Origin of the sequence: Aeromonas sp. sia0103 (assembly GCF_963895295.1) — a bacterium.
In the GTDB taxonomy this organism is placed as follows: Bacteria; Pseudomonadota; Gammaproteobacteria; order Enterobacterales; family Aeromonadaceae; genus Aeromonas; species Aeromonas encheleia.
In genome coordinates this window covers 1,198,709-1,256,379 of the sequence record NZ_CAWQKG010000011.1, presented here as the reverse complement: position 1 = coordinate 1,256,379, position 57,671 = coordinate 1,198,709, and the positions used below count along the sequence as shown (strand labels likewise).

At 62.9% G+C, this 57,671-nt stretch carries 48 protein-coding genes and 1 other annotated feature (2 of these 49 running past the window's edge); of the genes, 33 read left to right on the top strand and 15 right to left on the bottom strand.

The features are described 5' to 3' along the window. The coding region annotated (locus AACW18_RS08375) for a VCBS domain-containing protein (protein WP_218388335.1) crosses the window boundary (this coding region is incomplete at its 5' end): on the top strand, positions 1-579 show 579 of its 1,957 nt. The annotated region extends 1,378 nt beyond the left edge of the window. 140 nt (positions 580-719) lie between these two features. Here the strand turns inward: AACW18_RS08375 and rnd are convergent. The 7 genes from rnd to AACW18_RS08340 all read right to left on the bottom strand — a co-directional run bounded on the left by rnd (position 720) and on the right by AACW18_RS08340 (position 8,391). Beyond that, on the bottom strand, positions 720-1,832 hold the full coding sequence (gene rnd, locus AACW18_RS08370) for a ribonuclease D (protein ID WP_218388334.1): 1,113 nt from the start codon (positions 1,830-1,832) through the stop codon (positions 720-722). A gap of 84 nt (positions 1,833-1,916) precedes the next feature. Next, complete coding sequence (gene fadD, locus AACW18_RS08365) at positions 1,917-3,593, bottom strand: long-chain-fatty-acid--CoA ligase FadD (RefSeq protein ID WP_339381494.1); 1,677 nt, start codon at positions 3,591-3,593, stop codon at positions 1,917-1,919. A 198-nt stretch (positions 3,594-3,791) separates the two neighbouring features. Further along, positions 3,792-4,634 (bottom strand): alpha/beta fold hydrolase, encoded by an 843-nt coding sequence (locus AACW18_RS08360; RefSeq protein WP_371317023.1) that lies wholly within the window; start codon positions 4,632-4,634, stop codon positions 3,792-3,794. 2 nt (positions 4,635-4,636) lie between these two features. Beyond that, a complete protein-coding gene (locus AACW18_RS08355; RefSeq protein WP_042654810.1) occupies positions 4,637-5,152 on the bottom strand; it encodes a Slp family lipoprotein in 516 nt (171 codons plus the stop codon). Between the two features lie 48 nt (positions 5,153-5,200). Then, the gene (gene tsaB / locus AACW18_RS08350) at positions 5,201-5,914 is read right to left on the bottom strand and encodes a tRNA (adenosine(37)-N6)-threonylcarbamoyltransferase complex dimerization subunit type 1 TsaB (RefSeq protein ID WP_218388331.1); all 714 of its coding nucleotides are present in this window, start codon (positions 5,912-5,914) and stop codon (positions 5,201-5,203) included. A gap of 179 nt (positions 5,915-6,093) precedes the next feature. Further along, positions 6,094-8,004, bottom strand: coding sequence for an ATP-dependent DNA helicase (locus AACW18_RS08345; protein WP_218388330.1), 1,911 nt, complete (start codon positions 8,002-8,004; stop codon positions 6,094-6,096). Positions 8,005-8,148: 144 nt separating this feature from the next. After that, on the bottom strand, positions 8,149-8,391 hold the full coding sequence (locus AACW18_RS08340; protein WP_042654813.1) for a hypothetical protein: 243 nt from the start codon (positions 8,389-8,391) through the stop codon (positions 8,149-8,151). A 185-nt stretch (positions 8,392-8,576) separates the two neighbouring features. Beyond that, positions 8,577-8,705: a sequence feature (His leader region), on the top strand. 24 nt (positions 8,706-8,729) lie between these two features. On the opposite strand from AACW18_RS08340, the gene hisG reads away from it, so the two are divergent. From hisG to AACW18_RS08280, 12 genes are all read left to right on the top strand, one after another. After that, complete coding sequence (gene hisG / locus AACW18_RS08335; RefSeq protein ID WP_042654814.1) at positions 8,730-9,626, top strand: ATP phosphoribosyltransferase; 897 nt, start codon at positions 8,730-8,732, stop codon at positions 9,624-9,626. Positions 9,627-9,638: 12 nt separating this feature from the next. After that, positions 9,639-10,964 carry a histidinol dehydrogenase gene (gene hisD, locus AACW18_RS08330; protein ID WP_218388329.1) on the top strand — a complete coding sequence of 442 codons (1,326 nt, stop codon included), beginning with the start codon at positions 9,639-9,641 and terminating at the stop codon, positions 10,962-10,964. Further along, positions 10,961-12,031 (top strand): histidinol-phosphate transaminase, encoded by a 1,071-nt coding sequence (hisC, locus tag AACW18_RS08325; protein ID WP_218388328.1) that lies wholly within the window; start codon positions 10,961-10,963, stop codon positions 12,029-12,031. The genes hisD and hisC overlap by 4 nt, the downstream gene beginning before the upstream one ends. Before the next feature lie 11 nt (positions 12,032-12,042). After that, positions 12,043-13,176 carry a bifunctional histidinol-phosphatase/imidazoleglycerol-phosphate dehydratase HisB gene (gene hisB / locus AACW18_RS08320; protein WP_218388327.1) on the top strand — a complete coding sequence of 378 codons (1,134 nt, stop codon included), beginning with the start codon at positions 12,043-12,045 and terminating at the stop codon, positions 13,174-13,176. Between the two features lie 79 nt (positions 13,177-13,255). Then, positions 13,256-13,882 carry an imidazole glycerol phosphate synthase subunit HisH gene (gene hisH, locus AACW18_RS08315; protein WP_218388326.1) on the top strand — a complete coding sequence of 209 codons (627 nt, stop codon included), beginning with the start codon at positions 13,256-13,258 and terminating at the stop codon, positions 13,880-13,882. A 5-nt stretch (positions 13,883-13,887) separates the two neighbouring features. Continuing rightward, the gene (gene hisA, locus AACW18_RS08310; RefSeq protein WP_042654819.1) at positions 13,888-14,637 is read left to right on the top strand and encodes a 1-(5-phosphoribosyl)-5-[(5-phosphoribosylamino)methylideneamino]imidazole-4-carboxamide isomerase; all 750 of its coding nucleotides are present in this window, start codon (positions 13,888-13,890) and stop codon (positions 14,635-14,637) included. A gap of 127 nt (positions 14,638-14,764) precedes the next feature. Further along, positions 14,765-15,874 (top strand): response regulator, encoded by a 1,110-nt coding sequence (locus AACW18_RS08305; RefSeq protein WP_218388325.1) that lies wholly within the window; start codon positions 14,765-14,767, stop codon positions 15,872-15,874. Between the two features lie 114 nt (positions 15,875-15,988). Next, positions 15,989-19,408 (top strand): PAS domain S-box protein, encoded by a 3,420-nt coding sequence (locus AACW18_RS08300; RefSeq protein ID WP_218388324.1) that lies wholly within the window; start codon positions 15,989-15,991, stop codon positions 19,406-19,408. 199 nt (positions 19,409-19,607) lie between these two features. After that, the gene (gene hisF, locus AACW18_RS08295; protein ID WP_218291461.1) at positions 19,608-20,381 is read left to right on the top strand and encodes an imidazole glycerol phosphate synthase subunit HisF; all 774 of its coding nucleotides are present in this window, start codon (positions 19,608-19,610) and stop codon (positions 20,379-20,381) included. Beyond that, entirely contained in the window at positions 20,374-21,009 is a 636-nt protein-coding gene (gene hisIE / locus AACW18_RS08290; RefSeq protein ID WP_371317022.1) for a bifunctional phosphoribosyl-AMP cyclohydrolase/phosphoribosyl-ATP diphosphatase HisIE, read from the top strand. Before hisF ends, hisIE begins: the two co-directional genes overlap by 8 nt. A 246-nt stretch (positions 21,010-21,255) precedes the next feature. Continuing rightward, positions 21,256-21,546, top strand: coding sequence for a hypothetical protein (locus AACW18_RS08285; RefSeq protein WP_218388323.1), 291 nt, complete (start codon positions 21,256-21,258; stop codon positions 21,544-21,546). A gap of 107 nt (positions 21,547-21,653) precedes the next feature. Next, positions 21,654-21,953, top strand: coding sequence for a hypothetical protein (locus AACW18_RS08280; RefSeq protein ID WP_218388322.1), 300 nt, complete (start codon positions 21,654-21,656; stop codon positions 21,951-21,953). 156 nt (positions 21,954-22,109) lie between these two features. Here the strand turns inward: AACW18_RS08280 and AACW18_RS08275 are convergent, their stop codons facing one another. Next, complete coding sequence (locus AACW18_RS08275) at positions 22,110-23,732, bottom strand: acyl-CoA synthetase (RefSeq protein WP_218388321.1); 1,623 nt, start codon at positions 23,730-23,732, stop codon at positions 22,110-22,112. 652 nt (positions 23,733-24,384) lie between these two features. Between AACW18_RS08275 and AACW18_RS08270 the strand changes: the two genes are divergently transcribed. The 5 genes from AACW18_RS08270 (at position 24,385) to AACW18_RS08250 (ending at position 32,831) form a co-directional block, all read left to right on the top strand. Beyond that, a complete protein-coding gene (locus tag AACW18_RS08270; RefSeq protein ID WP_218388320.1) occupies positions 24,385-25,911 on the top strand; it encodes a YfcC family protein in 1,527 nt (508 codons plus the stop codon). 256 nt (positions 25,912-26,167) lie between these two features. Beyond that, entirely contained in the window at positions 26,168-26,707 is a 540-nt protein-coding gene (locus AACW18_RS08265; RefSeq protein ID WP_218292122.1) for a glycine zipper 2TM domain-containing protein, read from the top strand. A 264-nt stretch (positions 26,708-26,971) separates the two neighbouring features. Beyond that, positions 26,972-27,511 (top strand): glycine zipper 2TM domain-containing protein, encoded by a 540-nt coding sequence (locus AACW18_RS08260; RefSeq protein ID WP_256351780.1) that lies wholly within the window; start codon positions 26,972-26,974, stop codon positions 27,509-27,511. A 598-nt stretch (positions 27,512-28,109) separates the two neighbouring features. Then, complete coding sequence (locus tag AACW18_RS08255) at positions 28,110-29,714, top strand: sensor domain-containing diguanylate cyclase (protein ID WP_218292123.1); 1,605 nt, start codon at positions 28,110-28,112, stop codon at positions 29,712-29,714. Between the two features lie 1,005 nt (positions 29,715-30,719). Continuing rightward, positions 30,720-32,831, top strand: coding sequence for a phosphocholine-specific phospholipase C (locus tag AACW18_RS08250; protein ID WP_218329213.1), 2,112 nt, complete (start codon positions 30,720-30,722; stop codon positions 32,829-32,831). 310 nt (positions 32,832-33,141) lie between these two features. On the opposite strand, the gene AACW18_RS08245 is transcribed toward AACW18_RS08250, so the two are convergent. The 4 genes from AACW18_RS08245 to fadI form a co-directional block, all read right to left on the bottom strand. Continuing rightward, entirely contained in the window at positions 33,142-33,699 is a 558-nt protein-coding gene (locus AACW18_RS08245; RefSeq protein WP_218292125.1) for a YaeQ family protein, read from the bottom strand. A gap of 180 nt (positions 33,700-33,879) precedes the next feature. Continuing rightward, positions 33,880-34,020 (bottom strand): TIGR02808 family protein, encoded by a 141-nt coding sequence (locus AACW18_RS08240; RefSeq protein WP_084228413.1) that lies wholly within the window; start codon positions 34,018-34,020, stop codon positions 33,880-33,882. A 297-nt stretch (positions 34,021-34,317) separates the two neighbouring features. Next, on the bottom strand, positions 34,318-36,465 hold the full coding sequence (gene fadJ / locus AACW18_RS08235) for a fatty acid oxidation complex subunit alpha FadJ (protein ID WP_218388319.1): 2,148 nt from the start codon (positions 36,463-36,465) through the stop codon (positions 34,318-34,320). After that, complete coding sequence (gene fadI / locus AACW18_RS08230) at positions 36,465-37,775, bottom strand: acetyl-CoA C-acyltransferase FadI (RefSeq protein WP_042654835.1); 1,311 nt, start codon at positions 37,773-37,775, stop codon at positions 36,465-36,467. The genes fadJ and fadI overlap by 1 nt, the downstream gene beginning before the upstream one ends. A 181-nt stretch (positions 37,776-37,956) precedes the next feature. Between fadI and AACW18_RS08225 the strand changes: the two genes are divergently transcribed. The 11 genes from AACW18_RS08225 (at position 37,957) to AACW18_RS08175 (ending at position 50,330) form a co-directional block, all read left to right on the top strand. Next, on the top strand, positions 37,957-38,907 hold the full coding sequence (locus AACW18_RS08225) for an AAA family ATPase (protein ID WP_218388318.1): 951 nt from the start codon (positions 37,957-37,959) through the stop codon (positions 38,905-38,907). Positions 38,908-38,986: 79 nt separating this feature from the next. Then, positions 38,987-39,871 carry a DUF58 domain-containing protein gene (locus tag AACW18_RS08220; RefSeq protein WP_218388317.1) on the top strand — a complete coding sequence of 295 codons (885 nt, stop codon included), beginning with the start codon at positions 38,987-38,989 and terminating at the stop codon, positions 39,869-39,871. After that, a complete protein-coding gene (locus tag AACW18_RS08215) occupies positions 39,856-40,374 on the top strand; it encodes a DUF4381 family protein (protein WP_218388316.1) in 519 nt (172 codons plus the stop codon). The genes AACW18_RS08220 and AACW18_RS08215 overlap by 16 nt, the downstream gene beginning before the upstream one ends. After that, a complete protein-coding gene (locus tag AACW18_RS08210; protein ID WP_218388315.1) occupies positions 40,371-41,345 on the top strand; it encodes a VWA domain-containing protein in 975 nt (324 codons plus the stop codon). Before AACW18_RS08215 ends, AACW18_RS08210 begins: the two co-directional genes overlap by 4 nt. 21 nt (positions 41,346-41,366) lie before the next feature. Continuing rightward, on the top strand, positions 41,367-42,836 hold the full coding sequence (locus AACW18_RS08205) for a tetratricopeptide repeat protein (RefSeq protein ID WP_218388314.1): 1,470 nt from the start codon (positions 41,367-41,369) through the stop codon (positions 42,834-42,836). A 137-nt stretch (positions 42,837-42,973) separates the two neighbouring features. Further along, the gene (locus AACW18_RS08200) at positions 42,974-44,428 is read left to right on the top strand and encodes a BatD family protein (RefSeq protein WP_256351779.1); all 1,455 of its coding nucleotides are present in this window, start codon (positions 42,974-42,976) and stop codon (positions 44,426-44,428) included. A gap of 41 nt (positions 44,429-44,469) precedes the next feature. Next, positions 44,470-45,060, top strand: a complete 591-nt coding sequence (locus AACW18_RS08195) for a sigma-70 family RNA polymerase sigma factor (protein WP_218388313.1) — start codon at positions 44,470-44,472, stop codon at positions 45,058-45,060. After that, entirely contained in the window at positions 45,053-45,802 is a 750-nt protein-coding gene (locus AACW18_RS08190) for a DUF3379 domain-containing protein (RefSeq protein WP_218388312.1), read from the top strand. Before AACW18_RS08195 ends, AACW18_RS08190 begins: the two co-directional genes overlap by 8 nt. 408 nt (positions 45,803-46,210) lie before the next feature. Then, the gene (locus AACW18_RS08185; RefSeq protein WP_218292132.1) at positions 46,211-47,482 is read left to right on the top strand and encodes an outer membrane protein transport protein; all 1,272 of its coding nucleotides are present in this window, start codon (positions 46,211-46,213) and stop codon (positions 47,480-47,482) included. A 252-nt stretch (positions 47,483-47,734) separates the two neighbouring features. Continuing rightward, positions 47,735-48,991, top strand: coding sequence for an outer membrane protein transport protein (locus tag AACW18_RS08180; protein ID WP_218388311.1), 1,257 nt, complete (start codon positions 47,735-47,737; stop codon positions 48,989-48,991). Between the two features lie 115 nt (positions 48,992-49,106). After that, a complete protein-coding gene (locus tag AACW18_RS08175; protein WP_218388310.1) occupies positions 49,107-50,330 on the top strand; it encodes an EAL and HDOD domain-containing protein in 1,224 nt (407 codons plus the stop codon). A 95-nt stretch (positions 50,331-50,425) separates the two neighbouring features. Here the strand turns inward: AACW18_RS08175 and AACW18_RS08170 are convergent, their stop codons facing one another. Both AACW18_RS08170 and AACW18_RS08165 read right to left on the bottom strand, forming a co-directional pair. Continuing rightward, complete coding sequence (locus AACW18_RS08170) at positions 50,426-51,730, bottom strand: outer membrane protein transport protein (RefSeq protein ID WP_218388309.1); 1,305 nt, start codon at positions 51,728-51,730, stop codon at positions 50,426-50,428. Positions 51,731-52,178: 448 nt separating this feature from the next. Continuing rightward, complete coding sequence (locus AACW18_RS08165; RefSeq protein ID WP_218388308.1) at positions 52,179-53,354, bottom strand: thiolase family protein; 1,176 nt, start codon at positions 53,352-53,354, stop codon at positions 52,179-52,181. A 133-nt stretch (positions 53,355-53,487) separates the two neighbouring features. Here AACW18_RS08165 and AACW18_RS08160 point away from each other — a divergent pair, with 133 nt between their 5' ends. Beyond that, positions 53,488-53,883 (top strand): MerR family transcriptional regulator, encoded by a 396-nt coding sequence (locus tag AACW18_RS08160; protein ID WP_218292137.1) that lies wholly within the window; start codon positions 53,488-53,490, stop codon positions 53,881-53,883. A 145-nt stretch (positions 53,884-54,028) separates the two neighbouring features. Here AACW18_RS08160 and AACW18_RS08155 read toward each other — a convergent pair whose 3' ends face one another. Next, the gene (locus AACW18_RS08155) at positions 54,029-55,267 is read right to left on the bottom strand and encodes a dicarboxylate/amino acid:cation symporter (protein ID WP_084228415.1); all 1,239 of its coding nucleotides are present in this window, start codon (positions 55,265-55,267) and stop codon (positions 54,029-54,031) included. Positions 55,268-55,537: 270 nt separating this feature from the next. Between AACW18_RS08155 and ppnP the strand changes: the two genes are divergently transcribed. From ppnP to AACW18_RS08140, 3 genes are all read left to right on the top strand, one after another. Beyond that, positions 55,538-55,822, top strand: coding sequence for a pyrimidine/purine nucleoside phosphorylase (ppnP, locus tag AACW18_RS08150; protein ID WP_042654848.1), 285 nt, complete (start codon positions 55,538-55,540; stop codon positions 55,820-55,822). A gap of 168 nt (positions 55,823-55,990) precedes the next feature. Beyond that, positions 55,991-57,373, top strand: a complete 1,383-nt coding sequence (locus AACW18_RS08145; RefSeq protein ID WP_042654849.1) for an L-serine ammonia-lyase — start codon at positions 55,991-55,993, stop codon at positions 57,371-57,373. Between the two features lie 286 nt (positions 57,374-57,659). After that, a protein-coding gene (locus AACW18_RS08140; RefSeq protein ID WP_042654850.1) for an L-serine ammonia-lyase crosses the window boundary here: on the top strand, positions 57,660-57,671 show its beginning. 1,359 nt of this gene lie beyond the right edge of the window; 12 of the gene's 1,371 nt are visible here — the first part of the coding sequence; it begins with the start codon at positions 57,660-57,662; its stop codon lies beyond the right edge, outside the window.

Here is a 57,671-nt window from a genome sequence, read left to right as displayed (position 1 = left end):
AGCATCTTCTCCGGCAGCAGCTTTGACGCCGGCAACGGCAGCAGCAACGATGTGGTCGCCGGCACCTCCGGCAACCAGACCATAGATGGCGGCGGTGGGGCCAGCGGCCGGGACCTGTTGTTTGGCAATGCGGGCAACGACACGCTGTCCGGGCAGAACGACGACGACTTGCTGATCGGCGGTGGCGGCAACGACATTCTGAGCGGCAGCGACGGCAACGATCTGCTGATCGGTGGCACTGGCAGCGATTCTCTCACCGGCGGTGCAGGCGCCGACCGCTTCGCCTTTGCCGAAGCGGACCCGCTCAACCTGGACACGGTACTCGACTACAGCTTCAGCCAGGGTGACAGCCTCGATCTGTCGACGCTGCTCGACAGCAATTTCGTCAGCGGTAGCCAGGTCTCCGACTTCGTCCAGGTGGCGCAAACCGGCAGCAACATCAAGGTACAGGTGGATACAAACGGCAGCGCCGGTGGGGCCAACTTCGTCGACGTGGCGACCCTGAGCGGCTATGGCACCAGCGGGGCCGACCTGATACGCACCTACTTTGAGGGTGCCGAACATCAGTTGAGTGCCTGATCTGTCACGGCGAAGAGCATACGTTCCTCGCCCTTTCCCCTTGCCGATGACATGCCGCCAGCATGGTAACAAAAGAGCCCCAAGTGTCATTCACACTTGGGGCTCTCTTCATTGTTCAGCGCCTATCAGGCAACCAGGGCTTATTGCGCCAGCAGGTGACCCACCAGCTCGTGGCGCCAGCCTTGCAGCAGCATGGGCTTGTCGGCGCGGGCGCGCTCCTCCTCGCTCATGCGCCAGCTCCAGGTGAAGTACTGGTGAATGATCTTCTTGCTGGCCACCAGCTCAGGCGGGATGTTGCTGGCCTTGGCCTTCTCTTCCACCATGGCCTTGATGCGCTTTAGCTCGGCCTTGTACTGGGGGAAGTCCACCAGTCGGCGAATGGGCTCGGGCCAGCCTTCGGGGTCGCTCTGCTGGGCCGCCGCGACTATGTCCAGCATCCGCTTGCCGTGGATCTTGATCTCGATGGGGGCCAGCCCCAGCTCGTTGAGATCCCGCAATGAAGTAGGCCGACGCTCAGCCACCTTGAACAGGTGCAGCTCCTTCACCACGAAGTTGAGGGCCAGATCCCGGCGCACCGCCTCTTTCTGGCGCCAGGCGGCCAGCTCACGCAGGATGGCGAGTTCACGCCGCCCCAGCTGCCAGGCGTTGATGATCTCGAGATAGGCCTGCATGGGATCGCTGCCCTGGGTCTTGCGGGCGGAGTGGTTCTGGCACTCCTGCTCGAACCAGGCGAACTTGCCGCTCTCGTGCAGTCTGGCCATCACCTTCTCGTAGAGCGGCATCAGGTAGAACACATCCGCCGCCGCGTATTCGAGCTGACGCTCGGTGAGCGGGCGGGCCAGCCAGTCGGTGCGGGCCTGATCCTTCTCCAGCTCCACCCCGAGGAACTCCTTGACCAGGGCGCCGAAGCCCACCGAGACGCCGTGCCCCAGGAAGGCCGTCGCCAGCTGGGTATCGTGCATCCGGTTGGGCAAGTGGCCCGCCTGATGCTGGATCAGCTCCAGATCTTCACCGGATGCGTGCAGTATGGCGATCTGCCCTGCCCGGCCGAGCCGTTGCCACAGGCCGGACAGCTCCAGGGTCAACGGATCCAGCAGGGCCAGCCGCTCGCCATCGTAGATCTGGAACAGGCCGAGCTGGGGATAATAGGTACGGGTGCGAACGAATTCGGTATCGATGGCCAGGGGAACGTCGGCCAGGGAAGCGAGATACTGTTCCAGTTCGGCTTGCTGTGAAATGAGTTGATATTGCATCTTTGCCTGCACGTTGGTCGGGGCCCAAAAAAGAAAAAACCGTGGCATGACCCACGGTTTTGCATGACATCAGCTGTCTGCCCGTTACTGCTTGGCAATCTCCTCGTCGCGCAGCACGCGGCGCAGGATCTTGCCCACATTGGTCTTGGGAAGTTCGTCACGAAATTCTACCAGTTTCGGCACCTTATAGGCAGTCAGATGTGTACGGCAGTGGGCAATAATCTCGTCTTCCTGCAGTTTTGCATCTTTCTTGACCACGAAGATCTTCACCAGCTCGCCGGAAACCTTGTGAGGCACGCCGACGGCGGCCACTTCCAGCACCTTGGGATGCAGCGCCACCACGTCTTCTATCTCGTTCGGATAGACGTTGAAGCCAGAGACCAGGATCATATCCTTCTTGCGATCGACGATCTTGAAGAAGCCCTGCTCGTCGCACACGGCGATGTCACCGGTGCAGAGCCAGCCATCCTGCATCACCTCGGCGGTAGCCTCGGGTCGCTGCCAGTAGCCAGTCATCACCTGGGGGCCGCGCACCTGCATCTCGCCAGGGGCGCCGAGCTCGGTGATCACCTGGCCGGCATCGTCCACCAGGCGGATGTCGGTGGAGCAGACCGGCAGGCCAATGGAGCCGTTGTAGTCCACCAGATCGTAGGGGCAGACGCTCACCAGCGGCGAGCATTCGGTCAGGCCATAGCCTTCCAGCAGCGGGGTATCGGTCAGCCCCTTCCACTGCTCGGCCACCGCCCGTTGCACCGCCATGCCGCCGCCTATGGTCAGCTTCAGCCCGGAGAAGTCCATGCTCTGGAATTCCCCGTTGTTGACCAAGGCGTTGAACAGGGTGTTGACCCCGGTGATGCAGGTGAAGGGGTACTTTCTGATCTCTTTGACGAAGCCCGGGATATCGCGGGGGTTGCTGATGAGCAGGTTGTTGCCCCCCAGGCGCATGAACAGCAGGCAGTTTACGGTCAGCGCGAACACGTGGTAGAGCGGCAGCGCGGTCACCACGAACTCCTTGCCCCGCTCCAGCACGGGACCGTAGACCCCGAGGCACTGCTCGACGTTGGCGATCAGGTTGCGGTGAGTCAGCATGGCGCCCTTGGAGAGGCCTGTGGTACCGCCGGTGTATTGCAAGAAGGCGATGTCCAGGTTGCTGATCTCGGGCTTGATGTATTGCAGGTAACGCCCCTTGGCCAGTGCCTGGCGCATGGTGCTGGCGTGCGGCAGGTTGTATTTGGGCACCAGCTTCTTGACGTACTTCACCACGAAATTGACCAGGGAGCCCTTGGCCAGCCCCAGGTTGTCGCCCATGCGGGTCAAGATCACGTGCTTGACCGGGGTATCGTGCACCACCTTTTCCAGGGTATGGGCGAAGTTGGAGACGATGACGATGGCCTTGGCGCCGGAGTCCTTGAGCTGATGCTCCAGCTCGCGCGGGGTGTAGAGCGGGTTGACGTTGACCACCGTCATGCCGGCCCGCAGTATGCCGAACACGGCGATGGGGTACTGCAACAGGTTCGGCATCATCACCGCCACCCGATCGCCCTTGCCGAGCTTGAGCTCGTTTTGCAGATAGGCGGCAAAGGCACGGGACTGCTCCTCCAGCCGACGATAGGTGATGGTCTGCCCCATGTTGATGAAGGCGGGCTGATCGGCAAACTGGCTCACCGACTCTTCAAACATCTCGACCAGAGAGCCGTATTGGTCTGGATTGATCTCGGCGGGAACCCCTTCCGGATAACGCTTCAGCCAGACTTTGTCCACGAACTTCTCCTGCATAACTAGCACCTGTGCGCTCACTGTGTTGCCTCCGTCCCTGTTCACATCCAATTCAATCAGCTGTTTTAAGCTCATGCTCTAATGCCGCACATAGTTACATAAGGCAACATCGATTAACAGCAAATTAACAAGGCGAAAGTGTGAGGGAGAAAGCAAACCTGGAATGATGTAAAGCCGCTGATTCTAACGGCTCTGGCAGAATTTTTCGATATAAACGGCGGTTTGGGCTGAATTTTCCATGTGGAAATGGTGATTTCCTGCCACCACCGCCATCTCTATCTGCCCGAAGGCCCCCGCCCGCAGCTGCCACTGCTCGAGCAGCGTCGCAAAGCCCTGCTCTCCCCGGATGAACAGCACCGGGCAGACGATGGCCCGGATCAGCGCCAGGGCCTGGCCCTCGCTCATGCGCAGCGGCGACAGATCCCGCAGCCGCGGATCGCTGCGCCAATGCCAGCGCCCGTCCCGCGCCATCAGCTGCCGCTCGCAGATGAGTCGCGCCGCGCTCGGGGTAATGTCTGCCACCTTGCAACGGGCGGCCACCGCTTCGTCGAGGGAGGCAAAACCATTGGAGGCCCGCTCCCGGGTGCGGCTGCGATTCAAGATCGCCTTACGCAACTGCGCCGGCACCGCCTCATCGGGCTGGCTGAGGGGTCCCAGCCCCTCCAGCATGACGAGCCGCACCACCTGCTCGGGAAAGACCCCCGCATAGGCACTGGCAATGAGCGCCCCGAGGGAATGGCCGAGCAAGATGAAGCGCCCCCAGCCGGCGGTCTGACTCAACTGATAGAGATCGTCCAGCCAGTCGACGAAGACATAGGGGGTCGACTTGTGATCCGAGTGACCGTGCCCCGGCAGATCGACGCAGATCAGATGAAATTCGGCGAGATGAGGGGCAAGGGGCAGGAAGCTGGCGCCGTTGTCGAGCCAGCCGTGCAGGGCGATCAGCAGCGGCTTGCCCTGCTGATCATTGTCCAGCAGAGCGATGTGGCGCCCGTCATCGAGGGTGATGGACCGCTCGCGCATCATCATCAGCGGTAGAAGCGGTGACGCGGCCAGAAGGGATCGTAGAAGGGGTCGTAGAAATAGGGATCCATGTAGCGGATCTCCACCTCCTTCACCGGTGGCCACAGCTTGCTGGCGGTCACCTTGAGCACCGAGAAGCGGTACTTGTGGCTGCCGATCTGGCTGTCCACCGGCGCCGCCAGGGTGCCGAGCACCGTCAGACTGCGCCCCTTGGCATACAGGGTCGGATCGACGAAGCCCTTCATGATGGCGAGGAAGCGGCCAGGGCTCTGCTCGGTCTGCTCCGGCACACCGTTGGCCTTGAGCGGCAGGTAGACGACCTCGATGACGCTCTGATCCTGCTCGTTGTGTACCGCCGAGATGACCCCGCTCCAGCGGGCAGGCTTGCCATCCATGCCCTGCAACGCAGGTTGATAGGCCACCAGCTGATCCGCCGGCTCATAGGCCAGCTCCTTGGGCACTGTGCTGCACGCGCTGAGCAGCAGCCCCATCATCCCCAACATGATCGTGCGTTTCATCATTCGCCTCTCCTCATCTGGATCCTAAGGCGACTCGCCCGTGGTCCAATGTTATTCGCGACCCGGCAATTTCTTCCAGGTCACCTTGTCACGCAGATAGACAGGGCTGGCCTGCTCCACCGGCACCGCCTCACCGGCCAGCCAGGCGGCACGCGCCAGCGGCAACATGTCCAGCGCCGCCGGGAAACGCACCTGCTGGCTGACGACCAGCGCCTCGGCCAGCCCATTGAGCTGTTCGCCATAGGTCTCGAACCCTGTGCCCACCGCCAGCCAGCGGCCCGGCAGGGCGCCTTTGCCAGTCAGCTCGCTCACCAGCTGGGCCGGATCCCTCACCACCTCCTCGCCCACCAACTGCATGCAGCCGGCCTGCAGCTCATAGCGCCCGAAGTAGACTTCGTTCATGCGCGCATCGATGGCGCTGAGTACGCTATCTGCCCCCTCCAGTCGATAGACCCCCTGCGCCATGGCCGCCAGGGTCGAGATACCGATGAGCGGCACCCCGGCGCCGAAGGCCAGTCCCTGCGCCACGCTGATCCCGATCCGCACCCCGGTGAAGGAGCCGGGACCGCGACCGAAGGCGATGGCATCGAGTTGGTCCAACGATAGTCCGGACTCGTCTAACACAGCCTGAACCATGGGCAAGATTTTACGGGTGTGATCCCGCGGCGCCTCTTCCCAGCGGGAGAACAGCTTGTCGCCCACCAGCAGCGCGGCGGAGCAGGCTTCGGTGGCGGTATCAACGGCCAGGATCTTCAACTCGTTCATGCTTTCTAATCTCTATAAAATCAGTCAATTACATAATCGGCAAGCAACAAATGCTCGGCGGTTGTTCAAATCTGTCTCTTTTTACCAAGCAGGCCGCAGTGACTCATTCAAATCCTGGGCCGGTTAAGGAAGGCGCCCTAGGACCCTACGCCCTGATACAGGGCTCGTCACCGGCAGGCTCACTCGCCCCGCTCGAAGAAATTACCCAGGGTCGCCAGCTCCCGGGTACGGGGGATGGCGGGCAGGCTCTTGATGAAGGTGGCGCCATAGGGTTTGTTGACCATGCGTGGATCACAGATCACCAGAACGCCGTGATCACTGCGATCACGGATGAGCCGCCCTACCCCCTGCTTGAGGGCGATCACCGCCTTGGGCAACTGGATATCGGCGAAGGGATCGCCGCCCTTGAGCTTGCAATCATCGACTCTCGCCTTGAGCAGCGGGTCGTCGGGGCTGGCAAACGGCAGCTTGTCGATGATAACACAGGACAATGCGGCTCCCCGTACGTCTATCCCCTCCCAGAAACTGCTGGTGGCCACCAGCACGGCACGGCCATTCTCCACGAAGGTCTTGAGCAGCCGCTGCTTGCTGTCCTCCCCCTGCAGCAACACGGTGCGGCCTATCTCCCGGCGCAGCACCTCGGCCACCTGCTGCATCACCTGATGGCTGGTGCAGAGGAAGAAACAGCCTCCCGGCGTCTTGTTGATGAGCGGGATCATCAGCTGGGCCAGCGCCTCGCCCCGGCCGAAGGCATTGGGCTCGGGCAAGAAGCGGGGCACGCACAGCCGCGCCTGCTCCCCATAGTCGAACGGGCTGTCGAGGATCAGCTCGGCGCTGCCGGCGAGCCCCAACTCGGTCTTGAAGTGATCGAAGCGGTTGTCCACCGTCAGGGTCGCCGAGGTAAACACCCAGGCCACCTCGGGCCTCAACACCTCGGCACCAAATCGCTCGGCCACCGACAAGGGGGTGAGATTGAGGGAGAAGTGCAGCCGCGAGCAGTCATACCAGTAGGAGAAGCCGGTCTGGTTGATGGCCAGCACCTCGCCAAGGCGGGTGCGCAGCTCGCAGATCCGCTCGAAGGCATGATCCAGCTGCTCGCCACGTCCCAGCGCCAGTTTGAGCACCTCGTAGCAGAGCCCGAGCGCATCGTTGAGCCGGGCCAGCGCCTGAGCCCAGAGCGGCAGGCGCAGCATGTCGCGGGTGTTGCCACGACCGCCATCCACCCCGAAGGCGAGGCGCAGATCCTGGCTGGCGATGGCGAGCCGGTCCGCCGCCTTGCCGAGCTGCCCCATGTCGTGGGCCTCGGCGCGATAGGCGAGCTGGATGTCCTGCGCCAGATCCTGGATGGTGCGACTGCCCACCGACTTGCCGAAGTAGTTGGTGGCGATCTCCGGCAGCTGATGCGCCTCGTCGAACACATAGACCTGCGCCTCGGGCACCAGCGCGCCGAAGCCGGTGTCTTTCACCGCCATGTCGGCGAAGAAGAGGTGATGATTGATCACCACCACCTGGGCATCCATGGCGCGGCGGCGGGCCACCACCAGGTGGCAGTCGTCGTAATAGGGGCAGTCGCGACCGAGGCAGTTATCGTTGGTGCTGGTGACGTGGGCGAGGATCTCGGCGTTCTCCTGCAGCCCCGGAATGTCCCCCACATCGCCGGTCTCGGTGGCGGTGGACCAGGACTTCACCTTGACCAGATCGCTCAGCACCTCCGGCTTCTGCAGGTGGGACTCCCCGAGCAGGCGGTTCATCCGCTCGATGCACAGGTAGTTGCTGCGCCCCTTGAGCAGGGCCACCGGCGGGGTGTAGGAGAGCGCCGCCGTGATGGTGGGCAAGTCCCGGTAGAAGAGCTGCTCCTGCAGATTCTTGGAGCCGGTGCTGATCACCACCCGCTTGCCGGACTCCAGCGCAGGTACCAGATAAGCATAGGTCTTGCCCGTCCCCGTTCCCGCCTCCACCAGCAGGCGCCCGCCACTCTGGATGGCGCGGGCCACCGCCTCGGCCATGGCCAGTTGCGGCGCACGGGCGACGAAGCCATCGATGTGGCTGGCCAGGGGGCCGTCAGGCTTGAACAGGGTCTGTATGGTCAAAGGGGTGTCCCGCGCAAAAGCGGGCATTATGCCAAAAGAGTGGGGAAAGCGGGATCGCTAAATCTCATCCCGACTCGGGGTCTCCCCCTAGGGGCGCTCATGATGCCTTTCCTCTGGGCGGGAGAGGCGGAATGCTGACCAGGCTCAGACGAAGAGATCGATGCGATGCTCGGGATCGGGTTTGTGATCATCGCTCTTAGCCCCCTTCTGATCATGCTTTGCCTGCGATTGAGGCTGCTGCCGTGGCTGGGAGCCTTCGCCGTCTGCGCTGGTTTTGCGCAACTTATGCTTCTGGCTGATCTGGGTCACCTCCCGCTTGATGTCGTCCGGGCTCGGCGCGGCCGGTGCCCGCGGCAAGATGGGGAATAACAGGTCCTGGCTGGGCATAGTGATCACTCCTCAGGCTATCTTGTTTAGTTATCGACCAGAAAACCGTTTTCTCCACTTTAATCGGGCAAATCACAATTTCAGGTTGCATTTTCTGTCAAGGCAGGTAGTTTAAATCAGGCGTCAACTACGACATCTTATTTGTAAAGGATTGATTACATGAAGTTCACCCTGCTGAAGACTCATCATCACCATCATCATCCCGACTAGTCTTTCAGGAGGTTGACTGCTGGAAGACACTTAACTGGTGACTTCCAAAAGGACCGCAAGATTCATAAACCCTCGGAAGCACACACTTCCGAGGGTTTTTTCGTTTTTGACTAGAAGGAAATCGAGCAATGGAAACACAACGTCTACGCATCGCCATGCAAAAGTCCGGTCGCCTGAGCCAGGACTCCCAGGCCCTGTTCAAGAGCTGCGGCCTCAAGATCAACCTGCGCGAGCAGCGCCTCATCGCCCACGTGGAGAACATGCCCATCGACATCCTGCGGGTGCGCGATGACGACATCCCGGGCCTGGTGATGGAAGGGGTGGTCGATCTTGGCATCATAGGCGAGAACGTACTCGAAGAGGTGCAGCTCATCCGCGCCGCCCAGGGTCAGCCTTTCGCGGTCAAGACCCTCAAACAGCTCGACTTCGGCGGCTGCCGTCTCTCCCTCGCCATTCCCGATGACGTGGAGTATCAGGGCCCCGCCAGCCTGGCGGGCAAGCGCATCGCCACCTCCTACCCCGGTCTGCTCAAGCGTTTCTTCGACGAGCAGGGCTTGAGCTTCAAGAGCGTGATGCTGGGTGGCTCGGTGGAAGTGGCACCGCGCGCCGGCCTGGCCGACGCCATCTGCGATCTGGTCTCCACCGGCGCGACCCTGGAGGCCAACGGCCTCAAAGAGGTGGAGGTGATCTACCGCTCCAAGGCGGTGCTGGTGCAGGCGCCGAATCCGTTGAACGACGCCAAGCAGGCCATCATCGACAAGCTGCTGCCCCGCATCCAGGGCATGCAGCAGGCGCGCGAGAGCAAGTACATCATGCTGCACGCCCCGAAAGACAAGCTGGCCGCCATCACCGATCTGCTGCCCGGCGCCGAGCGCCCGACCATCATGCAACTGGCCGGTGACACCAATCAGGTGGCGCTGCACGTGGTATCCAGCGAAACCCTGTTCTGGGAGACCATGGAACAGCTCAAGGCCCTCGGTGCCAGCTCCATTCTGGTGCTGCCCATCGAGAAGATGATGGAATAAGGAGGGGACACCATGCAGACCCTGATCTGGAAGACCCTCTCCCCCGCCCAGCAGGCCGACGTGCTGACCCGGCCCGCCCTTGGCGACGAGGCCGACATCGGCGCCGTGGTGAAGGAGATCATCGGTGCCGTGCGCAGCCGGGGCGACGAGGCCCTGCAAGAGCTCAGCCTGCGTTTCGAGCGCGCCCCCCGCGAGCAGTTGCGGGTGAGCGAGGCCGAGATTGAGGCCGCCTGCGCGCGGCTGGATGACGACATCAAGGCCGCCATCAACGCCGCCATCACCAATATCCGCACCTTCCACGCCGCCCAGGCGCAGCCGGTGATCCGGGTCGAGACCCAGCCCGGCGTGCTGTGCGAGCTGCGCACCCAGCCCATCAACCGGGTCGGCCTCTATGTGCCGGGGGGCAGCGCCCCGCTCCCCTCCACCGTGATGATGCTGGCCATTCCGGCCGCCATCGCCGGCTGCCGGGAGCGGGTGCTCTGCACCCCGTCCCCGGCCAGCGACGAGATCCTGTTTGCCGCCCGCGCCTGCGGCGTGGAGAAGGTGTTCGCCATCGGCGGCGCCCAGGCCATCGCCGCCATGGCCTATGGCACCCAGAGCATTCCCAAGGTGGACAAGATCTTCGGCCCGGGCAACGCCTATGTGACCGAGGCCAAGGGCCAGGTCTCCCGCGACTGGCGCGGTGCCGCCATCGACATGCCGGCCGGCCCCTCCGAGGTGCTGGTCATCGCCGACGAGAGCGCCAACCCCGCCTTCGTGGCGGCAGACCTGCTCTCCCAGGCTGAGCACGGCCCGGACAGTCAGGTGGTGCTGGTCACCACCTCGCCGCTGCTGGCCGATGCCATCGCAGGGGAAATCAAAAGCCAGCTCGCCCTGCTCAGCCGGCGCGACATCGCCGCCAAGGCGCTGGGGGCCAGCCTGGTGATCCTGTGCGATGACCTGGATGAGGCCTGCGCCATCTCCAACGCCTATGCACCCGAACATTTGATAGTGCAGACCAAGGCGCCGCGGGATCTGCTGGACAGACTCGAGAACGCTGGCTCCATCTTCCTCGGTCAGTGGACACCGGAGTCGGTGGGGGATTACGCCAGCGGCACCAATCACACCCTGCCCACCTACGGCTATGCCCGCACCTGCTCCAGCCTGGGGTTGGCCGATTACCAGCGCCGCTACACTGTGCAGGAGCTGAGCGCCGAGGGCATCGCAGGCCTGGGCCCCATCGTCCAGCGCATCGCCCAGGCCGAGGGGCTCGATGCCCACAAGAACGCCGTCACCCTGAGGTTGAACGCCCTCGCCGGCACCTCTCAAAAAAGTAAGCCGCAGAAGGATTTGTCATGAGCATCGCCAATCTGGCTCGCCGCGTGGTGCGGGCCCTCACCCCCTATCAATCCGCCCGCCGCATCGGCGGCAACGGCCACGTCTGGCTCAACGCCAACGAGGCGCCGCTGGCCTATCCCTTCACCATCGAGGGCAGCCGCCTCAACCGCTATCCAGAGTGCCAGCCGGCCGCGGTGGTGAACGGTTATGCCGCCTATGCCGGGGTAGAACCGGAGCAGGTGCTGGTGAGCCGGGGGGCCGACGAGGCCATCGAGCTGCTGATCCGCACCTTCTGCGAGGCGGGTCAGGATCAGATCCTCATCTGCCCGCCCACCTACGGCATGTACGCCATCAGCGCCGAGACCTGCGGCGTGGGCATAGTCGAGCTGCCGCTGACGGTCAGCCGTCAGCCGGACTGGCCCGCCATCGCCGATCGCCTGTCCGACGTGAAGCTGGTGTTCCTCTGCTCCCCCAACAATCCCACCGGGGATCTAGTGGGCCGCGGCGGCCTCATCGCCCTGCTGGAGAAGGCCAGGGATCGCGCCATCATCGTAGTGGACGAGGCCTACATCGAGTTCTGCCCTGAGGCATCGGTGGTGGATCTGCTGGCACGCTTCCCCAATCTGGTGGTGACCCGCACCCTCTCCAAGGCCTTCGCCCTGGCGGGGATCCGCTGCGGCTTCACCCTGGCCAATCCCGACATCATCGCCATGCTGACCAAGGTGATCGCCCCCTACCCCATCCCCGAGCCCATCGCCCAGATCGCGGCCCAGGCCCTCAGCCCCATGGGGCTGGAACTGATGCAGGAGCGGGTGGCTGAGCTCAACCTGCAGAAGGCCCTCATCAAGACCGAGCTGACGACGCTGCCCTGTGTGCGCGAGATCTTCGAGGACAAGGGCAACTTCGTGCTGGTGCGCTTCGTCGATGGCGCCACCGTGTTCGCAGCCATGAAGGCCGCCGGCATCATCTTGCGGGATTTCTCCACCAAGCCGGGCCTCGAAAACAGCATCCGCATCACCATCGGCTATCGGGGTGAGATGGACGCCGTGCTCGCCGTGTTGCGCGATCTGCCCGCCCCTCGTTTATAAGGATGTAACCCATGAAGACCCCGTTTTTGTTTATCGACCGCGACGGCACCCTGATCGAAGAGCCGGTGACCGACAAGCAGGTGGACAGCCTCGCCAAGCTGCGCTTCGAGCCCATGGTGATCCCGGTGCTGCGCGAGCTGCAGGCCGCCGGCTATGTGCTGGTGATGGTGACCAACCAGGATGGGCTGGGCACTGCCAGCCTGCCGCTGGAAAACTTCCAGCCGCCCCAGGATCTGATGATGCACCTGTTCGAATCCCAGGGGGTTCACTGGGAGCGGGTGCTGATCTGCCCCCACTTCCCCACCGACGGTTGCAGCTGCCGCAAGCCGAACCTCGGGCTGGTGAAGGAGTATCTCGCCTCGGGTCGCATCGATTTTGCCAACTCCTTCGTGATAGGCGACCGGCAGACCGATCTGCAGCTTGCCGAGAACATGGGCATCCGTGGCATCCGCTACCAGCCGCAGGATCACGACTGGCTCGCCATCCGTGATCAGCTGCTGTCCAAGGGCCGCGTCGCCGAGGTGGAGCGCTACACCAAGGAGACCCGCATCCAGGTGGCGGTGGATCTCGACAAGAGCGGTGGCAACCAGATCGCCACCGGCATCGGCTTCTTCGATCACATGCTGGATCAGATCGCCACCCACGCCGGTTTCCGCCTCAGGCTGAAAGTCAGCGGCGATCTGCACATCGACGATCACCACACGGTGGAAGATGTAGGGCTGGCGCTCGGTCAGGCCCTGCGCCAGGCGCTGGGTGACAAGCGCGGCATCGGCCGCTTCGGCTTCGTGCTGGCGATGGACGAGGTGCAGGCGGTGATCGATGGCCGCCCTCGTCAGAGCGCTGACGCCCCCTCCCTCACCGAGCTGGACGTAGCCACCGCGCTGGATCTGAGCGGCCGCCCCTACTTCGTGTTCGACTGCCCGAGCGGCTTTGGTCGCGACAGCGTGGGGGAGATGGCCACCGAGATGGTGCCCCACTTCTTCCGCTCCCTGTCGGATGCCATGGCCATCACCCTGCAGATGAAGGTCGGCAGCGGCAACACCCACCACCAGGTGGAGGCGCTGTTCAAGGGTTTCGGCCGCGCCCTGCGCCAGGCCATCCGGGTGGAAGGGAGCGAGCTGCCCTCCAGCAAGGGGGTGCTGTGATGGCTAACCAGAACCTCGTCATCACCGATACCGCCTTGATGGTGCCAAGCTCGCAGACATCCATGGGGAGGCGTACCCGATGAGCAATCAGAAACTGGTGATCATCGACACCGGCTGCGCCAACCTGGCCTCGGTGCGGATGGCGTTCGAGCGCCTCGGCGTCACGCCGCTGGTGAGCCGCGACGCGGCCGACATCGAGAGTGCCGACAAGCTGATCCTGCCCGGGGTCGGCACCGCAGTCGCCGCCATGCGCAACCTCAATGAGCGCAACCTGGTGCCGCTCATTCGCGCCGCCCGCCAGCCGCTGCTGGGTTTTTGCCTCGGCATGCAGATGCTGGCACAGGCCTCCGAGGAGACCATGTGTGGCAGTGAAAAGCCGGGTGAGGGCTTGATCGACTGCCTCGGCATAGTACCGGGCCGGATCCGGCTGATGGAGGTGGGCAACCTGCGCCTGCCCCACATGGGCTGGAACCAGATCGAGCACGATGAAACTCACCCGCTGCTCAAAGGCATCCCCAGCGGCAGCTACTTCTACTTCGTCCACTCCTATGCCCTGGAGGTGACGGCGGCGACCCTGGCCAGCTGCGACTATGGCACCCCCTTCACCGCCATAGTGGGGCAAGACAACTTCTTCGGCGCCCAGTTCCACCCGGAACGTTCCGGCGCGGCCGGGGCCCGTTTGCTACAAAACTTTCTGGAGCTGTGACAAGGATGATCATTCCCGCCATTGATTTGATTAACGGCCAGGTCGTTCGCCTCTACCAGGGCGACTACGGCCAGAAGACCGAATACAGCAGCAGCCCCCAGGCGCGCTTCGATGAATATGTGACCCAGGGCGCACTGCAGCTGCACCTGGTGGATCTGGACGGCGCCAAGGATGCCAAGGCGCGCCAGCTCGCGCTCATCACCCAGTTGCTGTCGGCCACCGAGGCGCCGGTGCAGGTCGGCGGCGGCGTGCGCACCGAGCAGGATGTGGCCGATCTGCTGGCCGCCGGTGCCAATCGGGTGGTGATCGGCTCCACCGCCGTCAAGTCCCCCGAGCTGGTGGCGAGCTGGATGGAGAAATACGGCCCAGAGCAGATAGTGCTGGCGCTGGACGTCAACATAGACCCGCAAGGCAATCGCCAGATCGCGGTGGCGGGCTGGCAGGAGAACAGCGGGGTGACCATCGAAGCACTGATCGAGCGCTTCCTCCCCGCCGGCCTCAGGCATGTGCTCTGCACCGACATCAGCCGCGACGGCACCCTCCAGGGCTGCAACGTCGCACTCTACCAGGATCTCTGCGCCCGCTTCCCCAGCGTGGCCTTCCAGGCCTCCGGTGGCATCGGCGGCCTGCAGGACATAGAGGCGCTCAAGGGCTCCGGCGTCAAGGGGATCATCCTCGGCCGCGCCCTGCTGGAGGGCAAGTTCTCGGCGGGTGATGCCATCGCCTGCTGGGCCGACGAGGCCAGCAGCCGCTGAGCGAAGGCAACGTGAGCCCGCTGCCCGCGGGCTCACGACTGGCGCGCCGTCGAGTCTGAACCATCATTTATCCCTTAATAACAATCGACTCTATACTCGACTGACCCATTTGCGTCGCGGAGGCGCCATGTTCACAGCCCAAGCCGCCACCATCCTGATCGTCGACGATGCACCCGAGAATCTGATGGTACTGACCGATCTGCTCACCCCCACCTACCGCGTGCTGGCCGCCCAGGGGGGCGAGAAGTGCCTGCGCATCGCCACCGGCTCGGCCCGGCCGGATCTGATCCTGCTGGACGTGATGATGCCGGATATGGACGGTTACGAGGTGCTGCGAAGGCTGCAGTCAGATCCATCCACCAGTTCCATTCCCGTGGTGCTGCTCACCGCCCTCTCCGATCCTCGCAGCGAGGAGCAGGGGCTGGCCCTCGGCGCCACCGATTACATCACCAAGCCCATCAACCCCGCCATCGTCCAGGCCAGGGTGCGCACCCAGCTGGAGGCCAAGCAGGCACGGGATGGGCTGCAAAGCCAGAACGCGCTGCTGGAGGCCGAAGTGGCGAGGCGCATGACGGAAAATGATCTGATCCAGCAGGCCTCCATCCGCGCCCTCGCCCATCTGGCGGAGATCCGGGATCCCGAGACCGGCAATCACATCCTGCGCACCCAGCTCTATGTGCGCCAGCTCGCCATCGGTCTGGCGAGCCACCCCCGCTTCACCAACACTTTGACCCCCGCCTACATAGAGCTGCTGAGCCGCTCGGCCCCCCTGCACGACATCGGCAAGGTCGGGATCCCGGATCAGATCCTGCTCAAACCAGGCAAACTGACCCCCGAGGAGTGGCCCGTCATGCGCACCCATGCCAAGCTCGGCAGCGACGCCATCGAGGAGGCGGAGCGGGACATAGAGCAGCCGCTGGCCTTCCTCACCCTGGCCAAGGAGATAGCGCACTGGCACCACGAGAAGTGGGACGGCAGCGGCTATCCGGACGGCTTGAACGGCGATGCGATCCCGGTGTCGGCCCGTCTGATGGCGCTGGCCGATGTGTTCGACGCCCTCATCAGCGCCCGGGTCTACAAGCCCGCCATGTCGTATCAGCAGGCGCGCAGCCTGATCCTCGAGGGCTGCGGGCTGCACTTCGATCCGGACGTGGTGGCCGCCTTCGACGAACAGTTCGAGCAGTTCATCGCCATCGCCGAGCGCTACCGGGACGATCACGAGGTGCCCCGTGATTAAGCGTCTCCCGCTCAGGATGCCTGTATCCCCCCTGCGGCGGCATCTCCTCGCCATCCGGCCTGGACAAAGCACCCAACCCCCCGAGATCCCCAAGCTGCCTGCGGAGCCTGCCCCATGAAGTGGTCATTCCCTCTGGATAGGCATCAACGGATAGGCGCCTGCCTGCTGGCCATACTGATGCCCCTGTTCGTCTTGCTGATCCGGCTCCAGCTGCCCATTCCCGTCGAGGAGCGGCCGCTGCTGGTGCTCTTCATGCTGCCCATCATCATCTGCGCCCTGCTGGGAGGGCTGCTGCCGGGGCTCATCAGCACCCTCAGCGTGGCCCTGATGACCGCCTATCTCCTCCTGCCGCCACGCTATGAGCTGTTCATCGCCAGCGGGCAGGATCAGGTGCAGTGGGGTCTGCTCATCGCCAACGGTTGCCTCATCAGCCTGCTGAGCGCGGCCATGCACCGCTCCCGCACCCGGGAGAACCAGCGCTGGCAGGAGCTGCTGAACACCCAGTCCCGACTGCAGCAGAGCGAGAAGCGTTTCCAGGCCACCTTCGAGCAGGCCGCCGTCGGCATCGCCCTGGTCTCCCCCACGGGGCGCTGGCTGCGGGTCAATCAGAGGCTGTGCGACATGGTGGGCTACCGGGCCGATGAGCTGATGGAGATGAGCTTTCAGCAGATCACCCACCCGGACGACCTCTTCATCGATCAGAGCTATGTCGATCAGGTGCTGGCCGGCGAGCGCCAGCACTACGCCCTGGAGAAGCGCTACCTGCGCAAGGGGGGCGAGGCATTCTGGATCACCCTGACGACCACCCTGGTCAAGGATCCCCAGGGAAAGCCGGACTACTTCATCTCCATCATCGAGGACCACCAGCAGCGCAAGGAGACCGAGGCGGCCCTGCGCCGGAACGAGGTGATCCTGCGCGAATCCCAGCGGCTGGCCAAGATCGGCAACTGGCGCTGGCACATAGCCCAGGATACCCACTACTGGTCCCCGGAGATCTTTCGCATCTATGGCCGGGATCAGGCGCTCCCCCCCGCCGTCTATCCCGAGGTGAAGGACTATTTCACCGAGGAGGCATGGCGCACCCTGAGCGAGGCCGTGGATCGCTGCCTGCAAGATGGCACCCCCTACGAGTGTGATGCCGAAGTCGTCACCCCCGGCGGGGAAGCCGTCTGGATCATCGCCCGTGGCGCCGCCATACGGGACGACGGCGGCGCCATCGTGGAGCTGTATGGCACAGTGCAGGACATCACGGATCGCAAGCTGGCCGAGCAGCAACTGCGGCAGCTGTCGCTGGCCCTGGAGCAGAGCCCGGACGGGATCTTCATCACCAACACGGCATCCTGCATCGAATATGTCAACGCCGCCTTCCTGGCCGCCAGCGGCTACCAGGAGGAGGAGGTGCTGGGGCAGACCCCCCAGCTGTTCGACTCCGGCCTCACCCCGCCGGCCACCCATGTCGCCCTGCGGGATGCCCTCAAGCAGGGCCAGCGCTGGCACGGGGAGTTCACCAACAGGCGCAAGGATGGTTCCCACTATCAGGTGATGGCCTCCGTCTCTCCCATCCGACGGGAGCATGCCCAGGTGACGCACTTCGTGACGGTGCAGGCCGACATCACCGAGAAGAAGCAGCTCGGGGAGGAGCTGGATCAGTACCGCTTCCACCTGGAGGAGATGGTCAACGAGCGCACCCAGCAACTGGCGCAGGCCCATCAGCGCGCCGAAAGCGCCAACCAGGCCAAGAGCGCCTTCCTCGCCAACATGAGCCACGAGATCCGCACCCCCATGAATGCCATCCTGGGCCTCACCTACCTGCTCAAGCGGGATGCCAAGGAGATCGCCCAGCACAATCGGCTGGAGAAGATAGACAACGCGGCCCAGCACCTGCTCACCCTGATCAACGACATCCTGGATCTCTCCAAGATAGACGCGGGCAAGATGGTGCTGGAGTGCCACGACTTCTCCCTCGTCGCCATGCTGGATAACGTCTGCGCCCTGATGGACGAGCAGGCTAGCGCCAAGGGGCTCGACATTCAGGTCGATCTCGGCGGCACCCCGGTCTGGCTCAACGGCGACATCACCCGGCTGCGCCAGGCCCTGCTCAATTATGCCGGCAATGCCATCAAGTTCACCGATGCGGGCACCATCACCCTGAGGGTGCGGATGCTGCGCAAGCTGGTCAGCGGCTATCTGCTGCGCTTCGAGGTAGAGGACAGCGGCATCGGCATCACCGAGTTCCAGCGCGAGAAGCTGTTCCAGGCCTTCGAGCAAGCCGATGTCTCCACCACCCGCAAGTACGGCGGCACCGGCCTCGGGCTCGCCATCACCAGCCGGCTGGCCAGGCTGATGGGCGGCGAAGTCGGGGTCGACAGCACCCCCGGCAAGGGCAGCTGCTTCTGGTTCACCGCCCAGCTCGCCCCGGGCAAGAGCATCCCCCTGCCGGCGGTGCTGCCGAGTCAGCCCAAGCAAGCCTTCTTCTCCCCCCACCCGGCGCGCCTGTTGCTGGTGGAGGACAACGCCATCAACCGCGAGGTGATCACCGAGCTGCTCACCGGCAGCGGCCTCACCATAGAGACGGCAGTCAACGGCCTGGAGGCGCTGGACAAGATCCGCGACCAGTCGTTCGATCTCATCCTGATGGACATACAGATGCCGCTGATGGATGGCTACAGCGCCACCCGCGCCATCCGGGCCCTGCCGGGTCAGGATCAGGTGCCCATACTGGCGCTCACCGCCAGCGCGTTCGAGGAGGACAGGAAGGCCTGCGAGAGCGCCGGCATGAACGACTTCATCACCAAGCCCGTGACCCCCGCCAGGCTGTTCGAGGCACTGCGGATGTGGCTGCCGGCGGGCGCCCCGTCGCAGGCCCCCAGCCGTCAGGTCGAACAGCTGTCTCCTCCCCTCGCCCGTCTGCAGGAGCTGCCCGGCTGGGATATGGCGCAGGGGCTGGCAGCGCTGCAGGGGGATCAACAGAAGTACCTCAGGCTGCTGCGCTTCTTCGCGGTCCAGCATCAGGGCGACACCGAGCGCCTGGCCGGATGTCTGGCCGAGGGCGATCACGCCGGGGCCCTGGGGCTGGCCCACAGCCTGCGCGGCGCCGCCGCGACCCTGGGCCTGACCAGTCTGGCCGAGCAGGGACTGCAGCTGGAGCGGGTCCTGAGGGCAGGCGAAGAGGATCTGCTGGCCGCCCTGATCGGCGGCATAGGCCGGGATCTGGTCGAGCTGGCGAACCGGCTGGGCAGCGAGGACGAGCCGGAGGATGCCGCCTCCCCCCTGCCGAGCAGCCACTGGCAACAGCAGTTGCTGCGCCAGCTGGAGGCCTTGCTGGCCCAGAGCGACACCGCCGCCATCACGCTGTTCGAGCAACATGCCGGCGCCCTGCTCACCGGTCTCGGCGAGCGGGGCACCCTGCTGGCACAGCAGCTGCAAGGATTCGATTTCGACGGTGCCCTGCTCACCGTCAGGGGGCTGAAACAGACAGAAGACGGCCTGCTGGCCTTCCACTCGGAGGGATCCGGCGCCATCACCCGGCATTGAGGAATAGCGGAGAAAGGGTTGGATCGGGGTACTCACTCATGCTTATAGTGTGGGCTCTCCCGCCGCGGCCGGCCTTGCCACTTCGCCAGATGGGGCCTGCGGTTGCACCATGCCAACCCGCTTTATCCAGGATCGCGAGAACGCCAGCGTCAGCTGGCCGAATCGATTTGTTAACCGTGCTTTACATGGAGCAACGAGCATGTTGTCAAAGCGTATTATCCCCTGTCTCGACGTCAAAGACGGCGTGGTGGTCAAGGGAGTGCAATTTCGAAATCACGAAGTCATGGGGGGCATAGTCGAACTGGCCCGCCGCTACGCCGAGGAGGGCGCCGACGAGCTGGTGTTCTATGACATCACCGCCTCGAGCGATGCCCGGGTGGTGGACAAGAGCTGGGTGAGCCGGGTGGCGGAAGTCATCGACATCCCGTTCTGCGTCGCCGGCGGCATCAAGAGCGTGGAAGATGCGCGCCAGATCCTGGAGTTTGGTGCCGACAAGGTCTCCATCAACTCCCCGGCCCTGGCCGATCCCAGCCTGATCAGCCGGCTGGCCGAGCGTTTCGGCGTGCAGTGCGTGGTGGTGGGCATCGACTCCTACTTCGACGCGCAGAGCGGCCAGTATCAGGTCAAGCAGTTTACCGGCGACGAGAGTCGCACCCGCACCACCGCCTGGACCACCCTGGAGTGGGTCAAGGAGGTGCAGGCCCGCGGCGCGGGGGAAATCGTGCTGAACGTGATGAATCAGGACGGCATGCGCCAGGGCTATGATCTCGAACAGCTGAAACTGGTGCGGGCCCTGTGCAAGGTGCCCCTCATCGCCTCCGGCGGTGCCGGCACCATGGCGCATTTTCTCGATGCCTTCACCCAGGCCGATGTGGACGGGGCCCTCGCCGCCTCAGTGTTCCACAAGGGCCTTATCCCCATTCCCGAATTGAAACGCTGGCTGAAAAACGAAGGAGTCGCCATCCGTGAGTAATCAAGATGTTATGAACCAGGTCCCGCTCATCGAGCGCCTGGACTGGGCCAAATGTGATGGCATGATCCCCGCCATAGTGCAGCATGCCGCGAGCGGCCAGGTGCTGATGCAGGGCTTTATGACCCGCGAAGCCCTGGAGAAGACCCAGGCCACCGGCCAGGTCACCTTCTTCAGCCGCAGCAAGCAGCGGCTCTGGACCAAGGGCGAGAGCTCGGGCCATGTGCTCAAGCTGGTCGCCATCAGCACCGACTGCGACCAGGATTCCCTGCTGATCGCCGCCGACCCGGTCGGCCCCACCTGCCACCTGGGCACCCCCTCCTGCTTCGACGCTCACCCGGTGCCGCCGCTCGGCTTCCTCGCGGAGCTGGAGCAGATCCTGGCGGCGCGCAAGGGCGCCGATCCCGCCACCAGCTACACCGCCAGCCTCTATGGCAAGGGCACCAAGCGCATCGCCCAGAAGGTCGGTGAAGAAGGTGTCGAGGTGGCGCTTGCCGCCATGGCCAAGGATCGGGAGGAGCTCATCAACGAATCCGCCGACCTGCTCTATCACCTCACCGTGTTGCTGCAAAACGAAGGGCTGGGCCTGCAAGATGTGGTACAGCGGCTGTATGAGCGCCATAACAAGTAGTCTTTGAACTGATATAAAAAAACGGGCCCGCTGGCCCGTTTTTTTATGCACCAGCGTCACCACCCTCCTCGTGGGAGGATTGACGCCTTTCAAGCCTATTTCTCAGGGATTAGCTCCGTTCGCCTGAGCGGGCTGGCGTGCCAGGACAGGCCGCGAGCATGATCCAGCCCCCTGTACAGGGAGTCGCGCTCCCCTGAGTCGGCGGCGATAATGGCGAACCGTTCTCCTATCCCCAAGCCAGGCTCAATGAACAAATTTCAGGTTTTCTCCACCCCGGCGGCGCCCGCCGCCTTCACCTTGCTCGACATGGCGTCGGCCAGCTTTCTGGCAGACAAGGCCGCCTTGCTGGCACAGGGATTCGAGGTTATCGGCGAACCCATACTGGCCGCCGATGCCCGCGCGGCGGCCGAATCCCATCGGCTCAACATGGCCGATCCCAGCCGCCCCTATGGTGGCTTCACAGCCACCGGGGCTTTTGTTTATACGCTGCTCCATGCCCCCCGGCTGTTTGGCAAGGGCAAACCGCCAAGGCGCTGACTGAAGCCGACTTGAATAAAGGCCCCTTTCGGCGCCGCACATGGGGCCTGCCCAGCAGGAATGCCCCCAAGGATAATCATGGGACACAGTCCATCGCCAGAGGCCCTATGAGCAAATACCAGTTCTTCCGCCTGGGACAAGATCCCGCCAGCGTCACCTTCCTGCTGATGTCATCCCCCTCCTTCTTGCCCGCCAAGGCGCAACTGCTTGAGCAGGGCTTCGAGGTGGTGGGGGATTACATCGAGGCAGACAACGATCGCGAGGCCCTCGACACCTTTCGCAGCGGCATGATCGAACCCTTGACGCAATACACCAAGGCCACCGAGGAGGGAGGGCTTTATTACTTCATCACCGGCCTGTGTGAGGAGCTGAGCAAGCGCATCAAGGGTGGTAAATCCCCCCGCTGATCGGCCGGGCATGACTGGCCCCTTTTACTGCTCGTCATATGCCTCCCCCCCCCCCCAGCAGAGCGCCTGCTGACCGCGCTACAATGGCCCGCCGCGGGCTTTGCACCGACGATAAAAAAACGGGCCCCTGGGCCCGTTTTTGATGGCAAACCAGCCTCACTCCAGCTGCTGGCGCAGCACGTATTTTTGCACCTTGCCGGTGGAGGTCTTGGGCAGCGGGGTGAAGATGATGCGCTTGGGGGCCTTGAAGTGGGCCATCTGCTCGCGGCAAAACGCGATGAGCTCAGCCTGGCTCAACTCCCTGCCCTCCTTGAGCTTGACGAAGGCGCAGGGCACCTCCCCCCACTTCTCATCGGGCATGGCGATCACCGCCGCCTCGTCCACGTCGGGATGGCGATAGAGCACATCCTCCACCTCCAGGCTGGAGATGTTCTCCCCGCCCGAGATGATGATGTCCTTGGATCTGTCCTTGATCTCCACGTAACCGTCCGGGTGCCAGACCGCCAGATCGCCGCTGCGAAACCAGCCTTCCGCCATCGCCTCCTCGCTGGCCGCGGGATTCTTGAGATAGCCCTTCATCACCACGTTGCCGCGCAGGAAGATCTCCCCCAGGGTCTTGCCATCCTGGGGTACCGGCTCGCCGCTGACCGGATTGGCGACGCGCATCTCCCCCTGCAGCGGTGAGGCCACCCCCTGGCGTGCCTTGAGCCGCGACAGGACAGTGGCATCCTGCCCCTGCCAGCTGCGCTGGGGCTCGCACACCACGCAGGGGCCATAGGTCTCGGTCAGGCCATAGGTGTGAGTCACCGCGATCCCCATCGCCTCCATGCCGGCGATCACCGTGGCCGGCGGCGCCGCGCCGGCTGTCATCACCTTGATGGGATGATCGAGCCCCTGCTTGAGCGCCTCATCGGCGTTATTGAGCATGTTGAGCACTATGGGGGCCGCGCAGAAGTGGCTCACCTTGTGGGTATGAAGGGCCTCATAGATGGCGCCCGCCTGAACATGGCGCAGGCAGACACTCACCCCGGCGGTGGCCGCCATCGTCCAGGGGAAGCACCAGCCGTTGCAGTGGAACATCGGCAGGGTCCACAGATAGACGGGATGCTTGGGCATCTCCCAGGAGAGCACGTTGTTGATGGCATTGAGGTGGGCACCGCGATGGTGATAGACCACCCCCTTGGGGTTGCCGGTGGTGCCCGAGGTGTAGTTGAGGGAGATCGCCTGCCACTCGTCCCTCGGCAGCCAGCCGGGCTCCGCCCCATCGCCCGTGGCGATGAAGGTCTCATAGTCGAGCTCGCTGACCAGCGCCCCCTGCTGATAGAGGGGATCGTCGATGGCGATGAGCAGCGGCGCGGCGTCGAGCAGGGCCAGCGCCTTGCCGACCACGGCGCCAAACTCCCTGTCCACCAGCAGCACCTTGCTCTGGGCATGCCGGAAGATGAAGGCCATGGACTCGGCATCGAGCCGGGTGTTGATGGTGTTGAGCACGGCGCCGCTCATGGGCACCCCGAAGTGGGCCTCGAACATCGCCGGAATATTGGGTGCTACGATGGAGACCGTGTCCCCCTCGCCTATCCCGTGCCGGCGCAGGGCGGAGGCGAGCCTGCGACAACGAGCCTCGGTCTCGGCCCAGGTGCGGCTGAGGGGGCCGTGGATCAGCGCCGGATAGTCGGGATAAACCCGGGCGGCCCGCGTCAGAAAACTCAAGGGGGTCAGCGCCTCGAAATTGGCGGCGCTCTGGTCGAGGCCAATCTCATAGATGTTCTGCTCTGTCATCGGGTTCCTTCCTCACATGTGGCACAAAGCGGGTGACATGCCGTGGCCGCACCACGGCCGGGAAACCGCGCCTGGCATCATGCGGTGGCGGGTTTCTGATGGGAATGGCAGCGTATCAGGGGCCACCGGCGGCAGGTATTAGCAAAACGTCTTAGTCAGCCTCGGACAGATGGCACAGACAGGCATCAGCACCAGATGAATTTATTTTCATATGATCAGGGGTGACGCCGCCTCATATATTTACGGTCAGAATAAACCCCCAAACAATATGCATTGACCGGGCTGCCCATGCGCTTCCTATGACATATTTACCACATGGGCATTTGTTGTTATTTATATCCATCAAAAACCAGGAAATAGTTATGACTTATTTGAATGGGGAAGGCAGAACTTAATGGTCACAGACGACCATGCCCAAGGAAATATATTCTGTGAGCCACCCCATAAAGCAGGCGCCCTTCTGTATTCATGCTCACCTCAGAGCGTTATGGTTGCTCGGTGAAACAATCTACCGGATGTTCAATATCAGGCCAGATTTCTCGCCAGAGAGTGCGCTATCGACAGTAGAGATGCGCACAGCTTGCTATGACGATGGAACCCTATCGACCCGATATTCCGCCGAGCCCAAACCTGCTTTATCAAGGAGCATTTTATGTGTGCCGAGCCGAATACGCACTCACGCAGACAATTTCCCACCGCCTTTACCATTCTGTTTCTGATCATGTTGCTGGCCATCGCCCTCACCTGGATAATTCCGGCGGGCGCCTACTCAAAACTCTCTTATAGCCCGACCAGCACCACCTTGATGGTGAATAGCCCACAAGGCGAAATAAGCCGGGTACCCGCCACTCAGGCCGAACTGGAAAAACTCAACATCAATATCGGGGTGGAGCAATTCACCAGCGGCACCATACGCCAACCCATCGCCATTCCTGGCACCTATGAGCGGCTGGCCCAATCACCCAAGGGGCTCGCCGACGTGGCGGTCAACATGGTCAAGGGCACCATAGAGGGGGCGGACATCATCGTCTTCATCCTGGTGCTCGGCGGGCTGATCGGCGTCATCAACAAGACCGGCGCCTTCAATGCCGGGCTGGTGGCGCTGTCGCGCAAGACCCGGGGCAACGAGTTCATGTTCGTGGCCCTGGTCTGCTTCGTGATGGCGCTGGGGGGCACCACCTGCGGGCTGGAGGAAGAGGCGGTCGCCTTCTATCCCATATTGGTGCCCATCTTTCTGGCGCTGGGCTATGACTCCATCGTCTGCGTCGGCGCCATCTTCCTCGCCGCCTCCATGGGCACCACCTTCTCCACCATCAACCCCTTCTCGGTGGTGATCGCCTCCAATGCGGCCGGCATCCCCTTCACCGAGGGGCTGGGCTTTCGCGCCGTCGGCTGCCTGGTGGGCACCCTGGTGGTCATCGCCTACCTCCATTGGTACTGCAAGAAGATCAAGGCCAACCCGACCTTCTCCTATACCTATGAGGACAGAGACAGCTTCCGTGCCCGCTTCCTGAAAGGGGGCGCTCTGGAAGAAGGGGTGCCTTTCACCCTGCGCCGCAAGATCATCCTGACCCTGTTCATCCTCGCCTTCCCGCTGATGGTGTGGGGCGTCTCCATGGCCGGCTGGTGGTTCCCGCAGATGGCTGCCTCCTTCCTCACCATTGCCATCATCATCATCTTCATCTCGGGCCTGAAGGAGAAAGAGGCGGTGGAGGCCTTCACCCAGGGCGCCTCCGAGCTGGTGGCTGTGTCGCTCATTATCGGCCTGGCGCGCGGGGTCAACCTGGTGCTGGATCAGGGGATGATCTCGGACACCATACTGGCTTACGCCTCCGAGCTGGTTTCCGGCATGCACGGCGCCGTGTTCGCCGTCTCCGAGATGCTGGTGTTCACCCTGCTGGGACTGGTGGTGCCCTCCTCCTCCGGGCTGGCGGTGCTCTCCATGCCCATCATGGCGCCGCTCGCCGATACCGTGATGATCCCACGTTATATAGTGGTGTCGGCCTACAACTGGGGGCAATACGCCATGCTGTTCCTGGCGCCCACCGGGCTGGTGCTGGTCACCCTGCAGATGCTCGGCATCCAGTTCAACCAGTGGGTCAGGTTCGTGCTGCCCATGGTGGGCTTCGTGCTGGGCTTTGGCGCCCTGATGCTGGTGGTGCAGGTCATGATGATCTGAGCCTGCCCCCGCCCTACAGCAATGCCCCCGCCTGCGGGGGCTTTTATATTTATCGTCTTACCCATACGTTTCAAGCAGTTGCCCAGCCATGCTCCGTCCTTGTCGCCAAAGTCAGACACCTGGTCGGCGCCGGGCTTTTTGGTGAAGTCAGGGATTGTCGTGCCTGTATGGCCATCGGCTTGTGCCGCCACGACGTTCTGCCAAGATGACCGCAAGCGTGATGAGCATCAGAGGATGCATTTCAGGAGAACTCAAAATGAACAAATCCATGTTGGCAGGTGTCGGGATCGGTATCGCCTCAGCGCTGGCATTGTCGGCGGCGGCCAGCGGATCCCTGTTTTCATCCCAGCCCCAGTTTGCCGAGGTACTGGCCAGCAAGCCGGTGACCGAGACCATCAAGACCCCCAGACAGGAGTGTCGCAACGTCACCGTCACCCACCGCAAGCCGGTGCAGGATGAGCACAAGATCCTGGGCACTGTGGTCGGCGCGGCCCTCGGTGGCGTGCTTGGCAACCAGTTTGGCGGTGGCAGCGGCAAGAAGGTGGCCACCGCCGCCGGTGCCGTGGCCGGTGGCTATGCCGGTAACCAGGTGCAGGGCAACATGCAGGCCGGGGACATCTACACCACCCAGGAGCAACGCTGCAAGACGGTGCAGGACAGCAGCACCCGCACCCTGGGCTATGACGTCACCTACCGCCTCGCCGGTCAGGAGGGCATCATCCGCATGAACAAGGCGCCGGGCGCCACCATCCCGGTCAAGGATGGCAAGCTGGTGATCGACGACGCGCAAGGCTGATAGCGCCACTGCCCCCGATAGCAACAGGCCCGCCCCTCCGGCGGGCCTTTCTAATTTATGGCCGGCACTCATTGGTGGCCGACGACCCTCGCCCGCCCAGTGATCCCTCACCTCCCCCTTGTCGCCGATTGCAGACACAGCGTCGGCGAGTCGGCGGTTGCTGTCGTCAGCCGCTGTCGCAACGGACGGGCCCTTCCCTTGAGCCGCGACGGCAAAGCGCCAACAATAGCCGCAATTGACCAATCGAACAGTAGAGAGAGTGAGATGAACAAATCCATGTTGGCAGGTATCGGCGTCGGCATCGCCTCCGCATTGGCGCTGTCGGCCGTCGCCAGCGGATCCATGTTTTCCTCCGAGCCCCAGTTTGCCGAGGTGCTGTCCAGCAAGCCGGTGACCGAGACCATCAAGACCCCGAGACAGGAGTGCCATAACGTCACCGTCACCCACCAGCAACCGGTGCAGGATGAGCACAGGGTCGCCGGCAAACTGGTCGGGGCGGCGATCGGCGGCGCCATCGGCAACCAGTTTGGCGGTGGCAACGGCAAGAAGGTGGCGACCGTCGCCGGCGCCGTGGCCGGTGGCTATGCCGGCGGCCAGGCACAGGCCAACCGGCAGGCCAATGACACCTACACCACCCAGGAGCAGCGCTGCAAGACGGTGCAGGACAGCAGCACCCGCACCCTGGGTTATGACGTCACCTACCGCCTCGCCGGTCAGGAAGGCATCATCCGCATGAACAAGGCACCGGGCACCACCATCCCGGTCAAGGATGGCAAGCTGGTGATCGACGGCACCCAAGCCTGATAGCGCCCCGACCCCGATAGCCACAGGCCCGCCCCTCAGGCGGGCCTTTTTCATGGTCTCTCAGGCAACACGCATTCGGTAAAACCCGATCCGTTTATCCTGCTGTCGATAAGCCCAACACCCATGCTGTTGGATGCCGGCCGGGTGATTGACCTCGCCCCCTTCCACATCGGGGCGAAGCAACCAGGCAAGAGCTATGGGGTAGGTATCAGGCAACATAAAAGGCCCCTCGATTAACTGCGTTATCGCAGCGTACCGAGGGTCCTTATGGGCTAGGGTTTATGGTGAATTACAGGGGAAAGCTCCAGTGTGCTGGCCTGTTTATAGAAGCCATTGTGCCCGGCACTTGATATATGTCATGGTCAACATTCCACCTTGATGATAAAAGAGTCATCAGCAGCCAAGGCTCTTGGCTCTGATATCTGCAATGCCTCTCGAACGCCCGATCACGCTCTGCTCACCAGCCCTTCGGATACACCAACAGCACATCAACGAATAAACAAGGCGTGATCAGCATTGGGATAAGCTCGCCACCACCTTGGCCGAGCGACACCAACGGCCAAAGAACACCCTCTGATTTACTGCTAGGCAGGTAGAGATGAAAGACCAGACGACACACGATACCGCCGTGAATGTCCCCGTTAAACCCCGCGCCAGTGACGGCAAAGATCTCCCATCAAGGTTTTCACTACGCAAAATCCTCGACTATGTCCTGAGCAACTTCAGCCTGACTGCACAACGCGGCTTGTTGCTGCTGTTCATTCTCCTGCTGGCCTCCCTCTTCGTTGGCCACCTGGTGTATCAACGCAACCGTATCGAAGACAATACCGCCCGCATCCTGCGCAACACGGCGTTATTGGAGGCTCAGCAGTTTGAGACCAGCATGGATGCGCTTCGTTATCAGGTACGCGTCATCGGTAACGCCATACTGCTGAACCACACAGTCACACTCGACAAGGTCGAACCTTTTTTAGTTCGGGAACTGAAACGGGACTGGCTGGACGCCGTGATCATCTTCGATGCAAACGGTGATTTCGTTGCCAAGAGCAGCGTGTTTCCACTCGAGCAAGCACTGAGCGCATCGACACTCGCCAAGGCAAGCTTCCGGGATCGGCTGCTGTTCAAGGATCTGCGCAGCCAGGAGATCACCGAGAGTCTGATTTACTGGCAGAGCCACGGACTCGATCCAGGCATCATGGGCTTCGTGATGTACCGGGCCATCCGCGACCCACAGGGGCGCTATCTGGGTGGCGTCGCCGGTTACTTCAATTCCAGCGCCATGGAGAAGATGTTCCGGAAAATGGAGCACAGCGGCCTGGATCTTGGCCCAGGTGGTGCCATGGCCGTGCTGGATCGCAACACAGCCGTTCAGCTCGCCCGCATGGGGGCTGGGGCTGGTTCAGTCATCTCCCATCCCGACGATCGACTCTTGCCTCTGATGAACTACGCCAGCGATACGGCCCAGGCGCATCACTACCTCTCACCGGTGGATGGCATCCCCCGCCTGGGGGTATTCCTCAACTTGAACGAAGGTAAATGGATACTGGCGGTGGGCATGGCCAAGCGTGACATGCTGCATGGCTGGTACCTCCAGGTTTTCTGGACCAGCTTGGCGGTGATCTTCATGGCCGCCCTGCAGTGGTGCCTGCTGAGACACATGCGAATCATTTTCGTGCAGCGCGCGCGCCTTGCCCAAGAGGCGCGCCAGGATCCTCTTACTGGCCTAGCCAATCGGCGCCGCTTCGACGAATGGGCCCAAGGCACCTGTAGCCTGGCGCAGCGTCACCGGCAACCTCTCTGTGTCATGACACTGGATCTGGATTTCTTCAAGAAGGTCAACGACAGCTACGGCCATGATGGCGGCGATGCGGTGCTCAGGTGCGTAGGCCATGTATTGCAAGGCCTGCTGCGAGGCAGCGATATCGCAGCCCGCTTTGGCGGAGAGGAGTTTGTCGTGGCCATGGCACAGACCGAACTTGAGGTTGCAAGCGAGGTAGCGGAGCGCATCCGCGCCAGCTTCGCCGCTCAGGCGGTGGAATACAATGGCCAGCAGATCCACTTTACTGCGAGCTTTGGCCTTACCCAGATGACCCCTGATGAGCTGGCAGTAAACAAAGGCATACACACCGCGCTGACCAGGGCCGACCAGGCGCTCTATCGCGCCAAGCACGAAGGACGCAACAGGGTGACCATCGCGTATTAACCGCGTTTTTTCGTTGTGCGATAGCGAGACCACAACCGCATGTCACGACAGAGGCGCAAAAAATAATGCCAGCCAGGATAAATTGGCTGGCATTACCACTGGTGGTAGTCGTCGTTATGGCTCGAATAAATCAGGCTGAACCCGTCGCCGCAATAGCATTCGCTGCTCTTTGAGGGCCCTGGGTTCGATTAGCGAAGCCTAATCAGACGTGCGCGGCAGCTAACAAAACGGCGGATCTCCCCGCCGTTGCTATTTATACCAACCTTGCACCGTCGCCGGCCGCTCCAGAGCGGCCAGATCTTCCCGTCCAATGAGGAGATTGATCGCCAGATCCAGGGCTAATTTAAGGAAAAGGGAGTAAGACGTGAGACATTCTGATCATATTCAGATATGCATTGTTAGAGGGCGAGGCATAAAGACATTCATTACAACTACAGAGGGATAATTAAAGGTATACCGCAAATGCAGAGGAATGGTCCCTTGGTGGCTTGTCCCTTATGGACAACGTGACACCTTTCCAAGGCATGGTTAAAACATCTCCAAGCTATAGCACTATTCTAAACAGCTATTCAAAAAGTCCGTATTGGCTGTTTATGTGACATTTACCCCTACTTCCTGCACCAACACTGTTGCATTACAGCATAAGTTCAATGGCATTATTTTTAAACTCCAGCCCGATTCAGCTTATATCAAGGTTGCCATACATTTTATTTTTATCTCGGTAATTAATGTTGATGTTGTCATCTGTTGTTAACAAAGACGGCTTAAGGTTTAACTGACCAAATTATCCTTCTACTGTGACATGGTTTTAAAATGGAGTTTTGGGAATGAAAATAAAACATTTATCCAATATCAGGCTGCTATTGCCTATGGTGTTTCTGATTATTGTCACAGGGTGCAACAATAGTAATGACAGTGAAGAACCTGAGGCTATTACCCCCTCTGAGCCCAATGATGTACGTTGCCCGCCTTGATCGTTCGCTTATCCATTTTAGGTGAAATTTAATGTCAAAACATATAGATAAGAGCCGCCGTGACTTTATAAAACTATCTGGCGCCAGCGTGGCTGCTGTGGCCACCTCCAGCATGTTCTATCCCTCGATTGCCAGAGCGCTAAGTATCTCTGCCAATAATGTGCAGGGTTCGATCATGGATGTGGAACATATCGTGGTGCTGATGCAGGAAAATCGCTCATTCGATCACTATTTTGGAACTATGTTGGGAGTCCGTGGCTTTGGCGACCGTCACCCGATACCAACGGTGAATGACTCTGTGTGGTGGCAGGAGTTCAGGAGTGATGAAAATAATCGTCTACTGAGCCCTTATCATCTCGATAGTCGTATCGGCAATGCCCAGAGAGTCAATGGTACGCCCCATTCGTTCAATGATGCTCTGGATGCATGGGACAATGGACGCATGGATAGTTGGCCGACTTATAAAGAACAACAATCCATGGGGTATTATACCGAGACGGAAGTGCCATTTCAGTTTGCCTTGGCCAATGCATTTACCGTTTGTGATGCATATCATTGTTCCCTCCATGGTAGCACCAATCCCAACAGACTATTTTTTTGGACGGGCACCAATAATCACCCCGACGATCCCAACCCGCCAGCCATTAATAATAACTTTGACTCACTGGGTAAATCCGATGAAGGTTATCAGTGGCGTACCTACCCTGAGCGGTTGCAAGAGGCAGGTGTCAGCTGGAGGGTGTATCAAAACCTGCCGGATAATTTTACCGATAATCCATTAGCTGGATTTGTGAATTACCGTATAGCCAATGAGCAACGCGGCAATCAGCCCAATGGGGCACCTTATCCGGCTTGGAAACCTGAAGATGATCAGTTCATTCCGCTGCTTAAGGGAGTGAGCAATACCATGCCAGATCGTGGCTTTCTCGACGCACTCCGCGAGGATGTGGCGGCGGGCACTCTGCCACAGGTCTCCTGGATTGTGGCACCAGCGGATTTCTCTGAACATCCGGGGCCATCGAGCCCTGTCCAGGGAGGCTGGTATACGCAGGAGGTGCTCGATGCTCTGACGTCAGATGAGGAGCTGTGGAGCAAAACGGTGCTGATCATCAACTTTGATGAGAATGACGGCTTCTTTGATCATTTGCCCCCTCCTACCCCGCCAACCTTGCTGGATGGCGAGATCCAGGGGGGCTGTACCCTGGATACGCGCGGTGAGTATCATACCGATAATCGCCCCTATGGTCCCGGCCCCCGGGTGCCAGCACTGATCGTATCTCCCTGGAGTCGCGGAGGCTGGGTTAACTCCCAAGTATTTGATCACACCTCTGTATTGCGTTTTATCGAGGCCCGGTTTGGCGTGGAGGAGGAGAATATCAGCCCCTATCGCCGTGCGATTTGCGGCGATCTGAGCTCGGCATTCAACTTTAACAATCCCAATGATGAACAGTTACCCAATCTGCCCAAGGTAACCAAGGCACAGGCCAACATCCTGGTGAGACAGCAGCAGAAGCTGGATCAGCTCAGTCCGCCGGCAGAGGATCAGCAACAGGTCCCACGCCAGACCATGGGGGTGCGCCCGTCACGCGCCTTGCCCTATGAGCTGCATGTCAATGCAGAGCAGTACAGCGATCGCCTCAGCATCAAAATGAGCAATACCGGCGAGCAGGGGGCGCTGCTCCATATTTATGACAAATTGAAGCTGGATGCGGTGCCACGCCGTTATGCACTCGCCAGCCAGGAAACCATGGAAGATGATTGGTCGGTCTCAACTTCTACCGGATACGATGTCTGGTTGATTGGTCCAAATGGCTATCACCGCTCCTTCACGGGGGCTGGGGATGAGGAGAGCAAGGCGCGGGTAAGTGTTTGTTATGATCTGACGCAGCCGGCCTTGTTGCTCACCCTGACTAACTTGATGGATGAGCCGCTGACGCTGACACTGGACAACAGTGTCTATCTTGGTGGCGTGATGACACTGGAGCTGACACCTAATCAGGTGTTGGATCAGCGTGTCGAGCTAGCCGGTCAGGGCAATTGGTATGACGTCACGGTGCGCTATGGTGAGCACTGGCAGCGGCGTTATGCTGGCCGTATCGAGACCGGGCAACATGGTGTCTCCGATCCCATGATGGGGATCTGATCCGCCGGCTTTGAGGCGGGTTGCAGGCTCAAGTCAACAGAGAGGTGCCCGTCACAAGATAGGCACCTTTTTTCACTTTGGCAGGCGAGCAATTACTACGGTATCTGTGCTTTTGTGTGACAGGGCCGCAGGCTAGATTAGCGAAGTGTCACCGGACATTAGCGACAGTTAACAAAACGGCGGGTTTCCCCGCCGTTTTTAATCTTCCAATCATCACATTGTTTCATGCCGAGCTACATAGAAGGGCACGACCTCGGCGTTCAAGGCCAACAATGTCCCCCTCCAACTCGAACTGAACATGGTGCTCGCCTCAGAGCTCCCGGGCGGAGCGGCCCATCAGCACCACAGGGTCGAGGGTGACTTCCAGGGTGCCGTTGCTGACCCAGAGCTGGCCATCCGAGATGGTGCAGGTGAGGTGCATGGTGCGCTCCACCATGGCGGTCAGCGGCAGGGTCTGGCTGTCGGAGAGTTCGATCACGCTGAGGTTGTCATGCTGGCTCAGCTTGCCCTGATTCTGCTTCCACCAGACGCTGGTGCCACGACCACCGTACAGATAGAGCACCACCTGGCGGGAGCGGTTGCACGCCTTCTTCAGCCGCTTCTCGTCGGGCTGACCCAGCTCGATCCAGAGTTCGATTTCGTCGGAGTAGTTCTTGCACCAGAGCTCGGGCTCGTCATCGGCCGAGAGCCCCTTGGTGAACTCCAGCCGCTCGGCGGCGTGCCAGGCGAAGGCCGCCAGCCGGATCATCATGCGCTCGTCGGTCTCGGAGGGGTGACGGGCCAGGGTGAGGGAGACATCTTGATACAGATTGCGGTCCATGTCGGACAGACTGAGTTGGGCCTTGAATACGGTTGCCTTGAGAGCCATAGAAACCTTGATACCTTGAAGAGGCGAACGCGCCGGAAAACTGCGCGCCAGTGTAATCAAAATCGGCGCCGGGTTCGACCACCTTGGCAAAACAGTTCGGCCTGGAGGCAGGTGGCTGGGGGCAAAAAACAAATGCCAGTCCGAAGACTGGCATTTGGCAGTATGAACGACAGAAGTGGATCACTTCTGGGCGGACTGGACCCCGAAGGCGTTGAGCAGCACACAGCAGGTAACGGCTACGGCCACAAATCCGCTCAGGAAGATAAAGGGCATGACCCCGTACCCCAATACAGTCCAGATGGTTTGTTCAAGCAGACTCATTGTGTGTCCTTCATCCAGTGAAACCAGTGTCCCTTTCGATGGCGGGTTGTCTCCCCGCTCCTGATAAGGCTATTTGACCCCAAAGGCGGTCCGAGTCCTATGCCACCAAAGTAGTAAATAGGGCACTTGTTTGCGCCAGATCAATAATTTAGCCCCATTCTGGCCGGGCAAGGGTGCCCCCGACCCCGCGCTCGACCCCTTAATGAACACGCTTGGTCAACAATAGCGCAGGCAGGGGCCCGGCAAAAAAACGGAGGCGACCCTGGGTCGCCTCCGTTGTCATGCCGGTGAAGGGCCTCAGTAGAAGGTCAGCTGCTCCGCCGCCATCGCCTTGAGCCGGGCGCAGGGGGCAAATCTGTCACCCAGGCGCTTCTGGTAGTGCTCCAGACGCCCGACCAGCTGCGCGATGCCGAGGCTGTCCATGTAGCGGAAGGGGCCGCCGAGGAAGGGCGGGAAGCCGATGCCGAAGATGGCGCCGATGTCGCCGTCCCGGGCCGAGGCCACCACGCCGCTGTCCAGCGCCATGGCCGCTTCGTTGAGCATCATCAGCACGCAGCGCTCCGCGATCTCATTTTTGGCGAGCTTAGGCATGGGCTTGACCCCCAGCACGGCGTAGACGCTCTCGTCCACCGTCTTCTTGCCCTCCTTGCCGGTGAGCCGGTTGCGGGGGGCTGCCTTGCCGTAGAGGTAGAAGCCCTTGCCGTTCTTGCGCCCCTTGCGATCGTTTTGCAGCAGCTGGTCAAACGCCTTGGGAGCCTGGAACTGCTCGCCGCCGAGCTCTTTCTCCAGGATGGGGGAGATCTTGGCACCCACGTCGATGCCGACCTCGTCCAACAGCTGGATGGGGCCGACCGGGAAGCCGAAGTCGAGCAGGGCACCATCCAGCACCTCTACCGGCTCCCCTTCCAGTACCAGCCGCGCCGCCTCGTTCATGTAGGGGGCGAGGATGCGGTTCACGTAGAAACCGGCCTCGTCCTTGACCACGATCGGGGTCTTGCCCTGGGAGCGGGCGAAGGCCAGGGTGGTGGCCACCGTCTCGGCGCTGGTGCCGGCGTGGGGAATGATCTCGGCGAGCGGCATCTTGTCCACCGGGCTGAAGTAGTGCAGACCTATGATGCGCTCAGGGTGCGCCGCCTCGGCCGCGATCTTGTGGATCGGCAGGGAGGAGGTGTTGGAGGCAAACACCGTCTGTTCAGCGCACTCGCGCTCCACATCCGCCACCATCTGGTGCTTGAGCGCCAGATCCTCGAACACCGCCTCCACCACCAGATCGACGCGGTGGAAGCCGGAGTAGTCCAGGGTGCCGGACAGCAGGCTCATCTGCTTCTCCAGCTCGCTGCGCAGGATCTGGCGACGCTTGAGCTTCTTGGCCAGCAGCTCGTAGCTGTAACGCATGGCGTTGCCGATCCCGGCACTGGCCACGTCCTTGATCCGCACCGGCACCCCGGCCTTGGTGGCGGTGACGAAGGCGATGCCGCCCCCCATCAGGCCACCGCCCAGCACGGCGGCATGGCCGACCTTGCGCGGCGCGGCCCCCTGATAGGTGACTTCTTTCTTCATCTCCGTGGTGGCGAAGAACAGCGAGCGCAGGGAGGCGGACTCCGGGGTCATCACCAGCTCGCCGAAGTGACGGGACTCGGCGGCCAGGCCGGCCTGCATCCCCTCCTCCACGCCGATGCGCACCACCTCCAGGATCCGCTCCGGCGCCGGGTAGTTGCCGCGAGTCTTGGCTTTCACCCCCTTGCGAGCCTGATCGAACAGCACCTTGCGGCCCAGCCCGTTGGTCTCCAGCAGCTTGCCCTGCAGATCGCGCTTCAGTGTGTGGCGCGGCTTGCCCTTCTTGGCCAGTTTGATGGCCGCCTCCAGCAGGATGGAGGCCGGCACCATCTCATCCACCAGCCCCAGTTTCCTGGCCTGTTTGGCGCGCACCTGCTTGCCGGTCAGCATCAGATCCAGCGCCTTGGCCACCCCGATGAGGCGCGGCAGGCGCTGGGTACCGCCGGAGCCCGGCAGCAGGCCGAGTTGCACCTCCGGCAGGCCCAGCACGGTCTTAGCGTGATCGGTCACCACCCGACCATGACAGGCCAGCGCCAGCTCCAGCCCGCCGCCGAGGCAGGGGCCGTGGATGGCGGCGATCACCGGGATGCTCAGCGCCTCGATCTCGGCGAACACCAGCTGCCCCTCCCGGGAGAGGGTCTGGGCATCCTGGGCGCTGGCACAGGCCGCCAGCATGCCGATGTCGGCCCCGGCGATGAAGGAGTCCTTCTTGCCGGAGACGATCACCAGCCCGATCAGATCCTTGTTGCTCTTCACCTGGGCCAGCACGGCGCGGATCTCGTCGGCGAAGGCAGCCTTCAGGGTGTTCATGCTTTCACCGGGCACATCCATGGTGAGGATGCCGATGCCGTCTTTACGAATATCCAATGCAAAGGTATTAGTGCTCATCATTCCACCTCCAACACCATGGCCACACCCAACCCACCCGCCGCACAGGCGGTGTTGAGCCCCAGTCCCCCGCCCCGACGGCGCAGCTCGTGCAGCGTCTGGGTGATCATCCGCGCACCGGTCGCGGCGAAGGGGTGGCCGTAGGCCAGGGAGCCGCCGAGCACGTTGAACTTGTCCATGTCCACCTCGCCGATGGCCTGATCACGGCCCAATTTGTCGCGGGCGAATTCGTGGCTGGCAAACATCTTGAGGTTGGCCAGGGTCTGGGCGGCGAAGGCCTCGTGCATGTCGATCAGGGTCAGATCGGCGAGGGTGATGCCGGCGCGGTCCAGCGCCAGCGGCGTGGCGTAGGAGGGGCCCATCAGCATGTCCTGCCAGACATCGATGGCGGAGAAGGCGAAGCTGCGAATATAGCCGAGCGGCTCGAGGCCCAGCTCCTTCGCCCGCCCTTCCCGCATCAGCAGCACGGCGGCGGCGCCGTCGGTGAGCGGGGTGGCGTTGGCGGCGGTGACAGTGCCATGCAGCCGGTCAAACACGGGTTTCAACTTGGCGTAGCTCGCAAGATCCGAGCTCTCGCGGATGTTGTTGTCCCGCTCCAGCGGGGACTTGTAAGGGGGCACATGGGCGGTGAACACCTCGCCGCTGAGCTTGCCCTGGGCCCAGGCCTCGGCGGCCAGGCTGTGGGAGCGGTGCGCCAGCGCATCCTGCGCCTCGCGGCTGATCTGGTGACTCTTGGCCATCTGTTCGGCGGTCTGCCCCATGGAGAGACCGGTGGAGTACTCGGCGACCGCCGGCGGCACCGGCAGCAAGTCTTTCAGCCGCAGCCGGCGCAGAATGTTGAAACGCTGCTGCAGGTTGCGGGCCTTGTTGAGATCCACCAGGGCGCGGGCCAGCGACTTGCTGACGCCGATGGGCAGCACTGAGGAGGAGTCGGCGCCGCCGGCGATGGCGATATCGACCGTGCCGGCCATGATGGACTCGGTGACGTTGGCCACCGCCTGGAAGCTGGTGGCACAGGCGCGGGAGACGCTGTAGGCATCGGTGCTGACACTCATGCCAGTGCCGAGCACTATCTCGCGGGCGATGTTGGGCGCCTCCGGCATCTGCACCACCTGGCCGAACACCAGCTGATCGATGAGCTTGGGATCGAGATCGGTACGGGCGAGCAGTTCACTCACCACCAGCTTGCCGAGATCCACCGCGGGCACGCCGTGAAAGGCGGTGGCCTGCTTGGCAAAGGGGGTGCGCAGACCCGCCACGACGGCAATCCGTTCGCCCTGGCGAGTCGTCAGTTTCAATGGCTGTTTCATCCTGGCTCCTTGGTTAAAAGGTAGAGGTCTGACCTCATTGCGCCACATCTTAACAATCCACTCACAACTTTCATACGGCTGATTGAAACTAAATTGTCGCCATCTGTGCCCCCTCCCTCGCCCTCTTGCGACATCTGGAGTATAAAAAGAGCAACTCCTATTAAAACAACGGGTTCATCCCATGGCAGCGACCGAGTTCAGACAACTTAGCGACTATCTTGGCAGCCAGATCCTGGGCCAGGGTCCGCTCATCGACGGGCTGCTGATCGCCCTGCTATGTGAAGGACATGTGTTGATCGAAGGCGCCCCGGGTCTCGCCAAGACCCGGGCCGTCAAGGCGCTGGCCGGGGCTGTTGAGGGGCGCTTCGCCCGCATCCAGTTCACTCCGGATCTGCTGCCCGCCGATCTCACCGGCAGCGAGGTGTTCCATCCCCAGGATGCGAGCTTCGTGTTCCAGCCAGGGCCCCTGTTCAACCATCTGGTGCTGGCGGACGAGATCAACCGGGCCCCCGCCAAGGTGCAATCCGCCCTGCTCGAGGCCATGGCCGAGCACCAGATCACCGTCGGCAAGAAGAGCTGGCGCCTGCCGCCGCTGTTTATGGTGGCCGCGACCCAGAATCCGATCGAGCAGGAAGGCACCTACCCACTGCCGGAGGCCCAGCTCGATCGCTTCCTGCTGAAACTGGTGGTGGACTACCCCAGCCCCGCCATGGAGCTCGCCATCTTGCAGCTCAACGCCCGCGGCGACGCGCTGCCACCGCCCCCCGTGACCCTGAGCCAGGCCAGCCTGCTGGCGGCCCGCGCGGCGGTGCAGGAGGTGCAGATGCAGACCCGGCTCGAGCACTATCTGGTGCAGCTCGTCTGCGCCACCCGGCCGGGCAGCGGCCTCTGCCCCGAGCTAGAGCCCCTCATCGCCGTGGGCGCCAGCCCCAGGGCCAGCATAGGCCTGGCCCGCGCCGCCCGCGCCCGCGCCTGGCTGGCGGGGCGCGACTTCGTGCTGCCGGAAGACATCCAGCAACTGGTCCCCGCCGTGCTGCGCCATCGCCTCATCCCCAGTTATCAGGCGCTGGCCGACAATCTCGACAGCGAGGCGCTGATCACCCGCCTGCTGAACTGGGTGCCCTCGCCTTGAGCCGGCGCCAGCCTGCCTCATCGCCCCAACAGCGGCCCTCTGCTCAGGCGCCGAGCGCCCGCCTGCGGAGCTGGGTCTGATGTCCCTGGATCCCCGCAGCCATCCCCACATAGCCCTGCCGCTGAGCCAACTGCTGGCCATCCGGCTGTGGGCCCGTCAGGGCCCCAGGGCCCGCGTTCATCAGGCCAAACAGGGCCGGCTCGGGCGGGTGCCCGGCTTGAGTTTTCGCGAGCTGCGCGCCTATCAGGCGGGGGATGAGGTGCGCCACATCGACTGGCGGGTCACCGCCCGGCTCGGGCGCCCCTACACCCGACTCTATAGCGAGGAGCAGGATCAGGCCCACTGGCTGCTGCTCGATCTCTCCCCCGCCATGTACTTCGGCTCCGGGCCGCAGCTCAAGGCCCGCCTCGGCTGCGAGCTGGCCGCCGCCCTGCTGTGGCAGGGGGAGAAACAGGCCAACACCCTGATCTGCCACGGGGTGGAGACCCGGTTAGAGTCCCAGCGCAGCACCCTGATCCCGCTGCTCGAGACCCTCTGCCATCACTACCAGCAGGGGCTGGATCGCACGCCCGTCCCCCGCAGCCTGGCCCAGACCCTGGCGGGGCTCAAGCTGCCCCACGGCGCCAGACTGACCCTCATCGCCGATCACCGCCCCTGCGACGAGGCCCTCGCCAAACAGCTGCAGTTGCTCGGCCGGCGCCACGACATTCACTACTGGCAGATCCGGGACCCGCTGGAGGCGGCGCTGCCCGAACAGGGTCAGCTGGCGGTGCGGGCCGGCAGGCGCAGCGGCTGGCTCGACGCCGAGCAGCCGGGGTTTGCCCGCCACTATGCCCTGGCGGCCGACTACCAGGCCCAACAGAGCCAGCGGCAGCTGTTGCCGCTGGTGCAGCGTCTCTACCGGCTCGACAACGGTCAGTCCTTGCAGCGCCAGTGGCAGGAGGGCGGATGCCGTCTGCTCTGAGCGCCGCCCTGGCCGGCTCCCCCCTCGCGGCGCAGCTGCGCGACATTCACCCGGGTCCCGCCCTCGGCAGCGCCGTCGATCCCCGCCTGCTGGGCTGGGGCTGGCTGCTGATCATCCTGCTGTGCGCCCTGCTGATCACCACCCTGGCGCTGGCACTCCGGCGCCAGCGCCGCTGGGCACGGCAAATCGAGTGGCAAGAGGCCGAGCTGGTGCCCCGGCTGCAAGCCGTGCTGCGCCAAGCCGCTCTGGCGCACTGGCCCGAGGCTCGCCACCTGCAGGGGGAGGCCTGGCTCGCCTGGCTCGATGCCAGGGGGGGCAGCCGCTTCGCCGAATTTGCCCCACTCTGGCCGCGCTGGCTCTACGGCCGGGGAGAGCCCGATGCCACACAGCGGGCAGCGTTGCAGCGCTGCTACCTGCGGTGGGGACGCCGCTGCGTCAGCCCGCCCCGGCTGCTGGCCCGGGCGACGGGCTGGCGACGGCGCCATGACGGAGGGGCGACATGATCCTCGCCTGGCCCTGGTTTGCGCTCGCGCTGGTGTTGCCGCTGCTGGTGCGCTTCGGCTTGCCCCCCCTGCGCCGATCGACCCTGGCCCACGACGGCTTCCCCCTCCTGCGGCCCCACGCTGGCCAGCCGCTCTGGCGCATGACGCTGTGCTGGTGCGCCCTGGTGCTGGCCCTGTGCCGCCCGCAATGGCAGGAGGCGCCCCTCATTCACTATCAGGCCAGCCGGGATCTCATCCTGGCGGTGGATCTCTCCGACAGCATGCGCACCCAGGACATGCTGGATGAGGGGGAGCAGCGCGACAGGCTCAGCGCCGTGCGCCAGCAGCTCAGGCAGCTGATCAGCGCCCGCCCCGGCGATCGCATCGCCCTGGTGGTGTTCGCCGATCACGCCTATCTGCTCTCCCCCCTGACCCAGGAGACCCAGGCCCTGTTGACCCTGACCAAGGAGCTGGACTTCGATCTGGTGGGGCGCACCACGGCACTGGGAGAGGCCATACAGCTGGCTCGCCAGCACGCCGATCCCGCTCGCCCCAGCGCCCTGCTGCTGGTCACCGATGGCCGCAACACGGCGGGCAATGCGGATCCGCTCACCGAGGCCACCCGCGCGGCGGCCGCCGGCATGACCCTCTACACCCTGGGGGTCGGCGCCGATCCCGGCACCTTTGCCGATGCCCAGCCCCAGAGCGGGTTCGATCCCAGTGCCGAGCTGGATGAGCCCCTGCTGCTACAGTTGGCCAAGCTGGGCCACGGCCGCTATTTCCGGGCCCGCAGCCAGGCCGATCTCGCGGCCATCAACCAGACGCTCGATCGGCTGGAGCCCAGCGCCCGCCCGCAGACCCTCTATCGCCCCAGCCGGGAGCTCTATCCCTGGCCCCTGGCACTGGCCTGGCTGTTGCTGATCTGGCCGACTCGCCTGCGCGGGCGCCGGCTGCCCTGGCGGCGCACGCAGGCGGAGCCGCCTCATGGATAAGCAGTTGCGCCAGGAGCCACTATGGAGCTGATCCTGCTGCGCCCGCTCTGGCTGCTGGCCCTGCTGCCCTGGCTGTGGCAGGGGTGGCGCCGTCGTCGCCAGCGGCCCCTGCTCACCCCCGCCATGGGGGCCTATCTGCTGCCGGGCCAGGGCCGCACCAGACCCTGGCTCTGGCTCGCCTGCCTGCCGGTGATCCTGGCCCTGTCCGGCCCCGCCCTGCGCCAGCAGAGCCAGCCCATCAGCAGCCCGGCGCTCGATATCTGGTTGCTGGATCTCTCCGACTCCATGCTGGCCGGGGATCTGCCGCCGGATCGGGCGACCCGGGTGCGGCTGCTGCTGCAGGACATGCTGGCCGAGGACGGGCCCCACCCCATCGCCCTCATCCTGTTTGCCGGCGATGCCTACCTCGCCATGCCCGCGACCCGGGATCATCAGGCCATCTCGCTGCTGCTGCCGGACTTGCGCCCGGCCATCATGCCGCTCCCCGGCAGCGCCCCCGAGCGCGCCGTGGCGCTGGCGCTCAGCCAGATCCCCGCCGGTCAGCAGGCACGACTGCTGCTCATCACCGATGGGCTCTCCCCCGTCCAGATCGCGCGCATTGCCGCCCAGTGGCCCTGTCAGAATGCGTTGCTCTGCCCGCAATCGGCGACGCCCCGTCTCGACATCCTGCTGGCCAATGGGGGCAAGGCCGCCAAGCTGCCCCCTTCCAGTGCGGGGCTTGGCCGTGAATTGCCGCCCCCCGACGGGGCGGCCATGCAACGACTTGCGGCCCAGTCAGGGGGAGAGCTGCAGTGGTTGCAGGCCGGGGTGCCGCGCTTCGCGCCGCTGCCCATGAGCCAGACCCTGACCGCCAACCAGTCGCGGGATCTCGGCCCCTGGCTGCTGATCCCCCTGTTGCCGCTGGCACTGCTGGCCCGCATCGGGGCGCTCTGGTTGCTCCTGCTCGGCGTGGGTGTCGGCCTGTTCAACCCGCCCCTGCAGGCGAGCCCCGCCTCCCCGCCGATCCCAGGCCTGTCGGGGCAGGATCGGCAAGCCTGGCAGGCCTTCCAGCAGGGGCGCTACCTGGCGGCGGCCCGCGACTTCCAGGATCCCGTCTGGCAGGGGAATGCCTGGTATCGCGCCGGTGACTACGCCCGGGCCGTCGCCGCCTATGGCCGCGCCACCAGCGCGACCGCCCATTACAACCGGGGCAATGCACTGGTGCAGCTCGGCGATCTCAAGGGCGCCGAGCAGGCCTATCTGGCCACCCTGGCGCTCGAGCCCGGCCATGAGGATGCGCTCTACAACCTGGCTCTGCTGCGTGCCCAGCCGCCGCAGGCCGCCCCCACGGCGCAGCAGCCCCAAGCCGCCGATGCCCCCGAGCAGCCCGCCGCGCCGGATCGCCCGCGCCCACCCGCCCCGCCTGTGCTGCTGCTGGAGCAGCGACTGCGCAAGGAGGCCCAGCGCCGCGCTCAAGCCACGCCATCGATCAAGCCTGAGGAGCCCTGGTGAGGGCGCTGCCGTTGAGGTGCCCCGCCCTGCACAGAGATCGTCGGGGGGGCTGTTCTTTATCAAGGGCCCAGCCACAGACGGGCATCTCTCCCTGGCAGCGCTGGCTGCTTATCCTCTCTCTATTGACGACGCTTTTATTGGCGGGTCAGGCGCTGGCCGCCCCGCCACGGGCCGAGCTGCTGGCAGGCGCGAGCGAGGGTGATTGGCTGCTCATCATCGAGGCCGATGGGGAACGCCGCGCCGACGAGCTCAGCCTTATCCCCTTGCTGCGCCAGTTTGCGGTGGGCCGGGTAACAATGAGTCGCGTCACGACCGAGGTGCACAGTCTCACCCGCTGGCAGATCCCGCTGCATCGGATGGTCAGCGACGCCGACCAGGTTCCCGCCCTCAGCCTGGGCACAGAGCAGACTCCAGCGCTTCCCCTGCCCCGGCGCAGCGAGTCAGAGGCAGCGCCCGCGGCGGCCCTCTCGCCCATCGAATTGCAGGCCAGCGTGCTGCATCAGGGGCCGCTCTATCCGGGGCAACCCTTCCTCTATCAGCTGAGCCTCTGGCTGCCCGCCAACCTGGAGGCCCCCAACCTCAGCGAGCCGGCCGGCAACGGCTTCACCATCCGCCGCCTCGGCGACGACAGGTGGGAGTCCCCCGCCAGCCCCGGCATGCCGGGACGACTGACCCGCAGATGGCTGCTGCAGGCCAAGGAGCCCGGGCTCCATCCGCTGGAATCCCCCCGTTTTCAGGGAAGACTGCCCCAGGAGGACGGTCAGAGCGAGGCGCTCTCCGCCAGGGCGGCCACCCAATTTATCAAGGTGGACAAGGCCCCGCTGGAGCCGGTGGCGAGCGCTCTGACCCTGCGCCAGCAGCTCAGTCCGGCGACGGGCGCCAAGGCCGGGGAACCGGTGATCCGCACCCTGACCCTGGTGATGGAGGGTGGCGATGGCAACCGTCTGTCCCTGCCGCCGCCACTCGGCTTGCCAGCCGGCCTGCAACTGCGGCCAGATGGAGAGCAGCAGCGCGAGCAGTTCACCGCCAAGGGAGCGCTGCGCTTCGAGCGCCAGTGGCGCCAGGCATTGACGGCAGACGAGGCGGGTTACTACAGCTTGCCCCCGGTGGATCTGCCCTGGTTCAATACCCAGAGCGGTCGCGTCGAACATGCCCGCCTGCCGGCCCAGACGGTGCGGTTCGAGGCCGGCCTCTCGTCGCCCGCAGACAGCCGGGCCCCCGGCGGCGAAAGCCTCTGTTGGGTGCTGGGGGCCTTGCTGCTGCGCGCCCTGTGGCGAAGCGGGCCACGCTGGCTGGCCTTCCATCGCTTGCAACGGGCCCTGGTGGCCAGGGAGCCGGACTCGGCCAGAGGAGCCCTGCTGGTCTGGGCCGATCGGCGCTGGGACGCCTCTCATCGACAGCTCACCAGCCTGCCCTGCCATCGCGATCCCGCCATAGCTGCCGCCCTCGACAGCCTGGATCGGGCCTGCTTCGCCCCCCCCTCAACCGTGGCCGAGCCCGTTCGCTGGCAGGCCCTCGCCGAGGGGTTGTGCGCCTTCGAAACTTTTGCGATAGCCTATAGCCTCAGGAAACTGGCGCGGGTGAGTCGCTGATCCCGCCGCAAGCCACCGCAGATAAAAAAGGAAGCCCCGCAATGGCGTTAGGTTTTTTCAGAAAAAAAAGCTCAGGGACGGGAAAGGATCCCGCGACCGATCCGGTCTATGGGGGTATGGCAGACAAACAAACCAAATATGAAGCCCTGGTGCATGCCCTGCATGGGGACATCTATCGCTACGCCTACTGGCTGTGTCGGGACCCGCAGGTCGCCGAGGATCTGGTGCAGGAGACCTTCCTGCGCGCCTGGAAGGCGATCGACAGCCTGCAGGACGACAAGGCCGCCAAGGCCTGGCTCATCACCATAGTGCGGCGGGAAAACGCCAGGCGCTTCGAGCGCAAGCAGTTCGATCTCATCGATCTCGACGAGCATCCCCAGAGCGATCCGGATGCCCTGCACAGCGAACAGGAGATGGAGCACGAGTGGCTCAGGCGTCACATCGCCCGCCTGCCCGCCGAGTACCAGGAGCCGCTGCTGTTGCAGGTGCTGGGGGGATTCAGCGGCGAGGAGATCGCAAACCAGCTGGGCCTGAACAAGAACACCGTCATGACCCGGCTGTTTCGGGCGCGCAACCAGATAAAAGAGGCCATGGAGTCAGCAGCACAACAGAGAGGACACACTAATGGATGAGCTTGAGTTTCGCCGCAGGGCCATCGCCCATCCAATGGATCAGGATCCTGCGTTCCTCGACGCGGCGCAGACCTCCCCTGCCAATCGCAAGCACCTGGACGAGATGAAGCAGCTGGATCGGCAGCTGCAGCGAACCCTGGAGGTCGAGGTGCCGGCCGGGCTGGCCGAGCGCATCTTGCTCAGGCAGGCGATGGAGGCCGACGATGACGATGTCGTCATCCCCCTGCCGCCCCCGCCTGCACGCACCGGTTGGCGTCCCCTCGCCATCGCGGCCTCGGTCGCCTTCCTGCTCGGCATCAGCACCCGCTGGATCAGCTGGCCGCCGACGGCGCCCGCCGAACTCTCCCTGGCGCAGGTCGCCATGGCCCACGTCTACGGGGAGGAGCCCTTCATCAAGGGGGTGGATGAGAAGGTCAGCCTGCAGACCATCAATGCCAAGATGGAGAAATACGGCGCCACCCTGATGGGCATGCAGGACATGAAGGTGACCTATGTCAATCACTGCGCCTTCTATCAGGGGCCGGCCCTGCACATGGTGATCCAGGGCAAGATGGGACCCGTCACCCTGTTCCTGGTCCCCAAGCATGTGCCGCTCAGCCTCCAGCCCAGCTTTGAAGATGGCCAGCTCAAGGGCGAGATAGTGCCGCTCAAGGGCGCCAACATGGTGTTGATCGGTGATATGCAGGAGTCATTCGAACCGGTTGCCGCGCAATTCGAGTCACGGCTGCACTGGTCCATTTAACAGAACTTAACCCGAGCTGACCGGCACCCCGCCGCCTCGGCATCACAGGCAGACACGCCAGTTGTCTGCCTGTTCATTCCTAACTACGCGATTTTTCCCGCTCATTGCCCGCCTGATCCCACAACAGCACCCAATTTATTTTTATGACACAAACGGAACTTGTTGCTTTTTATTTATCCAATAATGGATAAATTCGGTTATTAAAACGCCAAGTTAAAACAAATGATTAACACAATGGAAACTTTTATGTATTCTGCTGTCACTGGTCTGATTTCTTACCTCCTACCAGATCCATAGAATCACGCCAGAAGTGAATGGGAAGAAGCTTACATAACAACAGATCTTGTCGTGTATAGCGGCCAAAGAGCCCTGATATCGACAGAAAATCTGCTTACAAGAGAGAACACTATGACAACTGCCTTTTTCAAGAAAAGCCTGATCGCCGCGGCCGTGACCCTGGCCAGCACCCAGACCTTTGCCGCCGCGTTCCAGTTGAACGAGCACTCCGCCTCCGGTCTGGGGCGCGCCTATGCAGGGGAAGCAGCAATCGCAGACAACGCCTCTGTCTTGTCCCGCAACCCGGCTGCCATGACCACCTTCGACAAGATGGCACTGTCTGTTTCCGGTACCTACATCAAGCCGGATGTAGATGTAGCGGGTGACATCTATGCGGGCCCCAACAAGCTGGCCTCCTCCAGCGAGAGCGACATAGCACCGGATGCCTTCGTACCGGCCACCTACTTCATCCAGCCGCTGAACGATCAGTGGGCCTGGGGCCTGGGGCTGTTCTCCAACTACGGTCTGGCCACCGAATATTCCAAGACCTTCCCGGCCGGTGCCGGCGCCGGTGACACCGAGCTGTTGACCTTCAACATCAACCCCAACGTCGCCTATCGCATCAACTCCAACTTCAGCATCGGTGCCGGCCTCAATGCCGTCTACGCCCAGGCCGAGTTGAACCGCTATGCCGGCGCCCTGGCTGCCGCCATTCCCGGTGCCCACTCCGATACTCCCCTGGCGCACCTGAAAGGGGATACCTGGGGCTTCGGCTGGAACGTCGGTGGCCTGTACGAGATCAACGAGTACAACCGCCTCGCCCTGACCTACCGCTCTCAGGTTGACTTGAGCTTCGACGGTGACTTCCAGGGTGCCACCTCCGGCAACCGGGTGGTCGATGGCAACCTGAAGCTGGATCTGCCGGCTCAGGCCGAGTTCGCCGGCTACCACCGTCTGAACCAGCAATTCGCGGTGCACTACTCCGTCAACTGGACCGACTGGAGCGCCTTCCAGGAGCTCAAAGCCACCAGCGATTCCTGTGCCGGCGGTGTCTGCCTGCAGAAAGACGAGAAGTTCAAAGACTCCATGCGTTACGCCCTGGGCGGTACCTGGTACGTCAACCCGGCCTGGGAAGCCCGCATCGGCTTCGCCTACGACAACAGCCCGGTCGAACCTGAATACCGCAGCCTGAGTATTCCTGACTCCGATCGTATCTGGTACAGCGCCGGTGCCACCTACCACATCGATCAGGACATGAGCGTCGACTTCGGCATGGCCTACCTGGATGGCAAGGAAGTGGACGTGAACGAAGGCCTCCGTAGCCACGGCGACGCGCTGCGCTGGAAAGGCACCTCCCACGGTAACGCCTTCCTGGCCTCTGCCCAGTTCAACATGAAGTTCTGATCCCGGGATCAGCAAAAAGAGCGCCTCAGGGCGCTCTTTTTTTATACCGGATCCGGCTTTCAGCGTACAGCTGTAGCAAACAGCTGTACGCTTTTCGTTTTTTATCAGCCTGTTAGCCCCACACTCCCCAGCATTTAATCCCGTTTTATCGCCAGCGTCCTCGCCTCCATTGCCTTACTGGTCATACCATATAAAATCCCGCCCCCAACCAAATAACAGAATGAACCACGAGTTCATCCCAAGGAAGACGCTATGCATCCCTCCCTCAAGCCCTCTCTCATCGCCCTGCTGGTGCTGTCGGGTCAGGTCCAGGCAGCCGGTTTCCAGCTGGCCGAGCAATCGGCCACCGGCATGGGGCGCGCCTTCGCCGGTGAAGCCTCCATCGCCGACAACGCCAGCGTGCTCTCACGCAACGCGGCGGCCATGACCCGCTTCGAGCGCACGGCCTTCTCCGGCGGCTTCATCTATATTCGCCCCGACGTCAACATCGAGGGCACAACCCGGGTGCCGACCGCCATGGGCCCCCTGACCCTGGACGCGAGCGCCCACGACATCGCCGCCTCTGCCTGGGTGCCCAATGCCTATCTCATAGTGCCGCTCAACGAGCGCTGGCGGCTGGGACTGGCGGCGACCTCCTACTATGGCCTCGGCGTCGAGATGCCCGCCAACTACAACGCCGGTCACTTTGGCAACGTGTCCGACATCAAGACCATGGATCTCGGCGCCTCGCTGGCCTATCGCATCAACCGGCTCTGGTCCGTGGGGGGCGGTCTGTCCGCCATTCAGGGCGAGGGAGAAGTGGGCGGCACCTTCCCCTCCAACAACAAGATAGCCAAGCACCTCAAGGGGGATGGCTGGGCGCTCGGCTGGAATCTGGGCACCCTGCTGGAGCTGTCGGAGGCGACCCGCATCGGCCTCTCCTATCGCCACGACGTGACCCTGACCCTGTCCGGCGACGCCATCGGCACCGATCTGCAGGGGCGGACCTTCACCGACACCGGCAGCCTGGATTTGCCGCTGCCCGCCACCGCCGAGCTGGCACTGTTCCACCAGCTGACCCCGGCGCTGGCGCTGCATTCGAGCATCAACTGGACCAACTGGAGCAAGTTCGTCCAGCTGGAGTCCGAGCTCGATCACTATGGCAGCATGCACATCAAGGATGAGCACTGGGAAGACAGCTGGCGCTACGCCGTCGGCCTGACCTACCAGCTGGCGCCCCAGTGGCAGCTGCGCTCCGGTCTGGCCTATGATCGCAGCCCGGTGCCCGCCGATCGCCGCACCATCTCCATCCCCGACTCGGACCGGACCTGGTACAGCGCCGGGCTGGGCTATCAGCTGGATCGCAACCTCTCGCTGGACCTTGGCCTGACCCTGCTCGACGGCAAGAAGGTCGATGTGACCGAAACCATGCAGCTCAAGCCCGGCGTGCCGCAGACCAGCTCGAGCTTCCAGGGCACCTCGGAGGGGGACGCCTGGCTGGCCGGCCTGCAGCTCAACTACCTCTTCTAACCGCCCCGACCTTATCAAGCACTATGCCAGTTGTTGACCGGTGCAACCCGACCAGCGCTGGCATAGTGATCCGCTTCCCAATAGAATCAAGCCAGCACCCATGCTGGAGAGATGCATGTATTCCTATGTAGCAAGGCAGCCCATCCTGGATCGGGAATTGAACACCCATGCCTATGAGCTGCTGTTTCGCGACAGTCTGGATAACGTGTTCCCCCTGATCTCCGCCCGACAGGCCACCGCCAGGCTGGTGGCCGAACAGTTTCTGCAACAGAACATCGATCAGCTGCTCGGCGGGCGCCTCTGCTTCATCAATTTTCCCCACTCCCTGCTGCTGGACGGGCTGGCCGAGTGCCTGCCCCAGGACAAGGTGGTCATCGAAATACTGGAAGATGCCACCCCGGACGACGCGCTGCTGGCCAAGGTGCGCCAGTTGCACCAGCTGGGCTATCGACTGGCCCTGGATGATTTCACCCTCTCCCCCGCCTGGGAGCGCTTTCTGCCCTTCATCCACATCATCAAGTTCGACTTGCGGGCCACTTCGCTCGCGAAGATCGAAGGTTTCATCCTGAGTCACCGCCACCTGCCGCTCACCTACCTTGCCGAGAAGGTGGAGGACAAGCTGGAGTTTGAACGGATGAAGAGCCTGGGGGTCGAGCTGTTTCAGGGCTTCTTCTTCAGCCGGCCCGAGATGGTGCAACAGACCACCCTGCAGCCGGATCAGCTGGTGGTGATGCAACTGCTCGAGGTCGTCAATCAGGCGGATCCGGATCTGGACAGGATAGAGCAGTTGCTCAACCAGGATGTCTCCCTCTCCCTCAAGCTGCTGCGCTACGTCAATCACCTCAAGCGCTTCCCCCAGCCCATCGCCTCGTTTCGCCAGGCGGCCAGCTACCTGGGTCACGCCCAGCTGAAACGCTTCGTGGCCCTGGTCGTCGCCACCAGCGCCGGCCATGACAAGAGTGGCGAGCTCTATCAGATGTCGCTCATCCGGGCCCGCTTCTGCGAACTGCTGGCACAGACCCACGCCCCGACCCGGCAGGCGCAGCAGGCCTTCATCACCGGCTTGTTCTCCTTGCTGGATGTCTTGCTGGGTCAACCGCTGGATCAGTTGCTCGGCTCCATCCCGCTGACGGCCGAGATCCGCGCCGCCCTGCTGGAGCGCAAGGGCAGCCTGGGTTTCTACCTTGCCTTTTGTGAAGATTATGAGAATGCGAACTGGCCACGGATCGCGGCCAGCACGGCCCGGCTCGAGCTCACTGAGGAGAAGGTCAGCCACCTCTATCTGGCCGCCACCACCTGGGTCAATGAGCAGATCCAGGCCATGGCGGGGACTGACTGAAAGACGAAGCCGCTGCCAACCAAGCAGGTGGCGATCGGCCCCTCGCCGCCCATCAGGCCCCAGAAAAAAGGTCCCTCAAGAGGGACCTTTTTCATTTAGAACAGCATGTTGAACTGAACCGAGGCCAGGATGGCGTTGCCTTCGTTTTTGCCTTCGAAATAGAACGGCTGACCCGGGTCGTTGTTGTGAACCCCTTCCTTCACCTCACTCGCTTCCCCATTGATATAGGTCATGCCGAAGTCGATGCTCTTGGTCTCATCCAGATGGTAGGTCGCCCCCGCGCTGTACCACCACTTGTCTGCATCCGGCAGACTCATGGTGGCGTGCTCGCTCTGTACGGCCGACTCGTCATAGGCGACGCCGACGCGCGCCTCCCACTGCGGGTTCACATACCAGGTCGCGCCGACCGCGTAGCGCATCGCATCCTGCAACTGCTCGTTCTTGCTCAGGCAGACGCCGCCCGGCAGATTGCACTGCTCGCTGACTGCCTCCAGCTTTTCAAAGGCACTCCAGTCGGTCCACATCACCGAGTAATGCAGCGCAAATTGCTGGTTCAGACGGTGATAGCCGGAGAACTCGGCGATGGCGGGCATGGGCACATCGACCGTGGCATCGGCCTGGTAACCGGGAGCGCCAACAGCCCCGGTGTAATCTCCCTCCAGCTCCACGTCGATCTGGGAGCGGTAGGTCAGCGCCAGGCGGTTATCCTGGTTGATCTCGAACAGGCCGCCGACGTTCCAGCCCCAGCCGTTGCCAGAGCCATCGAAGTTGGCCAGGGTATTGTGGGAACCATTGGGGTTCGCATTGGGATTGACCCGATCCACATAACCGGTGGCGATGGTGTAGTTGACGCCGGCACCCAGGCTCCACTGCTCGTTGATGCGGTAAGCCACATTGGGGTTCAGGTTGACGCTCATCAGCGAGGTCTCCCCCGCCAACAGGCCGGCGGCAGGATTGCTGCCCGCCCCGAAGCTGTCGTCGAAGCGGGTGCCCAGACCATAGTTGGTCATCATGGCGAAACCGACCGCCCACTGCTCGTTGATGGGGTGGATCAGGTAGGCGGCGGGCACCACCGCATTGGGACCGGCGTTGCCATGGCTGGCGGCGGTGCTGGAATCAAACCGGCTACCCGGCAGATCGGTGACGAAGGCCCCGTCCACGCTGTAGTCCGGATCCACCATGGTGGCGGCCATGGAGACGGCGGTCTTGTCGAACATCATCATGGCGGCCGGGTTGCGGCCCAGCACCGACGCGTTGTCGGCGATGGCCCCCTCCCCTGCATAGGCGCGGCCGAGGCCAGCGGCAGAGTGCTCATTGATCTGGAAACCGGAGGCGAAGCTGTTGGTGGCCAACAGCGCCAGGGTACTGGCGAGGGCGCGGCCCTTGAATAATGTGGTCATGGGGATTCTCGTGTTGGTACCCACCGCAGGGCGGGCACTCGGGATAGATATCATCGCGCCAGCCTGGGCTGGCGTGGCACGGCCCTGAGTCGGCGGGCAGCCTGCTCGAGATGAGGGCGGCAAAATGCGTCGGCGCATGGTAGGGATCCCTGCCCCCGCCAACAAATCAGACCAGTGACCAAATTGGCCACCAAGCTTAATCGCGGCTGAATGAGCGCAAGATCCTGCCTTTTCCATCCAATAACAGGGCTTTTAGCCGCCATGACGCGACTAAGAATGGCGTGGGTGAGCCGGGCAGAGATAAGGGGGGATTGATATGCACTGAATCGCCGATTCGGGATGCGCGAGTCAGATAAGCTGGCCGCCGTCGCGGCCAGCATGACAAGCACTATAAGAGTGTTGCCACCTCAAGAACCGAGGTGGCCAGGCGCCTATGTGATTGGCTGGCTCAGCCCAGCTCGACGGCCAGGGCGGTCGCCTCCCCACCACCGATGCACAGGCTCGCCACCCCACGCCGCAAGCCTCGCAGACGCAGGGCATGGATCAGGGTCACCAGGATGCGGGCACCGCTGGCGCCAAGGGGATGACCAAGGGCGCAGGCCCCCCCGTTCACGTTCAGCTTGTGGTGGGGGATGTTGCAGCCCGCCATGGCCAGCATGCTGACCATGGCGAAGGCCTCGTTCACCTCGAACAGATCCACCTCGTCCACCCGCCAGCCGACGCGTGCCAGCAGCTTGTCGATGGCCCCGACGGGAGCGCTGGTGAACTCGGCCGGCAGGGCGGCATGGCTCTGATAGCCCACTATCCTCGCCAACACCGGTAGCCCCAGCCGGGCGGCGGTCTCGGCCCGCATCAGGACCAGCGCCGCCGCACCGTCCGAGATCGAGCTGGCATTGGCCGCGGTAATAGTGCCCGCGACAGAGCCCTGCTTGCCGAAGGCGGGTTTCAAGGTGGGTATCTTGTCGGGTCTGGCCTTGGCAGGCTGTTCGTCCTCGGCCAGCAGCAGTTGATCATGCGCCATCACCGGGGTCAGCTCGGCCCCGAACGCACCGCTGCGCTGCGCCGCCAGGGCCCGCTCCAGGGAGGCGATGGCGAAGGCATCCATGTCGGCCCGGGTCAGTCCGGCCCGATCGGCACTCGCCTGCGCATAATGCCCCATCAGGTGCCCCTCGTAGGCATCCTGCAGCCCGTCGAGGAACATGTGATCCAGCACGCTCTGATGGCCCATGCGGAAACCGCCGCGCGCCTTGTCGAGCAGGTAGGGCGCCCGCGTCATGCTCTCCATGCCGCCAGCCACCACCACCTCGGCCTCGCCGAGCCGCAGGCTGTCGGCTGCCAGCATCACCGCCTTCATGCCGGAGCCGCACACCTTGTTGATGGTGGTACAGGGCACGCTGTCCGGCAGCCCGGCCTTGCGCGCCGCCTGGCGGGCAGGCGCCTGCCCCAGCCCGGCACTGAGCACGTTACCCATGTAGACCTCATCCACCAGCCCTCCCCCGATCCCCGCCGCCGCCAGGGCCGCGGCGATGGCGCAGGCCCCCAGCTCGGGGGCACTCTGGCTGCTCAAGGCGCCCTGGAAGGCGCCCATGGGGGTCCGCTTGGCCGCCACTATCACAATATCCATCGGTCACTGTCTCCTTGTTACATAGGGATAACATATGCCGATGCCTGAGCGGGAACAAGACTTGCGGGGAAGTTGACGTTTGGGTAAGGTGCCAGCCTGCATTGACAACCAAGATGGCAGCCAAGACAGCCGTATGACCATATCCAAGGATGACACCCGGACCTACAGCATCAGCGAGCTGGCCCGTGAATTTGATGTGACGACCCGCAGTATCCGCTTCTATGAAGATCAGGGTCTGCTGAATCCGACCCGCCAGGGCCAGACCCGGATCTACAGCAGACAGGATAGGGTGCGCCTCAAGCTGACCCTGCGCGGCAAGCGCCTGGGGTTCAGTCTGGCGGACATTCGCGAGCTGTTCGATCTCTATGACGCAGACAAGAGCAGCCGCACCCAGCTGCAGACCATGCTGGGCCTGGTGGCCGACAAGCGCGAAACCCTGGAGCAGCAGCTGGAGGACATCAAGATGGTGCTGCTGGAGCTCGAGGCCGCCGAGCAGCGCTGCCAGCAAGCCCTGGCGCAGTTGCAGTAGCGAGAGACGCCCGGTCGGTGCCGGTTTGTTAGATGCCGGCGAGCAGGCCGTTCGCCTCGTCGCGAATAAAAGAAGAGGGAGGCATAGGCCTCCCTCTTCTTTTTGGTGTGCCTGCCCTAGAGGCAGGCGGCACTTCAGCTCAGGCTCACTTGTTCCAGCGATCCGGATCGTAATCCGGGCTGTAACGGTCGACGATGATGGCGCAGGCCGCATCCCCGGTGATGTTGAGCGCGGTGCGGATCATGTCGAACAGGCGATCCAGTGCAAACAGCAGCGGCAGCCCCTCGATGGGGATCCCGGCCGCCAGCAGCACGGCCACCACCAGGAAGCTCGGCCCCGGCACGCCGGCCTGGCCGATGGCCCCCAGGGTCGCGGTCAGTATGATGGCCACCCAGGCGCCCATGGTCAGATCGATCTGATAGACCTGGGCGAAGAAGATGGCGACCAGGCCGTAATAAATGGCGTTGCCACTCATGTTGATGGTGGCGCCGAGCGGCAGCACGAAGGAGGCGGTGGCGTTGGTGACCTTCAGCTCCTGCTCGCAGGTCTCCATGTTGACCGGCAGGGTCGCCATGGAAGAGGCGGTGGAGAAGGCGACGATCTGCGGCTTCTTCATCGCCGAGAAGTATTTGCGCACCGGCGTGTTGGAGAAGATCACGATCAGCAGCGGGTAGACCACGAAGCCGAAGATCAGGATGGCGCCAACGTAGACCAGGAACAGCTTGAGCACCAGGGTCAGCACATCGAAGCCGTAGGTGCCGATGGCATCGGCCATCAACCCGAATACCCCTATGGGAGCGATCAGCATCACCTTGTTGATCATCCAGACGAAGGCGTCGACCAGGGTGTTGAGCCCGTCCACCAGCGGCTTGGCCCGCTCACGGGGCTGCTTGGCCAGCGCGATGCCGAGGAACATGCAGAACACCAGGATCTGCAGGATGTTCGCCTCGTTCAGGGACTGGAACACGTTGGTCGGGATCATGCCGAGCAGGGTGGCCACGGCGTCCGGCAGGGCTCCCTTGTCGGCGTAGTCACCGGTAAACATCTCCGCCATGGTGCCGAATTCGACCCCGACCCCGGGCTTGAAGACCTGGCCCATCACCAGAGCCAGCAACACCGCCAGCGCCGAGGTGCCGAGGAAGAAGGCGAGCGTGGTGATGCCGATCTTGCCCGCGGCCGGGCTGGCCCCCAGATTGGCGGCCCCCGACAAGATGGCCACCGCCACCAGCGGGATCACCAGCATCTTGATCAGCTGGATGAAGAGGGTACCGAGCGGTGCGAAGACGGTGGCCTGTTCACCCATGAACGCCCCGACCAGTGCCCCCAGTACCATGGCGACCACGACCTGGAAGCCAATGTTCTTAATGAGTCCTTTTGTTAACACAGAATGTTCCTTTAATTAGCAATTATTCACACTTTCCCAGTGCAATCGACCACTTGGGGCCATAAAGCCTCGCCATTACGCTGGCGGCGCGCTTTATCTCATATTTATTCTCCGTTTAACATCGTGATTCCTGAACGTAGCGAACATTTGCATAGTGGCCACAAAGTGAAGACTCATAAGAAGCAATCGTTTTTTTCCCTGTTTCACCATGACAACCGCCAAAAAAGTGTGCTACGTTGGCTTGGCAAACGTGCATACAGGGAAGAAAAGATGCTGAAAGTTAACGAGTATTTCGATGGAAATGTTAAATCCATCGGTTTCGAGCAGAAAGGCGAGAAAGCCACCGTCGGTGTGATGGATGCGGGTGACTACCTGTTCAACACCGCCGCCCCCGAGCGGATGACGGTGATCAAGGGTGCCCTGACCATCCAGCTGGCCGATGAAGATGAATGGCACAGCTATGGCCAGGGCCAATCCTTCGACGTGGCCGGCCACTCCTCCTTCAAGCTGGTCGTGAAGACCCCGACCGCCTATCTGTGCGAGTTCCTCGACTGATAGCGGCGCAATGCGGGCCACGAGGCGCCAACCCGCTCCCCGTGGCTCCTTTAGCCCAGCCTGTAGTGCCCCATTTCCACACCGCCATCACAAGCCGTCGCTTCCCCCCTTTTCATCGACTACAAAAAATTTACAATGTTTAGACGAAATCCATAATCGGAGTACGTCATGATCAGTGTCTTCGACCTGTTTTCCATCGGGATCGGCCCCTCCTCCTCCCACACAGTGGGACCGATGCGGGCCTCCTGTGCCTTCGTCAATGCACTCAAGCAGGCAGGGCACCTCTCCCGCACCGAGCGGGTCGTGGTCGAGTGCTATGGCTCCCTCGGCCAGACCGGCAAGGGTCATGGCACCGGCAAGGCCATCATCCTGGGGCTGGCCGGGTTTGAGCCGGAATTGGTGGATATCGAGGCCATCCCCGCCTTTCTGGGCCAGGTAGAGCACAGCCAGACGCTGCGCCTGGCAGGGGAGCAGCCGAGCCATTTCCCCCGGGTCGGTGCCATCATCTTCAACCGGCGCAAGACCCTGCCCGCCCACTCCAACGGCATGACACTGCGCGCCTTCGCAGCCGATGAGCTGCTGTTCGAACAGACCTACTACTCCATCGGTGGCGGCTTCATCATCGAGGAGAGCCACTTCGCCAACGCCAAGGAGGAGGCGGCCAGGTTCGACGCCGCCCACCCCGTCCCCTACCCGTTCGAGAGCGGTGCCCAGCTGTTGGCCCACTGCCAGGAGAGCGGCCTCTCCATCTCCGGCCTGATGCTGGCCAACGAGAAGGTGTTTCGCAGCGAGCAGGAGATAAAGGCGGGCCTGCGCAAGATCTGGCAGGCGATGCAGGGCTGTGTCGAACGCGGCTGTCGCAGCGAGGGGATATTGCCGGGCGGCCTCAAGGTGAAGCGCCGCGCCCCTGGCCTCTATCGCCAGCTCAACGGCGAGACCAACTTCAACAAGGATCCCCTGATGGTGATGGAGTGGGTGGATCTGTTTGCCCTCGCCGTCAACGAAGAGAACGCCGCCGGTGGCCGGGTGGTGACGGCGCCCACCAACGGCGCCGCCGGCATCATCCCGGCGGTGCTGCACTACTACGATCGCTTCGTGCGCAAGGTGGATGACGAGCTGCTGCTGCACTACTTCCTCACCGCCGCCGCCATCGGCATCCTATATAAGAAGAACGCCTCCCTGTCGGGGGCCGAGGTGGGTTGCCAGGGTGAAGTGGGTGTCGCCTGCTCCATGGCGGCCGGGGCCCTGGCCGAGCTGCTCGGCGGCAGCCCGGGGGTGGTCGAGAACGCCGCCGAGATCGGCATGGAGCACAACTTAGGGTTGACCTGCGATCCCATCGGCGGCCTGGTGCAGGTGCCCTGCATCGAGCGCAACGCCATGGGGGCGGTCAAGGCGATCAACGCCGCCCGGCTGGCCCTGCGCGGCACCGGCGAACACAAGGTGTCGCTGGACAAGGTGATCAAGACCATGTGGGAAACCGGCAACGACATGAAGACCAAGTACAAGGAGACGGCGCGCGGCGGCCTGGCTGTTAACATTACAGAATGTTAAAAAATGCCAATTGACTCCACTTCGCCCCACGATACCCGGCCTGGCCGGGTATTTTTTCGCGAAACGTTTGCCAAGCACTTAACAAAATGGATAACCATCAAAATTAATTTTATACTCGCGCCAGAGATTCAACAAAAATAGATCTGTTTCAACTTTTTTTAGGCATTGAACCGTTACACTGCGGTTATCTGGTTCATTGGCCTTTGTGACGACAGACCCGTCCCATGGATCACCCCCTTTCTGCGAGCGGGCATGACGCCCCCTTCTACCCTGAGGTAATTGTTACATGATCAGCGTT

Bases quoted from the DNA above. Each gene is read 5' to 3' on its own strand.
- rnd (WP_218388334.1), bottom strand. From the start codon at position 1,832: ATGCAATATCAACTCATTTCACAGCAAGCCGAACTGGAACAGTATCTC.
- AACW18_RS08360 (WP_371317023.1), bottom strand. From the start codon at position 4,634: ATGATGCGCGAGCGGTCCATCACCCTCGATGACGGGCGCCACATCGCT.
- AACW18_RS08355 (WP_042654810.1), bottom strand. From the start codon at position 5,152: ATGATGAAACGCACGATCATGTTGGGGATGATGGGGCTGCTGCTCAGC.
- tsaB (WP_218388331.1), bottom strand. From the start codon at position 5,914: ATGAACGAGTTGAAGATCCTGGCCGTTGATACCGCCACCGAAGCCTGC.
- AACW18_RS08340 (WP_042654813.1), bottom strand. From the start codon at position 8,391: ATGCCCAGCCAGGACCTGTTATTCCCCATCTTGCCGCGGGCACCGGCC.
- hisG (WP_042654814.1), top strand. From the start codon at position 8,730: ATGGAAACACAACGTCTACGCATCGCCATGCAAAAGTCCGGTCGCCTG.
- hisD (WP_218388329.1), top strand. From the start codon at position 9,639: ATGCAGACCCTGATCTGGAAGACCCTCTCCCCCGCCCAGCAGGCCGAC.
- hisC (WP_218388328.1), top strand. From the start codon at position 10,961: ATGAGCATCGCCAATCTGGCTCGCCGCGTGGTGCGGGCCCTCACCCCC.
- hisB (WP_218388327.1), top strand. From the start codon at position 12,043: ATGAAGACCCCGTTTTTGTTTATCGACCGCGACGGCACCCTGATCGAA.
- hisH (WP_218388326.1), top strand. From the start codon at position 13,256: ATGAGCAATCAGAAACTGGTGATCATCGACACCGGCTGCGCCAACCTG.
- hisA (WP_042654819.1), top strand. From the start codon at position 13,888: ATGATCATTCCCGCCATTGATTTGATTAACGGCCAGGTCGTTCGCCTC.
- AACW18_RS08305 (WP_218388325.1), top strand. From the start codon at position 14,765: ATGTTCACAGCCCAAGCCGCCACCATCCTGATCGTCGACGATGCACCC.
- AACW18_RS08300 (WP_218388324.1), top strand. From the start codon at position 15,989: ATGAAGTGGTCATTCCCTCTGGATAGGCATCAACGGATAGGCGCCTGC.
- hisF (WP_218291461.1), top strand. From the start codon at position 19,608: ATGTTGTCAAAGCGTATTATCCCCTGTCTCGACGTCAAAGACGGCGTG.
- AACW18_RS08285 (WP_218388323.1), top strand. From the start codon at position 21,256: ATGAACAAATTTCAGGTTTTCTCCACCCCGGCGGCGCCCGCCGCCTTC.
- AACW18_RS08280 (WP_218388322.1), top strand. From the start codon at position 21,654: ATGAGCAAATACCAGTTCTTCCGCCTGGGACAAGATCCCGCCAGCGTC.
- AACW18_RS08275 (WP_218388321.1), bottom strand. From the start codon at position 23,732: ATGACAGAGCAGAACATCTATGAGATTGGCCTCGACCAGAGCGCCGCC.
- AACW18_RS08270 (WP_218388320.1), top strand. From the start codon at position 24,385: ATGTGTGCCGAGCCGAATACGCACTCACGCAGACAATTTCCCACCGCC.
- AACW18_RS08265 (WP_218292122.1), top strand. From the start codon at position 26,168: ATGAACAAATCCATGTTGGCAGGTGTCGGGATCGGTATCGCCTCAGCG.
- AACW18_RS08260 (WP_256351780.1), top strand. From the start codon at position 26,972: ATGAACAAATCCATGTTGGCAGGTATCGGCGTCGGCATCGCCTCCGCA.
- AACW18_RS08255 (WP_218292123.1), top strand. From the start codon at position 28,110: ATGAAAGACCAGACGACACACGATACCGCCGTGAATGTCCCCGTTAAA.
- AACW18_RS08250 (WP_218329213.1), top strand. From the start codon at position 30,720: ATGTCAAAACATATAGATAAGAGCCGCCGTGACTTTATAAAACTATCT.
- AACW18_RS08245 (WP_218292125.1), bottom strand. From the start codon at position 33,699: ATGGCTCTCAAGGCAACCGTATTCAAGGCCCAACTCAGTCTGTCCGAC.
- AACW18_RS08240 (WP_084228413.1), bottom strand. From the start codon at position 34,020: ATGAGTCTGCTTGAACAAACCATCTGGACTGTATTGGGGTACGGGGTC.
- fadJ (WP_218388319.1), bottom strand. From the start codon at position 36,465: ATGAGCACTAATACCTTTGCATTGGATATTCGTAAAGACGGCATCGGC.
- fadI (WP_042654835.1), bottom strand. From the start codon at position 37,775: ATGAAACAGCCATTGAAACTGACGACTCGCCAGGGCGAACGGATTGCC.
- AACW18_RS08225 (WP_218388318.1), top strand. From the start codon at position 37,957: ATGGCAGCGACCGAGTTCAGACAACTTAGCGACTATCTTGGCAGCCAG.
- AACW18_RS08220 (WP_218388317.1), top strand. From the start codon at position 38,987: ATGTCCCTGGATCCCCGCAGCCATCCCCACATAGCCCTGCCGCTGAGC.
- AACW18_RS08215 (WP_218388316.1), top strand. From the start codon at position 39,856: ATGCCGTCTGCTCTGAGCGCCGCCCTGGCCGGCTCCCCCCTCGCGGCG.
- AACW18_RS08210 (WP_218388315.1), top strand. From the start codon at position 40,371: ATGATCCTCGCCTGGCCCTGGTTTGCGCTCGCGCTGGTGTTGCCGCTG.
- AACW18_RS08205 (WP_218388314.1), top strand. From the start codon at position 41,367: ATGGAGCTGATCCTGCTGCGCCCGCTCTGGCTGCTGGCCCTGCTGCCC.
- AACW18_RS08195 (WP_218388313.1), top strand. From the start codon at position 44,470: ATGGCGTTAGGTTTTTTCAGAAAAAAAAGCTCAGGGACGGGAAAGGAT.
- AACW18_RS08190 (WP_218388312.1), top strand. From the start codon at position 45,053: ATGGATGAGCTTGAGTTTCGCCGCAGGGCCATCGCCCATCCAATGGAT.
- AACW18_RS08185 (WP_218292132.1), top strand. From the start codon at position 46,211: ATGACAACTGCCTTTTTCAAGAAAAGCCTGATCGCCGCGGCCGTGACC.
- AACW18_RS08180 (WP_218388311.1), top strand. From the start codon at position 47,735: ATGCATCCCTCCCTCAAGCCCTCTCTCATCGCCCTGCTGGTGCTGTCG.
- AACW18_RS08175 (WP_218388310.1), top strand. From the start codon at position 49,107: ATGTATTCCTATGTAGCAAGGCAGCCCATCCTGGATCGGGAATTGAAC.
- AACW18_RS08170 (WP_218388309.1), bottom strand. From the start codon at position 51,730: ATGACCACATTATTCAAGGGCCGCGCCCTCGCCAGTACCCTGGCGCTG.
- AACW18_RS08165 (WP_218388308.1), bottom strand. From the start codon at position 53,354: ATGGATATTGTGATAGTGGCGGCCAAGCGGACCCCCATGGGCGCCTTC.
- AACW18_RS08160 (WP_218292137.1), top strand. From the start codon at position 53,488: ATGACCATATCCAAGGATGACACCCGGACCTACAGCATCAGCGAGCTG.
- ppnP (WP_042654848.1), top strand. From the start codon at position 55,538: ATGCTGAAAGTTAACGAGTATTTCGATGGAAATGTTAAATCCATCGGT.
- AACW18_RS08145 (WP_042654849.1), top strand. From the start codon at position 55,991: ATGATCAGTGTCTTCGACCTGTTTTCCATCGGGATCGGCCCCTCCTCC.